Consider the following 55,847-nt stretch of genomic DNA (forward strand, 5'->3'; position numbering starts at 1 on the left):
CGCCCCTGGCCGCCGAGCGGTCGCCACCTTCCCGCGAGAGAAGCGATGATCCAGGCAACCGGACTGACCAGCAATCCCCGCCGGGAGCAGCCGCCCGTAGTGGACGACGTGTCCTTCGAGGCGCGCTCCGGCCGCGTCACCGCGCTGCTCGGCGCCGTCGACGCGGGCACGAACGTCGTCCTGAGGCTGATGCTCGAACTGCAACCGGGCCGCGGCGTCACGTACTTCAGAGGCCGCCCGCTGTGCCGTATTCCGCACCCGTCCCGCGAGGTCGGCATTCTCCTGGGCGATGTGCCGGGCCACCCGTCGCGCACCGTCCGGGGCCAGCTGCGGATGCTCTGCGCGGCGACCGGCGTGCCCGTGTCGCGGGCCGATGAAGTCCTGGAGGTCGTGGGCCTGGTGAGCCTGCGCGACCAGCGCCTCGGCACTCTCTCTCGGGGCATGGACCGTCGGCTCGGCCTTGGCTGTGCCCTGCTCGCCGACCCGCACACGCTCGTCCTCGACGCGCCCGGCGACGGCCTCTCCGCCCGCGAGGGCGCCTGGCTGCACACCGTGCTGCGGGCCCACGCCGACCAGGGCGGCACCGTGCTCTTCACGACCCGGGACCCGAAGGAGGCCGCGCGCGCCGCGGATCACGTCATCACCCTCGACCGGGGCCGGGTTGTCGCCGACCAGGAGGCCGTGGACTTCGCCCGCACCCGGCTCCGCCCCCGCGTCGCCGTCCGCTCCCCGCACGCCGCCCGCCTGGGCGCGCTGCTCACCAAGGAGGCCCGCGCGGGGCGGCGTTCCATCGAGGTCGTACGCGAGGGCGGCAGCAGGCTCTCGGTGTACGGCAGCAACTGTGCGGACGTGGGCGAGACCGCTTTCAAGTACGACGTTCTCCTCCATCAACTCGCCGACGAGGTCGCGGACTCGGGTCCGCCCCGACCTCGGTCGCAGCCTCCGCGGCAACCTCATGAGCACAGGCACGCGCAGCAGTCCGCGCAGGAGTCCGCACAGAAGCCATCCCTCGCCACCTCCTCGACCAGTCCCACCCCGACCCGCACCTCGCCGCCCCGCGGTGGGCTCTCGCCCCGGCCGTCCGACGGTCAACTCTCGCCCTTGCCGCCCCCGATCACCGTCCGCCCGGCCCGTGGACCGCTGCGGCCGCTGCGTTACGAGGTGCGTCGGGCCTTCGGGGTCGGTACCGGGTATCTGACCGCCTTCCTGGTGCTCGCGGCCTCCGCGGTCATCGCCGTGCTGCTCGCCCGGACCGGCCACACCCCGCTGCCCCGGCTGCTCGCCGCCTGGCCGTACGAACTCCCGTTGCCCCCGGCAGCGATGGGCGCCGGGCTGCTCGGCGCGCTCGCGTTCGGCGATGAGTTCCGCTACCCGGCGCTCGCCGCCGACCGCGGCACCGTGCCCCGCAGACTCGGGCTGCTCGTCGCCAAACTCACCGTCGGTGCCGTTACCGCGCTGCTCCTGGCCCTCGCCACCGTGGTGTGCGACGGGGCGCTCTTGTACGTCGTGTATGGCGAGGAAGTGACCAGGCTGCCCGCCGACTGGCCGGTCCTGGTGGCGAGTTGGGTGAGTCTCACGGTCGGCTGTTCCTGGGCCGGGCTGCTTGCCGCCGGAGTCTTCCGGTCCACTACGGCGGGGCTCGCGGCGCTGCTGTGCGTACCGGTTGTTCTGGTGCCCGTGGTGCAGAAGTTGGTTCAGGGGCCGTCCGTGCGGTCTGCCGCCGGTCTGCCCGGGCGGCTTCGCGACCTTGCCCTCGTGCAGTGGCCGGTCAGGGGCGATCGCTATCTGGCCGCCGCCGTGCAGATGTTGGCCCAACCGTTCGCCGGGGCCCTGCTGTTGAGCCTGGTCGCGCTGCTGTCCGCGTACGCCCTGACCGCGCTGCGCGTACGAACCCGCTGAGCTCCGGGCCCGTACCGCGGCATCCGTGTCCACTCCGTGGGGCGGCGATTTCGCGTATACGGGCTCATGCCCCGTTCGTCAACTCGCTCTCCGTACACGGGAGGAGACGGAAGGGGAAGAGAACGCGAGAAGTAACGTCCCTTTTATTTCTATAAGGCGTCAATTGTCGCTAGGTGAGCGATCACCCTTTCGTGTGCTTTTCACCAAAGCCCTCAAGGCGCTTGAGAGCTCAGCCGACAAAGGATCCGTGAGTACCCTTGCGCACACCATGATGACCACCGCCCGCTCCGCCGACTCCGGCCTCGCAGGACCGGGCGAAATCGACCGCTATCCGTATGCCGAGCCCTCCGCAGCGGGCCGCGTCACGGCACCTACTTGGGAGGGACCGGACCCCGAGTTGAACCGCGTCGGACGGCGCGCGGCGGGCAGCCGCGGCCGCGGCCTGCACGGCCAACTCGTCCAACAGCTCGGCCAGATGATCGTTTCGGGAGACCTGGGCGCCGACCGCCCGCTGGTGCCCGAGGAGATCGGCCAGCGCTTCGAGGTGTCCCGCACCGTCGTCCGTGAGTCGCTGCGCGTTCTCGAGGCCAAGGGCCTGGTGAGCGCCCGCCCCAATGTCGGCACGCGCGTGCGCCCGGTCAGCGACTGGAATCTGCTCGACCCGGACATCATCGAGTGGCGCGCCTTCGGGCCGCAGCGCGACGATCAGCGCCGTGAACTCAGCGAGCTGCGCTGGACGATCGAGCCCCTGGCCGCCCGCCTCGCCGCCGGGCACGGGCGCGAGGGCGTGCAGCAGCGGCTCGCCGACCTGGTCGAGATCATGGGGCACGCCCTCGGCCAGGGCGACACGATCACCTTTGCGCGCGCGGACGCCGAGTTCCACTCGCTGCTCATCCAGGTCGCGGGCAACCGCATGCTGGAGCACCTCTCCGGCATCGTCGCCGCCGCCCTTCAGGTCTCCGGCGGCCCGGTGACCGGCTGTGACCGGCCCACCGAGTCGGCCCTCGCGCACCACTCCCGCATCGTCGACGCCCTCTCCGCGGGCGACGGTGCCGCGGCCGAGGCGGCGATGCGTCAACTGCTCACCGTTCACCCGGATGTGGAGCGCGTGGTCCCGGCGCCCCGTGAGCACTGAGCTTCGTACGTTTCTGCGTGTGTTCTCCCTCGTGCGTACAAAAGCGTCCGTTGTCTGAGTGCGCCTCCGCGTCTCACGCTGCGTCGTCGGGCCCCGTTTCGGGTCCGACGGCGCGCTGGCGGGGGCGTATGTCCCTTTAGAAGCTGTTATCGATGGTTACGGGGTGTGACTCGGGCCACGCAGATTGGGCGTAACGCTCCTGCGGGCAGCGCGATGACCTAAGAGTGACAGCGGAGGAGGGAATACAGCTGCCGTTCGCGGCGCTGTGCAGCTCCGAAGCCCCGCCCGCGTCGACGGCCCATCCCCAGTCGTCGGCGAGCGGTCCCGAATCCATCGTGGACGGGACCGGAAGTCGTTTTCCATCGTTCCGAGAGGTTGTTCGTGTCGGCCAGCACATCCCGTACGCTCCCGCCGGAGATCGCCGAGTCCGAGTCTGTGATGGCGCTCATCGAGCGGGGAAAGGCTGAGGGGCAGATCGCCGGCGATGACGTGCGTCGGGCCTTCGAAGCTGACCAGATTCCGGCCACTCAGTGGAAGAACGTTCTGCGCAGCCTCAACCAGATCCTCGAGGAAGAGGGTGTGACGCTGATGGTCAGTGCAGCGGAGTCGCCGAAGCGCGCCCGCAAGAGCGTCGCAGCGAAGAGTCCGGCCAAGCGCACCGCTACGAAGACCGTGGCGGCCAAGTCGGCGACCGTGGCGAAGAAGACCGCCGCAGCCACCGCCGCTGCCGCCGCGCCCGAGTCGCCTGCCGGTGCGGCAGCGGCCGAAGAGGCCGCCGCGCCTGCCAAGAAGGCCGCCGCCAAGAAGACGGCAGCCAAGAAGACCGTGGCAAAGAAGACCGCGGCGAAGAAGACGACCGCCAAGAAGACGGCGGCCAAGAAGGACGAAGAGCTCCTGGGCGGCCTCGACGAGGCGGCCGAGGAGACCCCGGCGCCGCCCGTCGCCGGTAAGCCCGGTGAGGAAGAGGAGGAGGCCGGCGAGAAGGGCTTCGTCATCTCGGACGACGACGAGGACGACGCCCCCGCGCAGCAGGTCGCCGTGGCCGGCGCCACCGCGGACCCGGTCAAGGACTACCTCAAGCAGATCGGTAAGGTCCCGCTGCTCAACGCCGAGCAGGAGGTCGAGCTCGCCAAGCGCATCGAGGCCGGTCTGTTCGCCGAGGACAAGCTGGCCAACTCCGACAAGCTCGCCCCCAAGCTCAAGCGCGAGCTGGAGATCATCGCCGAGGACGGCCGCCGCGCCAAGAACCACCTCCTGGAGGCCAACCTCCGTCTGGTGGTCTCCCTGGCCAAGCGCTACACCGGCCGCGGCATGCTCTTCCTGGACCTGATCCAGGAGGGCAACCTCGGTCTGATCCGCGCGGTCGAGAAGTTCGACTACACCAAGGGCTACAAGTTCTCCACGTATGCCACCTGGTGGATCCGTCAGGCGATCACCCGCGCCATGGCCGACCAGGCCCGCACCATCCGTATCCCGGTGCACATGGTCGAGGTCATCAACAAGCTCGCGCGCGTGCAGCGCCAGATGCTCCAGGACCTGGGCCGCGAGCCCACCCCGGAGGAGCTGGCCAAGGAACTCGACATGACCCCGGAGAAGGTCATCGAGGTCCAGAAGTACGGTCGCGAGCCCATCTCGCTGCACACCCCGCTCGGCGAGGACGGCGATAGCGAGTTCGGTGACCTCATCGAGGACTCCGAGGCGGTCGTCCCGGCCGACGCGGTCTCCTTCACGCTCCTCCAGGAGCAACTGCACTCCGTCCTGGACACGCTCTCCGAGCGCGAGGCGGGCGTCGTCTCCATGCGCTTCGGTCTCACCGACGGTCAGCCGAAGACCCTCGACGAGATCGGCAAGGTGTACGGCGTCACGCGCGAGCGCATCCGCCAGATCGAGTCCAAGACCATGTCGAAGCTGCGCCACCCGTCGCGCTCCCAGGTGCTGCGGGACTACCTCGACTGAGGCATTCCGCATCGAAGTACGCCAGGGCCCGGACTCCCCGAGAGGGGGTTCGGGCCCTGGCGTTTGCGGGTGCGCGGTGACGTGCTCTGCATAACGTTGAGTGTGTCGGTGGCAACTCAACGTTAGGAGCGAGTATGCATCGTCGTCCCTTTGGCAGAGCTCTCCCCGGGGCCCTGGCCCTGCTTACGGCGGCGGTTCTGGGCCCGGCGGGTGGTGCGGTCGCGGATGAGGGCGTCATCGGGGGGAGTCCGGTGCGGGCGTCGGATGCGCCGTGGGCGGTGGCGCTGGCCAGCCGTGACCGGTTCGGCGGTACGCGGGACGGGCAGTTCTGCGGCGGGGCGGTGATCGGGCGGCGGACCGTGCTGACCGCGGCGCACTGCGTGAGCGAGCAGGCGCTCGGCGTCCCGCTCAGCGAGGTGAGCGATCTGCGGGTGATCCAGGGCCGCAGCGAGCTGGGGAGCGACGCGGGGCGTGAGGTGGCGGTCACCAGGGTGAAGGTCAACCCGGACTACGACAGCCGCACCAATGCCGGTGACTTCGCCGTGCTCGAACTGGCCCGGGCGCTGCCCGCGTCGTCCGTGATCTCGATGGCGGAGTCGGGGGACCCTGCGTACGCGCCCGGGACCGCGGCCGCTGTGTACGGCTGGGGCGATATGACGGGCTCCGGTGACTATGCGCGCAGCCTGCGGGCCGCGCGTGTGACGGTGCAGCGGGACACCGTCTGCGCGGAGGCGTACGACAACAGCGCGGAAGGCACGTATGTGCGGGAGTCGATGCTGTGCGTCGGGGAGGACCAGGGCGGGCGGGACGCCTGCCAGGGGGACAGCGGGGGGCCGCTGGTGGCGCGGGGGCGTCTGGTCGGCCTTGTTTCCTGGGGCAGGGGCTGCGGCCAGGCCGGAAGCCCGGGCGTCTACACGCGCGTTTCGGAGGTCGTGCAGCAGGTTTCGTCCGTCGTGCGGGGCGCGGTGGGCGTGCCGCGGGGGTAAGGATGAGCTTCCCCTCAGTGATCGACGGGTATGAGAACGGGCGGCCGCCCCTGGTCTTCAGGGGCGGCCGCCCGTTCGTCGGCCCGGGGCCGACGCAGGCTCGTCGGGGTGCGAGGTGTCAGCGTTCCTCGTCTTCGGCGCTTACCGGAGGGGCGGTGAGCCGCTCCGTCTCGTCCTGTATCTCAGCGGCGATCTTCTTGAGTTCCGGCTCGAACTTGCGGCCATGGTGGGCGCAGAAGAGCAGTTCACCACCGCTCAACAGGACGACGCGCAGGTAGGCCTGAGCGCCGCAGCGGTCGCAGCGATCGGCGGCCGTCAGCGGGGTCGCGGGGGTCAGAACAGTAGTCACGTCGCCTCTTCTCTAGCTCGACGAGCTGTCGTACCAGGGTCAACATCCAACCAGGCCGAAAACGTTCCCGCTCGAGGCTCTTTCTCGAAAATTTTCTTCCGAGTGGCTGTCTGCTGCCGGGTGGCGGCGAATGTGCCGTATTACGTCTTCTACGGTTTTCGCGTGCAGTGCCGGGTTGCTGGTGGAGTCCGGTTGTCGGTCGTGTCGGTCATGTCGCGTCCTCTCCGACCGGGAGTGGCCGGTTGTTCATGAGGACGTGCCCGGAGCCTAAATGGTTCATGCCTGGTTGGGAACGTGATATCCGCATCACCCCATCGAGGGATCGAACGTACGTGCGTCTCTGGACTAGGCTGAGATCTGGTGAGGGTGGCGTTACAACGGCTCAACCGGGCCTCGGTACCCTCTCACCGGCAACCCACAGTGGACCCTCTCTTTTCAGGGCCCGATAAGAAATTCAGCGAGGAGCGAAACGCGTGACCGCCGAGACGTCCGTGCCGTCCACAGCGCTGCTGACCGGAGCAGACCGGGACGGTTCCAACTACACCGCGCGGCACCTGCTCGTCCTCGAGGGGCTCGAGGCCGTCCGCAAGCGCCCTGGCATGTACATCGGGTCCACCGACAGCCGTGGCCTGATGCACTGCCTCTGGGAGATCATCGACAACTCCGTCGACGAGGCCCTCGGTGGCTACTGCGACCACATCGAGGTGATCCTGCACGAGGACGGCTCGGTGGAGGTCCGGGACAACGGCCGCGGCATCCCCGTCGACGTCGAGCCCAAGACCGGCCTGTCCGGTGTCGAGGTCGTCATGACCAAGCTGCACGCCGGCGGCAAGTTCGGCGGTGGCTCCTACGCCGCCTCCGGCGGCCTGCACGGCGTGGGCGCGTCCGTGGTGAACGCGCTCTCGGCCCGCCTCGACGTCGAGGTCGACCGCGGCAGCAAGACCCACTCGATCAGCTTCCGGCGCGGGGTGCCCGGCAAGTTCGCCAAGACCGGCGCCGACGCCGCCTTCGAGCCGGGCGGCGGCCTCGTCAAGGGCAAGCGCATCCCCAAGGACCGCACCGGCACGCGCGTGCGCTACTGGGCCGACCGCCAGATCTTCCTCAAGGACGCCCGGCTCTCCCTGGAGACGCTGCACCAGCGGGCCCGCCAGACCGCCTTCCTGGTGCCCGGCCTGACCATCGTCGTACGTGACGAGCGCGGACCCGCCAAGGACGCCGACGGTGCGGCGGCCGAGGGCAAGAGCGTGGAGACGTTCCGCTTCGACGGCGGCATCAGCGAGTTCTGCGAGTACCTCGCCCAGGACAAGCCGATCTGCGACGTGCAGCGACTGAGCGGCCAGGGCACCTTCAAGGAGACCGTGCCGGTCCTCGACGAGCTCGGTCACATGACGCCCACCGAGGTCACCCGCGAGCTCGGCGTCGACATCGCGCTGCGCTGGGGCACCGGGTACGACACCACGATCAAGTCCTTCGTCAACATCATCGCCACCCCCAAGGGCGGCACCCATGTGACCGGCTTCGAACGCTCCGTGACGAAGACGTTCAACGAGGTGCTGCGCTCCCAGAAGCTGCTCCGCGTCGCCGAGGACGACATCGTCAAGGACGACGCCCTGGAGGGGCTCACCGCGGTGGTGACCGTGCGGCTCGCCGAGCCGCAGTTCGAGGGGCAGACCAAGGAGGTGCTCGGCACCTCGGCGGCCAACCGGATCGTGTCCCAGGTGGTCGCCAAGGAGCTCAAGGCGTTCCTGACCTCCACCAAGAGGGACGCCAGGGCGCAGGCCCGCGCGGTCATGGAGAAGGCCGTCGCCGCCGCCCGCACCCGGATCGCCGCCCGTCAGCACAAGGAGGCGCAGCGCCGCAAGACGGCCCTCGAGTCGTCCTCGCTGCCCGCCAAGCTGGCCGACTGCCGCAGTGACGACGTGGACCGCAGCGAGCTGTTCATCGTCGAGGGTGACTCCGCGCTCGGCACGGCCAAGCTCGCGCGGAACTCCGAGTTCCAGGCGCTCCTGCCGATCCGCGGCAAGATCCTCAACGTTCAGAAGGCATCCGTCTCGGACATGCTGAAGAACGCCGAGTGCGGCGCCATCATCCAGGTCATAGGAGCCGGGTCCGGGCGGACCTTCGACATCGACGCCGCGCGGTACGGAAAGATCATCCTGCTCGTCGACGCCGATGTCGACGGAGCCCACATCCGGATCCTGCTCCTGACGCTCTTCCAGCGCTATATGCGGCCGATGGTGGAGGCGGGCCGGGTCTTCGCCGCCGTACCGCCGCTGCACCGGATCGAACTGGTCCAGCCCAAGAAGGGCCAGGAGAAGTACGTGTACACGTACTCGGACAACGAACTGCGCTCCACGCTCCTGGAGTTCGAGCGCAAGGGCATCCGCTACAAGGACTCGATCCAGCGGTACAAGGGCCTCGGCGAAATGGACGCGGACCAGCTCGCGGAGACCACGATGGACCCGCGCTACCGCACCCTGCGCCGGATCAACATCAGCGACCTGGAGTCCGCGGAGGGCGTCTTCGACCTGCTGATGGGCAACGAGGTCGCGCCGCGCAAGGAGTTCATCACGACCTCCGCGGCGACCCTCGACCGGTCGCGGATCGACGCCTGAGAGTTCAACGCCTCGGGTGAGTGGCGCTGTTGCGGCGTCACTCACCCGATGTGGTGAAGCAGGCGGATTGAAGCGTCCGGGATCTTCCCGTTCTGTCCATCCTTGGGCTCACGGCCGAACAGGGCCGGGGACGAGGAGAGTTCGGTGGAGAAGCACGAAGAGCGCGACTGCCCAGCCGTGGGTCGGCTCGGCAGTCCCGGAGATCTCGCCGACCCCTGGTGCGACGCGCTGGCCTCCGGCTGGGGCGAGCTCGACGGCACCGGCGCACCCGCCCCCGTCGTCCCGCACCCGCGCGGGGCGCCACAGGAGCAGGCCGAACGGGCCGCGGACATCTATCTGGAGGTCCAGGGCAGCCCCGCCTTTCAGGAGGTGCGCGGCCGCTACCGAGGGTTCGTGATTCCCGCGGTCGCGCTCTTCTTCAGTTGGTACCTCGGCTATGTCGTCGCCGCGACCACGGCCCCCGCGTTCATGGGGCGGACGGTGGTCGGCTCGGTCAATGTGGCGATGCTCGCGGGACTCGGGCAGTTCCTCAGCACCTTCCTGCTCACCTGGGCGTACGCCCGCCATGCCCGTCTGCGCCGCGACCGGGCCGCCCTCGAACTGCGCTGGGACACCCAGGAGTTGACCCGAGGAACCGAGCGGTGACCGGCGACCACCAGATGCTCGCACTGCTCCTGTTCAGCGCGTTCGTCGCCGCCACCCTGGCGATCACCCGCTGGGCGAGCCGGGTCCGGCACGGCTCCGCCGAGGAGTTCTATGCCGGAGGGCGGCTGTTCTCGCCACTGGAGAACGGTTTCGCCATCGCCGGTGACTACATGTCCGCCGCGTCGTTCCTCGGCATCGCGGGCCTGATCGTGCTCTACGGCTACGACGGGCTGCTCTACGCCGTCGGCTTCCTGGTGGCCTGGCTGTTCGTCCTCTTCCTGGTGGCCGAACTGGTGCGTAACTGCGGGCGGTTCACCCTCGCCGATGTCGTCGCCGCCCGGATGCGGGAGCGCCCGGTACGGATCGCGGTCGGCAGCTCCTCCGTCACCGTGTCCGTCCTGTACCTGGTCGCGCAGATGGTGGGCGCGGGCAGCCTGGTCGCGCTGCTGCTCGGCGGCACCGGCCGGGCGCAGCTGTGGACCGTGGTCGGCGTCGGCGTCCTGATGGTCGTGTACGTCGCGTGGGGCGGCATGCGGGCCACCACCTGGATCCAGATCGTCAAGGCCGTCCTGCTCATGGGCGGCGCCATCGCGCTCACGGTGCTCGTCCTGGTGCGCTTCCAGGGCAACCTCGACGCAGTTCTCCGTACCGCCGCCGACCGCAGCGGCCACGGCGAAAGGTTCCTCCTGCCAGGACTGAAGTACGGGCAGGACTGGACCGCACGCTTCGACTTCATCAGCCTCGGGCTCGCCCTGGTGCTCGGCACCGCGGGGCTCCCGCACATCCTGTCCCGCTTCTACACCGTGCCCACGGCGCGGGCCGCCCGCCGCTCGGTCGTCTGGGCCATCAGCCTCATCGGCGGCTTCTACCTGATGACGATCGTGCTCGGCTTCGGTGCCGCCGCGGTCGTCGGCCCGGATGCGGTACGCGACTCCAACTCGGCCGGGAACACGGCGATTCCGCTGCTCTCCCTCGCGTTGGGAGGCGGCCCGGACTCCACCGGCGGAACGGTTCTGTTCGCGGTCGTGGCGGCCGTTGCCTTCGCCACGATCCTGGCCGTGGTCGCCGGAATCACGCTCGCCTCCTCGGCCTCCGTGGCACACGACCTGTACGCCTCGCTGCGCCGCAAGCGGGCCGAGCAGCGCAGCGAGGTGGCCGTGGCGCGGGTCGCCGCCGTCGGCATCGGTGCCGTGGCCATCGCCCTCGCGCTGCTCGCCCGCGACCTGAACGTGGCGTTCCTGGTGGGTCTCGCCTTCGCGGTCGCCGCCTCGGCCAATCTGCCCGTTCTCCTGTACTCGCTGTTCTGGCGCCGCTTCACCACACAGGGCGCGATCTGGTCGGTGTACGGCGGTCTCGTCTCGGCCGTCGTCCTTGTGGTGCTCTCACCCGTGGTTTCCGGCACCCCGGAGGCGATCTTTCCCGGTGTCGACTTCGCGCTCTTCCCGCTGGAGAATCCGGGACTCGTCTCCATTCCGCTCGGCTTCCTGGCCGGTCGGCTCGGCACGGCCCTGTCGACGGAGCCGCCGGATGCCGCCAAGCACGCCGAGACCGAGGTGCGCTCGCTCACGGGTGCCGGGGCGGTGTGAGGGCCCCCCTACGGCGCTCAGACGCTCGGAGGCGCTCAGAGGCCCTCTACAGGCCGCTGGTGGCCCATTCGTAGCGGTGCTCGGGGCGGCCCGTGTCGCCGTAGCGCAGGGTGAGGCGGACGCGGCCGGAGCGCTCCAGGAGCTTGAGGTAGCGCTGTGCGGTCTGGCGGCTGACGCCGGTGCGCTCGGCGACCTCCTGTGCCGAGAGCGCGCCCTCCGCGGCGAGGAGTTCGCGGCGCACCAGGGCGGCCGTGCCCGGGGAGTGGCCCTTGGGCAGCTCCGGCGCGGGGGTCGCGGACAGGGCGCCGAAGATCCGGTCCACCTCGGCCTGTTCGGCCTCGCCGCCGTCGTCCAGGGTGCGGCGGAGCCGGGCGTACGCCTCCAGCTTGGCGCGCAGGCCCGCGAAGGTGAACGGCTTGACCAGGTACTGCAGGGCCCCGTGCCGCATCGCCGCCTGCACCGTGGCCACGTCCCGCGCCGCCGTCACCATGATCACGTCGGTCTGGTGGCCGCGCTCGCGCAGTCGGCGCACCACCGCGAGGCCGGTCTCGTCCGGCAGGTAGTGGTCGAGCAGGACGAGGTCGACCGGCCCCTGCTCGACCAGGCGGAGCGCTTCGGCGGCGCTGTGGGCGCGGGCGACTGCTCGGAAACCGGCCACCTTGTCGACGTAGGCGGCGTTGACGCCCGCGACCCGCACATCGTCGTCCACGACCAGGACATTGATCATCCGGACTCCACGGTGGTGTTGAACGGCGGCTCGGGGGCGGCGTCGTGGTGCGGAGCGCGCTCGTGCGGAGTGCCCTCGTGCGGAGCGCGTCGCTCGTGCGGAGTGCGCTCGTCCAGGGGCGGTCCGTCCGGGGCGAGCTCGGGTGCTGCCAGGGCTTCCGGCAGTACGACGGTGAACTCGGCGCCGCCGCCCTGCGCTTCGTCCACGCGCGCGCTGCCGCCCTGCCGCTCGGCCAGGCGGTGCACCAGGGCGAGGCCGATGCCGCGCTTGCCGTGGGCCGGGGGCTCCTTGGTCGACCAGCCCTCGGTGAAGATCAACTCTCGGTGTTCCGGCGGCACTCCGGGTCCCGAGTCCCGCACCCGCAGCTCGACCCCACGGCCACCGGCCTCGACCCGCAACGCCACCTCCACGCGCGCGTGCGGGGTGCCCATGGCCGCGTCCAGGGCATTGTCGACCAGGTTGCCGACGATCGTGACCAGGTCCTGCGGGTCGATCAGACGGTCAGGCAGGCGGGTGTCGTCGGAGAGGCACAGCGAGACGCCGCGTTCCGCCGCGACCGTGGCCTTGCCGACGAGGAGCGCCGCGAGCAACGGGTCCCGCAGCTTCTCGGTGATCTGCTCGGCGGTGGCGCGGTGGGCGCCGACCGTCTCGCCGACGAACTCCACGGCATCGTCGTACATCTCCAGCTCGAGCAGCCCGAGCAGGGTGTGCAGATGGTTGGCGTGCTCGTGGTCCTTGGCGCGCAGCGCGTCGATCAGGCCGCGGGTCGAGTCCAGCTCGCGGCCCAGGCGCTCCAGTTCGGTGCGGTCGCGCAGGGTGGCGACGGCGCCGCCGTCGTCGGTCGGCATGCGGTTGGCGACCAGGACGCGTTGGCCGCGCACGGTGAGCAGATCGGTGCCGGTGACCCGGCCCGCGAGCACCTCGGTGGTACGGCCGGTGCCGAGCGCCTCGTCCACGGACTTGCCGATCGCCTCCGGGCCGAGCGTGAGCAACCGCTGCGCCTCGTCATTGAGCAGCCGGATCCGGCCACCTCGGTCGAGGGCGACGACGCCCTCGCGGATGCCGTGCAGCATTGCCTCGCGCTCGGCGAGCAGCGCCGAGATATCGGAGAATGCCAGGTCACGGGTCTGCCGCTGAACCCTCCGGGAGATCAGATAGGCGGCGAGCGCCCCGACGGCCAGGGCACCGCCCGCGTACGCGAAGAGCCCGGGGATGGCGTGAAGGAGACGGTCGCGGACGTTGTCGTACTCGATGCCGACCGACACGGCGCCGACGATGCGGCCCTCGGTGTCCCGCAGCGGGACCTTGCCGCGGGCGGAGCGGCCGAGGGTGCCGCTGTCGATCTGCATCACCTCGCGCCCGGCGAGCGCCTCGCTGGGGTCGGTCGAGACGTGCCGGCCGACCTCGGAGGGGGTGGCGTGGGACCAGCGGACGCCCCGGGTATCCATGATCACTACGTACTCGGCGCCGGTGGCCTTACGGATCCGCTCCGCCTCGGCCTGCACCGGACCGTCGGCCGTGGGCGGCGTTTCCACCAGGTCCTCGACGACCTGCGGCTGCGCGGCCGTCGTCTGCGCGATGGCGAGGGCGCGGCGCATCGCCTGGTCGTCCATCTGCTCGCTCAGCGGCGCGAGAAAGAGCCCGGTGGCGAGGACGGCCACACCGGCGGCGATGGCCAGCTGCATCAGCAGAATCTGCGAGAAGGCGCGCCGGGGGAGGCCGATACGCAGGCGACGGGCCGCGCTCATCCGGTGGCTCCGGTGGCTCCGGAGATCCGGGGGCGGGTGGTGCGGGGCGTGCCGTTCGCGAGGGGTGTGCCGTCCGTCGTACGGGGCGTGCCCAGGGGGCCGGTCGCGGCGGTCGTGCTGAGCGCGGCACGGTGGGTGCCCGCGGCGGTTGGGCCGAGCGCGGCACGGTGGGTGCCCGCGGCGCGGCTGTGCGCTGCGCGGGTGCCCCCTGTCCGGCCTTGAGTCATGACTCATCACGGTACGGGGCGGGACGGGCCGGTCCGCAAAAGTGTGGCCTGGGTCACGGGCGGGTGCTCACGCGCTGCGCGCCGCACCGGCCGCCCCCGCCACCGGCCCGGCCGGACCCGTCCCCGCGCCCGGAACCTCCCGCACGGACACGACGTCCATCCGCGCGGGCGACCCCAGGGCAGAGCCGCAGCTCTCCGGCCGCGGCGGCAGCGAGGCGCCCTGGGCCACCGTGACCCGCCAGCGGCGGCCGTCGGTGTGGTCGACGGTCACCTCCCAGCGCGGGGCGGCGCCCTGGCTGCGTACGACCGCGAGCACGCCCGCACGGTCCTCGCCGGTCGCCCGGCGCACCGCGAGCTCCGCGGCCTGCCCCGGGCGGTCCCAGGCGGAGCAGCCGCGGCAGCCGCCGGTGCCGATGCGCCCGGCGGCCGCGGCCGCGAGCACGTCCTTGACGGTCGCGGCGTCGGCCCTGCCGTACGCGTAGCCGTACGGGAGCACGAGCAGCGTGGGCGAGAAGCGGTGGCCGCCGAGGTGGGTGACCTCCCAGACGCCCGGCTCTCCGGCGGCGGCCAGATCGGTGGCGAGGGGGCGGCCGAGCAGGGCGCAGCAGCGGTCGCGCTTGCCGTTGGTGCAGACGAGGGCGAGCGGGGCACCGGTGTGCGGCACGGCGCCGAGCACCGTGTCGAAGCTGGTGGCGTCGCCCGCGCCGAGCGCCGCGAAGTCGAGCCGGAGCAGCTCCGCGGGGTCCTCGGTGACGGCGGCGTGGCACCACAGCCGCGCGGAGCGGGGGTCGACGTGGGCGGCGAAGACCCGCCGCCGCGTCGGGGTGTGACCGTCGGCGTGCCGACCGGGGCGGCGGATCAGGGCCACGCGGACGCCGGTGCCCTCGGCGGCGGCCTCCAGGGCGCGGCCCACGGCCGGGTCGAGGTGGCTGGCGGTGAGCGTCTTGGCGCCCCACGGCCCTGGCTGTTCGAGGAGCAGCCAGGTCGTCGCCGGGGCCGCGGTGCCGGCGAGCGGCTCGTCCAGGTCCCGCGAGGCGGTCGCGCACGTACTCACGAAGGTGAGCCTAGCCTTTGTCTCCCGTCTCACGTATTGGCACCTTCAGCCCCGGTTGCTGCTTCTGGGGGCTGCGCCCCCAGACCCCCCTTGTCGCGCTAGACCAGGGGTGGCGCGTAGCGCCTCGGTTGAGGGTGGTGGTGGGAGACGGGCGGGCGCGCTCGTCCTCAAACGCCGGACGGGCTGATTGTGGACCCACTCGTCCTGAGCCACCGGACGGACGTCGCTGATCCTCCACGCCTATCCTGAAGCGCGGCAGTCCGCCGGTCCGTCCAGAAGGGTGCAGTGTGAGCAAGCGGCAGATTCCGGTCGTCGTCCTCGCGGGGTTTCTGGGTTCGGGCAAGACGACGCTCCTGAATCAGCTGCTGCGGCACAGCGGCGGCAACCGGATCGGCGTCGTCGTCAATGACTTCGGCGCCATCGAGATCGACGCCATGTCGGTCGCGGGGCAGGTCGGTTCGACCGTGTCGCTCGGCAACGGGTGTCTGTGCTGCGCTGTGGACGGCAGCGAGCTCGACACGTATCTGGAGAAGCTCACCCGGCCTTCGGTCGGCCTCGACGTGATCGTCATCGAGGCGAGCGGGCTCGCCGAGCCGCAGGAGCTGATCCGGATGCTGCTCGGCAGCGACAACCCGCGCATCGTGTACGGCGGGCTCGTGGAGGTCGTCGACGCCGCCGAGTTCGACGCCACCAGGGAGCGGCATCCGGAGCTCGACCGGCATCTCGCGCTCGCGGACCTGGTGGTCCTGAACAAGACGGACCGTGTCGACGAGGCGGCCGCGGAGCGGCTCCGCGCCCTGGTGCAGGGGCTCGCCGACGGTGCGGCCGTTGTCGGGTCGACGTATGGACGTATCGACCCGGAGCTGCTCTTCGATGCCAAGCCGAAGGGGGAGCGCTTCGGACAACTCTCCTTCGACGACCTGGACTTGGAAACGGACGTGGACGTGGACCTGGACTCGGACCTTCCGGATGACGGGCACCAGGGCGGCTGTGCCAACCACGGGCACGGCCATCTGCATGCCGCCTATGAGAGTGTCTCGTTCACCGCGGACGCGCCCCTGCACCCGCGCCGTCTGCTCGACTTCCTCGACGAGCGGCCCGAGGGGCTCTACCGCATCAAGGGGTTCGTGGACTTCGGGGCGTACGACCCGCGCAACCGCTACACGCTGCACGCGGTCGGCCGCTTCCTGCGGTTCTACCCGGAGCGCGCGCCCGCGGCAGATGGCGGGCCCGGCACCCAACTCGTCCTGATCGGCTCGGACATCGACGCCGAGAAGCTGCGCGCCCGGCTCGACGGCTGCCGGGACACGGTGCCCCAGGGCGACGTACGACCCGAGGCCCTGTGGGGCGTACTCCGGTACGTCCAGGAGCCATCGGACGGGCCGGACGCCTCCGCTGATGCGGACGCCCCCGATGATGCGGACGAGTTGGCGGCGGACCCGGCGTAACCACCGGATCCGCCGCCCCTACGGGGTGTGCCGCGCTGAGCGGAACCCCTACACCGGCCCCGCCACCACCGCCACCGGCTTCGGCAGGGAGACGCCCGAGCCGTCGCGGCGGGGGTCGGTCTCGGGGAGCTGGGCGGGCGAGCCGTTCTTCTGCGCCGCCCTCGCCGGGGTCGGGCCCGCCCAGGCGAACGCGAGGCAGTCCTCGCCCTTCAGGAACCGCTGGCAGCGCACGCCGCCGGTGGCCCGGCCCTTGCGCGGGTACTGGTCGAACGGGGTGATCTTGGCGGTGGTCTGTACCGAGTCGTCGAGCGTGCCGCGCGAACCGGCCACCGTGAACACCATTGCGTCCACCGCCGGATCCACCGTCGTGAACGAGATCACCTTGGCGCCCGTGGTGAGCTTGACGCCCGCCATGCCGCCCGCCGGACGGCCCTGCGGGCGCACCTGCGAGGCCTGGTAGCGAAGGAGCTGGGCGTCGTCCGTGATGAAGACCAGGTCCTCCTCGCCGGTGCGCAGCTCGGCCGCGCCCACGATCCGGTCGCCCTCCTTGAGGGTGATGACCTCCAACTCCTCCCGGTTGGCCGGGTAGTCGGGCACCACGCGCTTGACCACGCCCTGCTCGGTGCCGAGCGCGAGCCCCGGTGAGGACTCGTCGAGCGTCATCAGGCAGACCAGCTTCTCGTCCGCCTCCAGGGGCAGGAACTCCGAAACCGGCGCCCCGCCCGCGAGGTTCGCGGCCGTCTCCGGGAGCTGGGGCAGATCGATCACGTTGAGCCGCAGCAGGCGGCCCGTCGAGGTCACCGCGCCCACCTCGCCGCGCTGGGTCGCGGGGACCGCGGAGACGATCACGTCGTGCTTGGTGCGCTTGGCGTCCGCGTCGAAGGAGACCTCGCCCGTGGCCGTACGCGCGAGAAGTCCCGTCGACGACAGCAGCACCCGGCACGGGTCGTCGGCGACCTCCAGGGGCACCGCGGTCACCGGGGCGCCCGCGGACTCCACCAGCTCGGTGCGCCGCTCGGTGCCGAACTTCTTGGCCACCGCGGCGAGTTCGCCGGAGACCAGCTTGCGCAGCTCGGCGTCGGACTCCAGGACCTTGGTGAGCTCCTCGATCTCGCTGTTCAGGCGGTCCTGCTCCGCCTCGAGGTCCAGGCGGTCGTACTTGGTCAGACGGCGCAGCGGGGTGTCCAGGATGTACTGCGTCTGCGTCTCGCTCAGTGAGAAGCGCTCCATCAGGCGCTCCTTGGCCTGTGCGGAGTTCTCGCTGGAGCGGATGAGGCGGATCACCTCGTCGATGTCGATCAGCGCGGTGAGCAGGCCCTCTACGAGGTGCAGCCGGTCGCGCTTCTTGCCGCGGCGGAACTCGCTGCGGCGGCGTACGACATTGAAGCGGTGGTCGAGGTAGACCTCCAGGAGCTCCTTGAGGCCGAGCGTGAGGGGCTGGCCGTCCACAAGCGCCACGTTGTTGATACCGAAGGACTCCTCCATCGGCGTCAGCTTGTAGAGCTGCTCCAGGACGGCCTCCGGGACGAAGCCGTTCTTGACCTCGATGACCAGGCGCAGGCCGTGGGCGCGGTCGGTGAGGTCCTTGACGTCCGCGATGCCCTGGAGCTTCTTGTTCCCGACCAGGTCCTTGATCTTGGAGATGACCTTCTCGGGGCCGACGGTGAAGGGGAGTTCGGTGACGACGAGGCCCTTGCGGCGCGCCGTCACGTTCTCGATGGTCACCTTCGCGCGGATCTTGAAGCTGCCGCGGCCGGTGGCGTACGCGTCCTTGATGCCGCTCAGGCCGACGATCTTGCCGCCGGTGGGCAGGTCGGGGCCCGGGATGTGCTTCATCAGCGTCTCGAGGTCGGCGCCCGGGTGCTTGATCAAGTGGCGGGCGGCGGCGATGACCTCGCCGAGGTTGTGCGGCGCCATGTTGGTGGCCATGCCGACGGCGATGCCCGACGCGCCGTTCACCAGGAGGTTCGGGTACGCCGCCGGGAGCGCGACCGGCTCCTTCTCCTGGCCGTCGTAATTGGGCGTGAAGTCGACCGTGTCCTCGTCGATCGACTCCGTCATCAGGGACGTCGCGTTCGCCATCCGCGCCTCGGTGTACCGCATGGCGGCGGGCGGGTCGTCGTTCCCGAGCGAGCCGAAGTTGCCGTGGCCGTCGACCAGCGGGACGCGCATCGAGAAGGGCTGGGCCATGCGGACCATGGCGTCGTAGATCGACGCGTCGCCGTGCGGGTGCAACTTACCCATGACCTCGCCGACCACGCGCGCGCACTTCACATAGCCGCGGTCGGGGCGCAGGCCCATCTCGTTCATCTGGTACACGATGCGGCGCTGCACCGGCTTCATGCCGTCGCGGGCGTCGGGCAGGGCGCGGGAGTAGATGACCGAGTAGGCGTACTCGAGGAAGGAGCCCTGCATCTCGTCGACGACGTCGATGTCGAGGATCCTCTCCTCGAAGTCGTCGTCCGGCGGTGGGGTCTTCGTGCTGCGGCGGGCCATCGCTGCTGCGGCTCCTTCACGTCCTGTACGGGGCAATCTCCAGTTCTGACGCGGACCATTGTGGACCGCGCCACTGACAACGCGGACCGCGACCCGTCCGATGAGGTCGGGTGGCGGCTGCTGAGGCCGTCGACCGCGCGCCGCGGACGCCCCGATCCGGGGACGGGAACTTCGCCAGATGTCCGCGCGCTTGCATACAGTGACAGGACTGTCCTGACGTGCGTCATCGACGCAATCCCACAACGCGATCGAAGGGACCACATGTCCATGGGTCACACGGCCACAAGGCAGGCCGGTTCCGGCGGCCTGACAGCGACCGAACACCGGCTGGCCAACGGCCTGCGCGTGGTGCTCTCCGAGGACCACCTGACCCCGGTCGCCGCGGTCTGCCTCTGGTACGACGTCGGCTCCCGCCACGAGGCCAAGGGCCGCACCGGCCTCGCCCACCTCTTCGAGCACCTGATGTTCCAGGGCTCGGCCCAGGTGAAGGGCAACGGCCACTTCGAGCTGGTGCAGGGCGCCGGTGGCTCGCTGAACGGCACCACGAGCTTCGAGCGCACCAACTACTTCGAGACCATGCCGGCCCACCAGGTCGAGCTCGCCCTCTGGCTCGAGGCCGACCGGATGGGCTCCCTGCTCGCCGCGCTCGACGACGAGTCCATGGAGAACCAGCGCGACGTCGTCAAGAACGAGCGCCGCCAGCGGTACGACAACGTCCCGTACGGCACCGCCTTCGAGAAGCTCTTCGCCCTCGCCTTCCCGGAGGGGCACCCGTACCACCACACCCCGATCGGCTCGATGGCCGACCTGGACGCGGCGACGCTCGAGGACGCCCGGACCTTCTTCCGTACGTACTACGCGCCGAACAACGCCGTCCTTTCTGTAGTGGGTGATATCGACCCCGAGCAGACCCTGGCCTGGATCGAGAAGTACTTCGGCTCGATCCCCGCGCACGACGGCAAGGAGCCCCCGCGCGACGGTGCCCTGCCCGAGCTGATGGGCGGGGAGCTGCGCGAGCTCATCGAGGAGGACGTCCCGTCCCGCGCCCTGATGGCCGGCTACCGGCTGCCGCACGACGGCACGCGCGCGTGCGACGCGGCCGACCTGGCCCTGACCATCCTCGGCGGCGGCGAGTCCTCGCGGATCTACAACCGCCTGGTGCGCCGCGACCGCACCGCCGTGGCCGCGGGATTCGGCCTGCTCCGCCTCGCGGGCGCGCCGTCGCTCGGCTGGCTCGACGTGAAGACCTCGCACGACGTCGAGATCCCGGCCATCGAGACCGCCGTCGACGAGGAGCTCGCCCGGTTCGCCGAGGAGGGCCCCACGCCCGAGGAGATGGAGGGCGCGCAGGCGCAGCTGGAGCGTGAGTGGCTGGACCGGCTCGGCACCGTCGCGGGCCGCGCCGACGAACTCTGCCGGTACGCCGTCCTGTTCGGCGACCCGCAGCTCGCCCTGACCGCCGTGGGCCGCGTCCTGGACGTCACCGCCGAAGAAGTGCAGGAGGTCGCCAAGGCCTGCCTGCGGCCCGACAACCGTGCGGTGCTGGTGTACGAGCCCGTGACCACCGATGACGCTGCCGACGCAGTCGACGCCGCCGCCGCGAACGACGTACAGGAAGAGGAGACGGCGAAGTGACCGAGCTCGCCACCATGGAGTTCCACCCGCAGCCCCAGGCGGGCCAGGCCAAGCCGTGGGCCTTCCCGGCCCCGGACCGCGGCGCGCTGCCCAACGGCCTGACGGTGCTGCGCTGCCACCGCCCCGGCCAGCAGGTCGTCGCCGTCGAGATCGTCCTGGCCGCCCCGCTCGAGGCCGAGCCCGAGGGCCTGGACGGCGTCGCCACCATCATGGCCCGGGCGTTCTCCGAGGGCACCGACAAGCACTCCGCCGAGGAGTTCGCCGCCGAACTCGAGCGCTGCGGCGCCACGTTGGACGCGCACGCCGACCACCCCGGCGTCCGCGTCTCGCTCGAAGTTCCGGTCTCCCGGCTGCAGAAGGCGCTCGGGCTGCTCGCCGACGCGCTGCGTGCCCCCGCGTTCGCGGAGAGCGAGATCGAGCGTCTGGTCCGCAACCGGCTCGACGAGATTCCGCACGAGCTGGCCAACCCCGGGCGGCGCGCGGCCAAGGAGCTCTCCAAGGAGCTGTTCCCGGCGAGTTCGCGGATGTCGCGGCCGCGCCAGGGCACCGAGGAGACCGTCGCGGCCATCGACGCGGCCGCCGTGCGGGCGTTCTACGAGGCCCACGTACGGCCCGCCACGGCCACCGCCGTCGTCGTCGGCGACCTCTCCGGCACCGACCTGGACGCGGTGCTCGCGGACACCCTCGGTGCCTGGTCGGGCGACACCGTGCCGCCCCGGCCGGTCCCGCCGGTGACCGCCGACGACACCGGCCGCGTCGTCATCGTCGACCGCCCCGGCGCCGTCCAGACCCAGCTGCTCATCGGCCGCATCGGTCCCGACCGGCACGACCGCGTGTGGCCCGCCCAGGTGCTCGGCACGTACTGCCTCGGCGGCACCCTGACGTCCCGTCTGGACCGCGTGCTCCGCGAGGAAAAGGGCTACACCTACGGTGTGCGCGCGTTCGCCCAGGTGCTGCGCTCCGCGGCACCCTCTTCCCCCGGAGGGGCATCCGGCGCCGCCATGCTCGCCATCAGTGGCTCGGTGGACACCCCGCACACCGGCCCGGCCCTGGACGACCTGTGGCAGGTGCTCCGTACCCTCGCGGCCGAGGGCCTCACGGACGACGAGCGCGAGACGGCCGAGCACAACCTGGTGGGCGTGGCCCCGCTGCGGTACGAGACCGCGGCCGCCGTCGCCGGGACGCTCGCCGACCAGGTCGAGCAGCAGCTGCCCGACGACTTCCAGGGCCAGCTCTACCGGCGCCTCGCCGAGACGGGCACCGTGGAGGCCACCGCGGCCGTCGTGAGCGCCTTCCCGGTCGACCGGCTCGTCACCGTCCTGGTCGGGGACGCCGCGGAGATCGCCGAGCCGGTGAAGGAACTCGGCATCGGTGAAGTGACCGTGGTTACCGGCTAGTCGGGCCCGCTCGGGCGTACGACGCGAGCCCGGATCGACCGACGACAGGACCCCGGTGGTGTCACGCCACCGGGGTCCAGTCGTCCCTGTATGTCGGTTTTCATCGCCTTCGCCCCTAATCCTCAAGCGGGTTGAGGGTCCGACCTGTGGTGTGCGCTACAAAAGCCCGTCTCCGTTTGTCGATTGAAAGATGTCCCGTTTAGCGTCGGTCCGGCTGTTCGTAAGGAATGCGTCGCGCCCGCGGCCCAGGACAGCCATCGCCGAGTCCCCGTACGGCGCGAGCCAGGGGAGCCGGGGACCCACACGCAGTCCCTGGGGTGAATCGGAGACCCCGCCCGACGGGGTGTCCGTAGGAGACCTTCCTGCTCCGAACCCGTCAGCTAACCCGGTAGGCGAGAAGGAAGGAAAGGACACCTCAACTTCATGGCCTTCGCCCGTGCCACCGGGAAGCACCGCCGTCCGAGCAGGCTGACCCGAAGGAGCGCGAACCTCGCCGGCGTCGCCGCCCTCACCACCACTGGCGTCATCGGCACTCTCGCCTCACCCGCGCTCGCCGCGGACACCAGGGCAGAGGGCAGCGGCCTCAACCAGGCCCTCACCATCGAGGACTCCATAGCCGACCACATCGGCGCCCAGGCCAGCGCGCAGCAGCAGGCCGCCGAGCGGGCCGCCGCCGCGAAGAAGGCCGAGGAGGAGGCCGCCGAGGAAGCCGAGCGCAGGGCCGCCGAGGCCGAGCGCAAGGCCGAGGCCGAGGCGAAGAAGGCCCGCGAGGCCAAGGAGCGCGCCGCCCGCGAGGCCGAGCGCAAGCGCCTCAACTCCTACGTCTCGCCGATACCCGGCAGCGCCATCTCCACCGGCTACAAGACCGGCGGCGCCGTCTGGTCCTCCGGCAGCCACTCCGGCATCGACTTCCATGCCGACTCCGGCACCCAGGTCGGCGCGGTCGGCTCCGGCACCGTCGTCGAGGCGGGCTGGGGCGGCTCCTACGGCAACAACGTCGTGATCAAGATGAACGACGGCACGTACACGCAGTACGGCCACCTCTCATCCATCAGCGTCACGGTGGGACAGCAGGTCACTCCGGGCCAGCAGATCGGGCTCTCCGGCGCCACCGGCAACGTGACCGGGCCGCACCTGCACTTCGAGGCCCGTACGTCCCCGGACTACGGCTCGGACATCGACCCCGTCGCGTACCTCCGCGGACACGGCGTGAACGTCTGACACCCCCGCTGACACCCCCGTACCACTCCGAAGGCCCCGGCACCCGCCGGGGCCTTCGGCGTATGCGCTCCGGTCGGCCCGTATGTGCACCGGTCAATTCCGGCCAAAAGATTTCCATGGATTCCGGTCGGCCATCGGAAAACCCCGTGTGCTGCAATAGAGTCACTGCACGAGCGCTGCGCGAGTGAGCGTCAATCGGCCGCGTTTCACGGGGATGCGGTGCATATTTCAAGAGGTGGAGGTCCGGCCATGCGCATTCCGGCGCACTCGGTATGCACGGCAATCCGGGACGACATCGTTTCCGGTGTCCATGAGCGCGGCAGCCGGCTCACCGAGGAGGTCCTCGCCCGCCGCTACGGCGTCTCCCGCGTCCCCGTACGCGAGGCGCTGCGCACCCTGGAGGCCGAGGGCTTCGTGATCACCCGCAGGCACGCGGGCGCGTGTGTGGCCGAGCCCACCGCGCAGGAGGCCGCCGACCTCCTGGAGATCCGGCTCCTGGTCGAACCCCTGGGCGCGGCGCGCGCCGCCCAGCGCCGCAGCGAGGCCCACCTCAAGGTCCTGCGCGGCCTGGTCCGCCTCGGCCAGGAGCGGGCCCGCCGCGGCCACGGTGAGGACCTGCGCTCCCTGGGCGGCTGGTTCCACGAGACGCTCGCCCAGGCCACCGGCAGCCCGGGCCTCACCGCGCTGCTCACCCAGCTCCGCCACAAGATCAGTTGGATGTACGCGGTCGAGCTGCCGTCCCGCCCCACGGAGGACTGGGCCGAGCACGGCGCGATCGTGGACGCCGTGGCGCGCGGCGACGCCGAGCGCGCCCGGGCGCTCACCGCCCTGCACACCGAGCGGGCCGCGACCGCACACCGGCTGCGCTTCCCCGGCGACGGGGCCCGGCCCACCAACCGCTCGATCGCGGTGAGGACTTCGCAACATTCCGTAAACCTGGCGAGCGGCCGCAATTAACAGGCGCCGTATACAAAGACAGTCGTCCGGTGGTGACGGCGGATTAATTCGCGCTGCCTTGCGCCGCCTTTTCGGGATGCGTGGGCGCGCATTTCAAGCACCGTTCGCGGCGCTATTTTTCAGCCTTCTTCTCCGCCCTTTCCCTGCCCCTTCCCCGCCCCTTCCTCGCCTCTCCCTCACCTCTTTCCCGGTCTCTTTTCCGGTGCCCGGAAACGCCGAAAGCCCGCCACCCTCGACGGGTGACGGGCTCTTGGCGCAGAACGTGCCTGTGCGGCAGGGCTCAGACGGTCTCGGGGAGCTCCTCGAGGCCCTCGGAGACCAGCTTCGCCAGACGGTCCAGGGCGGCCTCCGCGCCATCGGCGTCCGAGGCGAGGACGATCTCCTGGCCGCCCTCCGCGCCCAGGCCGAGCACCGCGAGCATGGACGCGGCGTTGACCGGGTTGCCGTCGGCCTTGGCGATCGTCACGGGGATCCCGGCGGCGGTGGCCGCACGGACGAAGATGGAGGCGGGACGGGCGTGGAGCCCCTCGGCCCAGCCGACATTGACGCGGCGCTCAGCCATGTGATGCTGCCCTTCAGGTGTCGCTCATGCGTTGTCTAGACCACTGTCTCATACCGGCAAGGGTGCTCCGGCCGGGCTTTCGTCCGGTGTGCACGGCCCTTCGGCCTTCTCAGAGTGCACCGCACGTCCTGGGGTCGCGACCCGTACTCTGACAGGCATGCAGACCCCGCAGGAGCACGCGGCATACCCCTCCCACTGGGAGGCGGACGTGGTCCTCCGTGACGGCGGCACGGCCCGGATCAGGCCCATCACCAGCGAAGACGCAGACCGGCTCGTCAGCTTCTACGAGCAGGTCTCGGACGAGTCGAAGTACTACCGCTTCTTCGCGCCCTATCCGCGGCTCTCCGCCAAGGACGTGCACCGGTTCACCCACCACGACTTTGTGGACCGGGTCGGGCTCGCCGCCACCGTGGGCGGCGAGTTCATCGCCACCGTACGATACGACCGCATCGATGAGAACGGCCGTCCGGCATCCGGTCCCGCCGACGAGGCCGAGGTCGCCTTCCTCGTGCAGGACGCCCACCAAGGCCGCGGCGTCGCGTCCGCGCTCCTCGAGCACATCGCCGCCGTCGCCCGCGAGCGCGGCATCCGCCGCTTTGCCGCCGAGGTGCTGCCCGCCAACGCAAAAATGATCAAGGTGTTCACGGACGCCGGATACCAGCAGCAGCGGAGCTTCGAGGACGGCGTCGTCCGCCTGGAGTTCGACCTGGAGCCCACCGAAGCCTCCCTCACCGTGCAGCGCGCCCGCGAACAGCGCGCCGAGGCCCGCTCCGTGCAGCGCCTGCTCGCCCCCGGCACGGTCGCCGTGATCGGCGCCGGGCGCCGCCCGGGCGGCGTGGGCCGCACCGTCCTGCGGAGCCTGGCCGGGGCCGGGTTCACCGGCCGGCTCTACGCCGTGAACAGCGCGTTCGACGCGGACCTCACCGACTTCGGGGAGCTCGACCCGGAGCTCGCCGGGGTGCCCGCGGTCCGCTCGGTCGGCGAGATCGACGGCACCGACGCGCACGGCGACACCCTCGCGGTCGTCGCCGTGCCCGCCGAGCACGTGCCGGATGTCGTCGCCGACTGCGGTGAACACGGCGTACGCGGGCTCGTGGTGCTCTCCGCCGGGTACGCCGAGTCCGGCCCCGAAGGTCTCGCCCGGCAGCGGGAGCTCGTGCGGCAGGTCCGCTCGTACGGCATGCGCCTCATCGGCCCCAACGCCTTCGGAGTCATCAATACGTCGCCGGGGTCGCGGCTCAACGCCTCGCTCGCGCCCGCCATGCCGACCGCCGGACGCATCGGCCTGTTCACGCAGTCCGGCCCCATCGGCATCGCGCTCCTGGCCGGGCTGCACCGGCGCGGGGCGGGCCTGTCGACCTTCGTCAGCGCGGGGAACCGGGCGGACGTCTCCGGCAACGACGTCGTTCAGTACTGGTACGAGGACCCGGACACCGACCTCGCCCTCATGTACCTCGAATCCCTCGGCAACCCGCGGAAGTTCACCCGGCTCGCGCGCCGCACCGCCGCCGTCAAGCCGGTCGTCGCGGTCCTCGGCGCCCGGCACTCCGGAACACCCACCGGGTACGCCGTACCGGCCGCGCGGATGCCGCACGCCACGGTGTCCGCGCTGCTCCGCCAGGCCGGTGTCATCCGCGTCGACACCGTGACCGAACTCGTCGACGTGGGGCTGCTCCTCGCCGCCGGACCGCTCCCCGCCGGGCCCCGGGTCGCGATCCTCGGGAACTCCGCGTCCCTGGGCGTCCTCACGTACGACGCGTGCGTGGCGGAAGGACTGCGCCCGTGGCGTCCCGTGGACCTGACGACGGATGCGAGTCCGGCGGACTTCCGGCGCGCGCTGTCCACCGCGCTCGCGGACGAGGAGTGCGACGCGGTCCTCGTCACCGCGATCCCCTGGGTCGGCGCAGAGACATCCGGACGGTCCCCATCCGCCCTGGCCGAGGCGCTACGGGAGGCGGTGGCCTCGGCCGGGACGGAGAAGCCGGTGGCCGTGGTCGAGGTGGAGCTGGGGCAACTGGCCGAGGCTCTGTCGGCGGCGTCGCGTACGGGGCCTCAGGGGGACGAGCGTGCTGCCGCCGCCCCGGCCGAACGTACGAACGCGGAGGGCGCGGAGGGCGCAGTGCAGACGGCCCCGACGGTGAACACGACGGGCGCAACGGAAGCACGAGGCGCAGCGCAAGCACGAGGCGCAGCGCAAGCGCCAGGCGCAGCGCAAGCACCCCAGGCACCAGACACCCCCAACATCCCCAACACCCCCAACACCCCCAGCATCCCCACCTACCCCGCAGCCGAGCGAGCCGTCCGCGCCCTCGCCGAGGCCGTCCGGTACGCCCAGTGGCGGCGGGACACCACCGAGAACCCCGGGCGCGTGCCCGAATACGACGACATCGACGAGCACGGGGCCGCCGAGCTCATCGACCGGGTCCTCGACGCCCGCGCCGCCGAGGCCCCCCGCGGCTTCGAGCTCGCCCCGGCCGACGGTCACGACCTGCTGCGCCGGTACGGCATCGACGTCCACCCGACGAGGCCCGAGACGGGCGCCGGATACGCCGGGTACGCCAAGGACGCCGACCAGGCCGTCGCCGCGGCCCGCGAGCTCGGCTGGCCCGTGGCCCTGAAGACCACCGCACCGCACCTGCGGCACCGTGCCGACCTCGGCGGCGTCCGGCTCGACCTGGCCAACGAGGAGCAACTACGCACCGCCTACGCCGAGTTGACCCGGGCCTTCGGGAAGCCCGCCGAGCTGCGGCCGGTGGTGCAGGCCATGGTGGCGCGCGGGGTCGACACCGTGGTCCGCGCCACCATCGACCCGGCGGCCGGTGCGGTGCTCTCCTTCGGGCTCGCCGGGGCGCCGTCCGAGCTGCTCGGCGACACCGCGCACCGGCTCGTACCGGTCACGGAGCGGGACGCCGCGGGCCTGATCCGGTCGATCCGGACCGCGCCTCTCCTGTTCGGCTGGCGCGGCTCGGCCCCGGTCGACACCGCCGCCCTGGAGGAGCTGCTGCTCCGGGTCTCCCGCCTCGTCGACGACCACCCGGAGATCGTCTCCGTACAGCTGGAGCCGGTGATCGTCGCCGAGCGCGGCCTGTCGGTGCTCAGCGCCTCGGTACGGCTCGCCCCGCCGCCCGCCCGCGACGACCTGGGCCCGCGCACGCTCCCGCCGTACTGACGATCACGCACCGCGCGCACGGACCGGGCGCATGCCCGGCCTACGGGCCATGGCGGTCACCGGGGCCCCGTAGGATGGGCCCATGGCGAAGACCGGTACGACGACCCAGGGGCTGCGCGCGGCGATCGAGCGCAGTGGCTATTACCCGGCTCTCGTGGCCGAGGCGGTGGAGGCCGCCGTCGGCGGCGAACCGATCGTGTCGTACCTGGTGCACCAGGAGACCACGTTCGACGCGAACGAGGTGCGCCGCCACGTCACGGTCCTCGTCCTCACCGGCACCCGCTTCATCGTCAGCCACACCGACGAGCAGGCCGCGGACGGCACCTCGCCGACGCCGTACGCCACCACCTCCACGGAGTCCGTGAAGCTCGGCCGGATCTCCTCGGTCGTGGTCAGCCGCGTGGTCGCCAACCCGGAGAAGTACCAGCCCGGCAGCCTGCCCCGCGAGGTCCTGCTCACCATCGGCTGGGGCGCCGTATCCCGCATCGACCTGGAGCCGGCCACCTGCAGCGACCCCAACTGCGAGGCGGACCACGGGTACACGGGCAACTCGACCGCCGACGACCTCAGCCTGCGCGTCAGCGAGGCCGGTGACGGCCCGGACACGGTCCGCCAGACCCTGGACTTCGCCCAGGCACTCTCCGAGGCCACAGCCGCCACGGCGGCCACCACATCCGCCGCGGCCAACGGCGCCGGCCGCTGATGGCGCAGCCCGCCTGGCCGGACCCGAGCCCCCTCGCCGTCGACTCGGCGCCCGTTCCCGCGTACGGCAGCGGCTCGCTCGCCGATCTGCTGCCGACGCTCTGCGCGGGCGTCGGCGTCCCGGGATACGAAGCCGCGATAGCGGAGCTGACCCCGGCCGACCGGAACTGCGTCTTCCTGATCGACGGTCTGGGCTGGGAACAGCTGCTCGCCCACCCGGACGAGGCGCCGTTCCTGCACTCGCTCATCGGCTCGTCCCGCGGCGGCACCGGCCGCCCCGTCACCACCGGCTTCCCGGCGACCACCGCGACCTCGCTCGCCTCGGTCGGCACCGGCCTGCCGCCCGCCGCGCACGGACTGCCCGGGTACACGGTCCGCAATCCGGACACCGGCGCCCTGATGAACCAGCTCCGCTGGAACCCCTGGACCGAGCCGCACGTCTGGCAGCCGTACCCGACGGTCTTCGACCTGGCGGACCGCGCCGGGGTGCACACGGCCCAGGTCTCGGCCCCGGACTTCCAGCACACCCCGCTCACGAAGGTCGCGCTGAGCGGCGGTACGTTCCACGGCCGCCTCTCCGGCGAGGAGCGCATGGACCTGGCCGCCGAACAACTCGCCGCGGGCGACCGCTCATTGATCTACACCTACTACAGCGAGGTGGACGGCAAGGGCCACCGCTTCGGCGTCGACTCGGACCCCTGGCGCGGCCAGGTGATGTACGTCGACCGCCTCGCGCAGCGCCTGGCGGAGCAACTCCCGCCGCGCAGCGCCCTGTACGTCACCGCCGACCACGGCATGGTCGACATCCCCTTCGACGACGAGCACCGCATCGACTTCGACGCGGACTGGGAGCTCAAGGCCGGCGTCGCCCTGCTCGGCGGCGAGGGCCGCGCCCGACATGTCTACGCCCTGCCCGGCGCCGAGGCGGACGTCCTCACCTGCTGGCGCGAGGTGCTCGGCGAGCAGTTCTGGGTGGCGAGCCGCGAAGAGGCCCTGGCCGCCGGGTGGTTCGGCCCGCCGGGGGAGTGCGACGCACGCGTCCGCGCCCGCCTCGGCGACGTGGTCGCCGCGGCCCGCGACGACGTTCTGATCATCGCGTCCGAGCGCGAGCCCAAGGAGTCGGCCATGGTCGGCAACCACGGCTCGATGACCCCCGCCGAACAGCTGGTCCCGCTCCTCGAAGTACGCTCCTGAGCCTGCTCTCTTCACCTCACCTCACCTCACCTCTCCCAGCCCGTACCTCTGAAAGGTCCGCAACTCCCCATGCCCGAGCTGGTGTTCTTCTCCGGGACGATGGACTGCGGAAAATCAACCCTGGCACTCCAGATCGGCCACAACCGCTCGGCCCGCGGCCTCCAGGGCGCGATCTTCACGCGGGACGACCGGGCGGGGGAGGGCAAGCTGTCCTCGCGGCTCGGGCTGGTGACGGATGCGGTGGAGGCGGCGCCGGGGATGGATCTGTATGGCTATCTGGTGGACCAGATGTCGCAGGGCAGCCGGGTGGACTACGTCATTGTGGACGAGGCCCAGTTCCTGGCGCCGGAGCAGATCGACCAACTGGCCCGGGTCGTGGACGACTTGGAGCTGGACGTTTTCGCCTTCGGCATCACCACGGACTTCCGTACGAAACTGTTCCCGGGTTCGCAGCGCTTGATCGAGCTGTCCGACCGGGTCGAGACGTTGCAGGTCGAGGCGATGTGCTGGTGCGGGGCGCGGGCCACGCACAACGCCCGCACCGTGGGCGGCGAGATGGTGGTCGAGGGGGAGCAGGTCGTCGTGGGGGATGTGGACATGCCTGCGGAGGAGGTCGGGTACGAGGTGTTGTGCCGACGGCATCATCGGCGGCGGATGACGAGCGCGGCGGCTCGGGCGGCGGCTCTGTCGCCCGACGTGCTGCCGGTCACCTCAGCCTGACCATTCGCCCTTGGCCGCCGGGGCACCGGGTGCGGCGACCGAGCCCGTGAATCCGCTCTGCGTCGTGAGGTAGAGGACGCCGCCCAGGCAGAGCGGCTCGGTGAGCGGTCCGAGGCCCAGGCGCAGGCCCGCGGGTGTGGGCAGGCGTACGGCCCCGGAGGTGGAGCCGTCGGTCACGTCGAGGGCCCGTAGCTCTCGGCGTCCCACGGCGAAGACGCGGCTGTCGGCGAGCGCGAGGCCACCGGTCGCGGCGGTGCGGGGCGGTTCCAACGCTGCTTTCCCGTAGGCCAGTTGAAGCCCTTCAGGCGTCCGCTCGTATCCCGTACGACGAGGATGCCGCGGTCACCGGCGACCGGGCGCGGCGGCGGGAGCGACCGTGGGGGCCAAGGTGCGGTGGGTCGCGAGCGTCACCGGGTCGAGGACGGTGACGCCGCGGCGCCGGGTCGACCAGCACAGCAGCGTGTCGTCGTACGCGAGCAGGCCGGAACAGTCGACATCGTCGCGGATCCGCGGCTCGGGCACGGTTTCGGTGGTGTCCAGGGCGGCCACCGAGCCGTCGGCCAGCGGCAGATAGACCTTCTTGCCGTGGACGACCAAGGGGCCGTTCGCGTCCGGAAGGTAGCCCGACCACTCCTGGGCGCCGTCCCTCGTGCGCAGGGCCTGCACTTCGACGAGTTCGGCATCGGAGGATGCTTGGTCGTCGATGTGCGCCACGTACAGTCGGCCGTCCGCGTAGGTGAGCGCGCGCATGCCCGTGTAACTCATACGCTGGTACTGCCACTTGACCAGGCCCGTCGCCGCGTCCACCGCGCTGACGCGGCCTGCGCGGGCACGAAGAAGAGGGTGCCGTCCGTGACGGGGGCGATGGCGGGATCGCCTTGCGGGGTCTCCGGGAAGCTGTCGTCGTTCGTCCGGCTCTCGTCGAAACCCTCCGTACGCCACTTCTCCTTGCCGGTGGCCAGATCGAGGGCGCGGGCCGCGCTGTGACCGTCGCCGCAGACGAGCAGCCCGGCCCCGGCAGCGCAACCGCCGGTCGCTCCCATGCCCTTGACGCTGTGGGTCCAGGGGCGCCAGCCGTCAGGGCGCTGTTTCGTATCGAGTGCGGCGGCGGTGAACTCGCCGCTGTGCGCGGCATCCGCGTCCGGCACGGCGAGCGGGCCGGTCTGCTCCTGCTTCGGCCTGCCTTCCGCCGCGGGAGCCGGAGTGCGTGTGCCGTCGCCGGGCAGCAGTACGGCCAGGGTGACGGTGAGCGCGGTGACCAGGGCCGCGGCCCCCGCGATCCACGGCCACCGGCGCCGCGTGGTGGGCGGTGCCGGAGGCGGCGGCACGGGGCGGGCGGAGACCGCCGTCGGCGACGGGGGCACGACGAGAGCGGGCGCGGGGGCCGCGGCGGAGGTCGCCGCCTGTTCCAACGGGACGGTGCCCGCTGCCTGTTCGCACCGTGCCACGGCTTCGTGGTGAGCGGCGAGGAGGGAGAGGTAAGGGGCGGGCCAGTGCGGTTCGGCGGGGGCGGCGGCGGACAGCTCCGCCGCCAGCTCCGCGGCCGCCGGGCGCGCCGCCGGGTCGGGCCGGAGGCAGCGCGCGACCACGTCGTGCAGCAGCGGTGGTAGCTCCGACAGGTCCGCCGCACCGGACGCGATGCGGTACAGGACCGACGCCGGTTCCTCGTCGTCGAAGGGGCCGCGGCCCGTCGCGGCGAAGCACAGTACCGCGCCCAGGCAGAACACGTCCGAGGCGGGCACCAGCGCGTTGCTGCCGGTCAGATGCTCGGGGGACATGTAGCCCGGCGTGCCGATCAGCAGGCCCGTCGCGGTGAGCGCGGTCGCGTCGAAGGCCTGTGCGATACCGAAGTCGATCAGTCGCGGTCCGTCGGCGGTGAGCAGCACATTGCCGGGCTTGAGGTCGCGGTGCAGGATGCGCGCGGTGTGCACCGCGTCGAGTGCCCGGGCGAGCCCCGCGCCCAGGACGCGTACGGCGGGCACCAGCAGCCGGCCGCCTCTGGCCACCGCGTCGGAGCCCGACCACGAACTCCGTGGCCAGCCACGGCAGTTCCTCCGCCACGTCGCTGTCCGTCAGGCGCGCCACATACGGACTGGTCACCGACGCCGCGACCGCCGCCTCCCGCGCGAAGCGCCGCAGATAGTCCGCGTCCCGGGCCACCTCGTTGCGGATCAGCTTCACGGCTACGAGGTCCGCCGGGCCGTATCCGACGACGAGCCGTTCCGGGCGGGCCAGGAAGACCTCGCCCATGCCACCCGCCCCCAGCCGGGCCGGCGTCACATACGGTCCGACGGCGCGCGGCGACGTCCCGCGCAGCTGCCCCAGCATCCGGCCCGCGGCCGGTTCTGGGTGGACGTCCGTCCGGTCCTGTCCGAACTCCTCGCCCCGCTCCATGAGTTGGCGCACAACCTGCGCTGGTCTTAGCACGCCGTCACCCGTAGCCTGTACGCCGCCGTCGACCCCGGCCGGTGGGCCGCTTCCGGTAGGTGACCCGGTGCGGCTGCTCGGCAGCGTGCTGCCCGCCCGGCTCACCGAACTCGCCGTGGACGAGGGCTTCCTGGCGCGGGTCGGCGAAGACGCCGACGACCCGTTCGTCGGCCATCTGCACTATGACCGCTGGTATCAGGGCCAGTCATGTGGCTTAGTGACCGACGCCGCCCAGGCCCTTCACGGCTTACCGCACGAGCTCATCCGCCTTGTCTGGTCAGCTGCTTGGCGAGGAGGAGACTACGGGCGTAGCCGGTGGGGAGGGTATTGACTCTTTGGGCATAGCCCGATCGGGCAGTGGGCGGCAGCCCGTAGGCTCGCTCTCATGCCCATGATCAAACGTCGAACTGCACTGGCTGCCGGCGGTGTGTCTCTGGCCGCCTGCGCTGTGGTGGCGGCGAGCATCGCGTTCGACCCGCCCTACGAGCTCACGCCGGCGCCGCTCGCCGATACGGCAGCCTGCCGGAAGATGGCTCGCTCGTACCCCGACCAGCTCTCTGGCCTGGAGCGCGAGGACACCGACGCGCCGGGCGCCGCGGCGTGGGGAGATGGTGCTGTTATCGCCCGTTGCGGGTTCCCGTTGCAACTTCCCAGCGAGGAGGCATGCGCGGAGATCGACGAGGTGGACTGGCTCTGGCGCACCCGGCAGGACCGGGAAGGAATGAAGACGCTGATCGTCTACGGCCGCGAACCGGCGCTTCAGGTGCAGATAGACCCAGAGCGAGCGGCACCGGACGAGGTGATGGTCGATCTGACCCGAATCGTGAAGCACCTCCCGCGGGAGCGCCGCTGCATCTCCGTGTCGGACACGCTCAGTTAGAAGCATCACGGGAGAACGGCCGACGCGTACACGCGGCGGAGTTGCGATGCGACGCTGCCGTGCCGACGGCTCGCGACGAGCCGGTCAAGCTCACCCGGCGAACGTAGCCAGGAGGTACCCCAGGTACAGCAAGGTCCCGCCGCCTGTGCTGAGCCCGATGGCGCACCGGACACGGTTGAGTCGTCGCATCAGGCCGAGGACGCCGAAGGTGACAGCGAGGCTGCCGCTCAGCAGCGGAATCGCGACACCCGCATGGCCGGAGAACACCACGGCGATCAGGGCGAGAGTGCCGAGAACCACTGAGGCTGTCCCGTAGAGGGAGGCCGGGCTGTCCGTGGCTTCGGTGGTCATGGCTGGGTACCCGCTGTTGGCCGTCGTGGTCGTCCGGTGTGGCTCATGCACTACCGGTGATGCCCGCCATCGCGCCGGGCAGGTACGCCATCTCTGGTGCCGCGGACGATCCCGCTTCCAGCCGAGCAGGCCGCGGAGGCTGCCAGGCATGCGCCGACGTCGGACGTACCGACGCGGGGAAGCGGCTGCCGCTACTGCGCCCCCTTCGGCGTAAGGCCCTACGCCCCTGCCCTGCCCTGCTCTACGTCCTCGTACACGACGGGCACCAGGCCGTGAAGATCGGCATCACTGGCCTGGAGGCGGTGTGGTGATCCGTTGCCGGAGTCGATGGCGCAGGAGCGGTGTTCTGCTCGAGCCGGTGCAGGTCACGGCGGTGGCGGGCGTGTCGGAGGACCGGCGGAGGACCGCCGTACTGAGGCGGGTGAACTGGCTGACTGCTCGGCGTGTAAGGGGTGTTGGACGGGAGGGGTGGGGCATCCGCCGGTTTTTGAAGAGATGCCTGAGCCGGTCGGTGGGTTCCTGTCGGCTGTCGTGATCCTTTGCATGCGTTCCCGCTCTATTCCGGCCACTTCGGGGGTGCCAGGGTCTTGCTCGTGATCGCCTCCGTGACCGGGAGGCGAGGCAACGACCACAGGGGATTCAACGTGCGTAAGACCACCACACGCCGCATATCGCTGGCCGGAATTGCCGCCGTCACCAGTGCGGCTCTGCTCGCCACCGTGGCTCCCAACGCCATGGCTGCCGACAACACCCGGGGGAAGACCGCAGCCGTGACAGCGGGGGCTGAATCGCAGGCTCCGGCACTCACCCCGGAGCAGCGTCAGTTCATCGAGGACGAGATGGGGCCGGAGGCTCTCGCTGAGATCGAGAAGGGCATGAGCCAGAACCCCTCCGGCGGTCCTCAGGCCCGCGCGTTCCCGATTGCCGCGGTTGCCATCGGCGCTGCCGCATGGTGCGCGAAGGGTGCTCTGGCCAGCATTCCCACCTCCGTGCTCAGTGACATCGCGGCGGGGAAGGCCTCCAGCAAGAGTACCTACGTCAGGAACGCCGCCATCGGCTGTCTCGGGGGCGAGATCGGCGGCGTCGTATGGAAGTTCCTGCCGGGCTGGGTCAAGGACAAGGCCGTCAACATGGTGATCGCCTTCATCATCAAGTACATCCGCTAGGGTCGCCCCGCACGACGAGATCCAGAGGAAACCATGGCCTACATGTTCATTTTCGGCTGCTTCCTCCTCCTGGGCGTGGTCAGTCTGCTGGCAGCCCGCGTCGGATACCGGGGCAAGGTCTGTGACCGGTCCGCCGGGTACGAGGTCCCGGCGGAGGTGAAGTCCGACCCCGCCCTGCGGAAGCGGGCGAACGGCCTGGTGGCGTTCTGGTGTACCGGGGCCGCAGCGCTCAGCTTCGCTCCGCTGGTGCCGATCGGCAGCGTCATCCTGAGCGACGGAGGTAAGTCGGTCTCCACTTGGGGGCTTTGGGCCTTCGCGCTCTATGGCCTGGCTGTGGTGATCGTCGGGGCCTACCCGTTCGAGAAGATCAAGCATCTCGGCACATCCTCCGAGCGCTGAACGACGATGCCCCGGGGCCGGGCCCGGCCCCGGGGTCTCTTTGCGGACGGTCCCACCGGCCAGCCGATATCGAAGCCATTGTTTCGGAAGCCATGTTCACGAGAGCGGGAGTCACCCGGCTTCTTCGGGCGACGCCGGAGACGGACGCGGATGCGGGTCTCACCTGAGATGCGGGTCCATCCGCGTCCGTCCCACGTACTGCGTCCGTCCCACGTACTGCGGCGGGCTATGTCGTGACTGCGGGGGCTGTTGCCGTGAAGGCATCCGCGTGCTCCGCCGCCCACTGGGCGAAGGTGCGGGCCGGGCGGCGGGTGACCTTCTCGACGGTGTCGACGACCGTACGGCCCACCTCCGGGGTGTTCCCGTACGCCTCGGTCAGGAAGTCGATGACCTCCTTCGGGTGGCCCTCCGCCCGCCATTGCGCGACGGCCTGCTCCTCGGTCATCTCGACCAGGGTGATCTCCTGGCCACGGGCGGCGGCGATCGTCGCCACCTTGTCGCCGACGGTAAGGAGCTCAGGGCCGGTGATCACGTACTCCTGGCCCCCGTGGCCCTCCTCGGTGAGCGCGACCGCAGCGACGGCGCCGATGTCGCCCTCGTGGACCGTGGCGCTCAGCCGGGAGACGAACGGCTCGCGGACTTCGCCCGAGGCCGCGATCCCGTCCGCCCACTCCAGGGCGTTGGACATGAACTCGACCGGCATGAGCACAGTCCAGTCGATATCGGCGTCGGCACGCACGGCGTCCTCCAACAGGGACGGCCCGCCGCCGTGCAGCACGGTGACCCGGCGTACCCCGGCCGCGCGGGCCAGCTGAAGGATCCGCGGGCCGGTCTCCAGCGGGGCGAAGTAGGCCCCGCCGAAGGTGATCAGATGGAGGCCGGTGACGCCCTCCAGGGCCGGGGGCAGGCTGTCGGGTTCGGTCAGGTCGCCCTGGACGACCTCGACTTCGGCCGGCAGGTCGGCCTTCGCCGTGTCCCGGGTGAGGGCGCGGACCGCGTGGCCGCGGGCGAGCAGTTCGGCGACGACCTGGCGGCCGACGGTTCCGGTGGCGCCGGTGACAAGGATCTTCTGCTTCTGTGTCATGGCACGACCCTAGGGAGGCTTGCGGTCTACTTCTGTCCGCAAGTCTCGGGCTCTGAGGCGGCGGCAGGAACTGCTGTTGGTTCTCGAGGCCGTAGCGACTCCCGAACTCGGTTCTGGCGCAGATCTTGGGGAGCGGTCGCGGAGGGTGACAGCGGGGCGGTCGGTCCGGTCAGCGGGCTCAGCCGCATCCTGGGAGGCATCGGGCTGGCCCTGGCCGGACGGGCCGGCTCCCGGCTCGTCCGGCCCAACTGGGCTTTGAAGTAGGGAGGATGACCTTATTGCGCCGAGTCATGGCGCCGACCGGTTCCACCTGTGGCAGGGTCTCGGCCGGGCCGTGGAGACCGGCGTCGCCGCCTACCGCGACTGCCTGCACGCCCTGCCACCGGAACCCACGCCGTTGAACGGGGACATGCAACAAGGCGATCCACGGCTACCCAGCCCAGATCCTGCCGGTCGGCGGGCCCACCGCAAGAAGGCCGCGCACGCCCTGGTCCGCCCCTCCGGAGCGTGCCTGACCGCGTAGTAGTCGATGCCCTTACTAGGGCGGGTATCGAAAGTGGATCTCGGGCATGAGGCGGCCAGGTGATCGCCGCCTCACCGTGGAGCGGTCGCCGCTGCCATGAACATCGGCACTGCCAGGAAGAGGCGGTCGGCCTCGGCCCGCGCACGCTGCTCAGCGATCCAGCTGTCCGTCTGCTCGCGCGTGATGGCGCCGGTGGAGCAGGCTCCTTCGGCCAGTCCGGTGAGCAAGGGCAACAGCGTCGGCCCGGTGAACACGCCCGTGTGCACCTCGACCGTCACATCGCCGAAGCAGGCGTCGAGGAGCAGGTTGCGGTACCGGCGGGCAGCACGCGGGCCGACGGTCAAGTCGGCGCGGGCGTGCACGATGGTGCTGGTGAGGGCCGGATCGTCAGAGTCGATGACGAAGGTGTGCCAGTCCTGGCCGACGAGCACGATCCGCCCTCCGGCCGTGAGAACTCTGCGGGCCTCTGCCAACGCCCGCTCAGGCTCAGCCAGCTCATGGAACACCTTGTCGGCTCGATAGCCGTCCACCGAGGCGTCCGGCAGCGGCAGCTCGTACGCGTCCGCGATCCGGAAATCCGCCTCGGGCCATCGGTCGCGGGCGACGGCGATCATCCGTTCGTCCGGGTCCACACCGACGGCCTTCACGCCCCGTTCGGCCAGTTCCGCCACGGCCCGCCCAGCGCCGCAGCCCACGTCCACCATGGACCTTCCGGGTTCGGCCCCGAGCAAGTCGTAGGACAGTGCCCTCAGTTCCTCCGCGCCCGGCAGGCGATCGGTCGCGTCGAGCAACGCTATGAGGTCGTCCGTCGACTGGCGTGTCCGTTCCGTTTCTCTGGTCATGAGTGCCAGCTTGGGACTTAATGTCGGCATGAAGTCAAGTGAACCCAGGGCGCCTGTTGGTGGCGAGCGCGAGCCGATGCCTTCGGGATCACGACGGACTTCCGTACGAAGCCGTTCCCGGGTTCGCAGCGGCTGCTCGAACTGGCGGACCGTATCGAGGCATTGCAGGTCGAGGCGATGTGCTGGTGCGGGGCGCGGGCCACGTGTTGCCCGTGGGGTCCGACTGACGCTCACGTCCTCGGTTCAGGCGCCGCCCGTCGGAGGTGCGGCCTCGTGCAGGCGCTGTGCCTGGGCGTCGTAGTCCCGTAGGACCTGGCGGAGTTGTTCCAGTGCCTCCTCGGGGATGCTGGGGGGAGCGGACTCGGCCACGTATCGGGCGGCGGCCACCAGTGCCGCGAACTCGAAGGCGTGAGCGGTCGCGCGCAGGACGCCCGGCCGGGTCCACTCGAGATGCATGATCATCCCTTCGATGCCAGGTAGTCCTTGATCTGCCCGAGTTCCTGCTCGAAGTCGTCGTAGTCCTCACGCATGCCGTTGAGGTACGCGCTCCAGCCGAGGCTGTTCTTCGCGTAGTGGACGGCTTCCTGGATCTCCTCGTCGGTGGCGCCGAACAGCTTCGCGGCCTCGGTGTGGAAGAGCGTGCAGTAGCGGCACTTCGTCTCCGAGTGCAGGGCGATCCCGATCAGTTCCTTGTACTTGTTCGGGATGAGCGTCTCACCGAGCTCGATCTTCTTGAAGATCTCCCATTCGTAGTCCAACAGGTCGTCGGGGATACGGGAGAAGAAATGCGGCACGAGACCCAGCGTTTCCTTGATCTCCGACTCGACCTCGCTCCGGTTCCGGCCCGCCATGGTGATCACTCCTCTCAGCGCGGCGAAACCGATCCCCCTCATTCAAGGCTAGGACCGGCCGACGGGCCCTGCGACCGCTGCTGCGTGCGCCTGCGCAGGCGTGTGTGCGTGTGTGTGCGTCACGTCACCACCGGCTTCGCCGTCGCCGCGATGATCCCTTCCAGGAAGTCCTGTCCCGGCTCCTCCCAGGGAGGCAGCTCCGGGACCTTGCGGATGAGTTCGAAGGCCTCGTCGATCAGCTCGTGGTGGATCGCGGGGGCGTGGCAGGACGCCGCGGTGTCGATGTCGAGCTCCTGGACGCGGTCCACGTGCTTGTTGAACTTCGTAGTATCCAGCCAGAGATGCCAGGGGTGGTTCAGCCGGTTGCCCAGGAGCAAGCCGTCACGCCAGGCTTCCCGGTCCAGGTCGGCGGCGTCCTCGGCCGGGTGCGGGATGGCCGTGGCGAAGGTGTCGGCCGCCCAGTAGACCCGCGTCGTGGCGTCGAACAGTCCGCGCGTGGTCGGGTTGTCGAAGAACGGCGGCCTGATCGCGAGGAGCTCGCGGTCCCCCGCGGTGAAGCTCTCGCCGTCGCGTACCCAGCGGGAGCGGTTGAACGGCATCCAGAACTCTTCGGTATCAATGGCGTAGCGGGCCATCGAGAACCAGGTCGTGACCAGGGTGGCGTTCGGGCAGGCGGCCATGACCTGACGGACGTTTCCGGCGTGATCATGGTCGTCGTGGGTCAGGAAGACCCAGCGCACATCGGCCGGATCGACAAGGCTCCAGGCATGGTCCAGCCACTGCTGCCGGTTCGACGGCGCACCGGTGTCGACGAGCACGGGCTCGCTGCCGGTGATGACCATGGAGTTGACGTAGAACATCCCGACCGGCGGCGCCTCAAGCAGCTGCGGGATGACAAAGGTTTCAGGCGCAACTTTGTACGGCTCAACCTTCGGCTCAAACATTCCTTCGGCGGTGGTCATGGCCCCGCCTCCTCGTGACGCTGTGCGTGACCGATCAGTGGAAGACCCGCAAAACGCACCGAGAGGATGACCGAGAGGATGAAGGTGCTCCACTCCATCCTGTGCACGTCCTTGATGCGGCCACCACCGGGGGCAGACCTGCCATACCGCCCGCCGCGCCGCCTTGGAGGTCCCCGCCCGACACGCCCGACACAGAACTCGCCTCCGCGGAAGGGCAGTTCCGCTCGGTCAGACCCCTTCCGGCTCGTGTACGAGCGTGAACGTGGCACCCTCGGGATCCGCGACCGTCGCCATCCGGCCGTGGGCGCTGTCCTGGGGAGCGCGCAGGAGCTGGCCGCCGAGTTTCTGGATCTGCTCGACCGAGCGGTCGACGTCCGCGACCTCGAAGTACGTCATCCAGTGCGGGCCCCGGTCGTGCGGCAGCGCGTTGCCCACGCCGTGGATGCCGGCCACCGGGCGGCCGTCGATGTGCAGCGTCAGATAGTCGAAGTCGGCCGAGACGACGGCCTCTTCCTCGTACCCGAAGAGGGACTGGTAGAACTTGCCGACGCTCGCGGTGTCCTGGGTCACCAGCTCGTTCCAGGCCAGCGTGCCCGGTACGCCGCGCAGGGCGATGCCCAGGTGCGCGGCGGCCTGCCAGACACCGAAGACGGCGCCCGTGGGGTCGGAGGCGATGAGCAGGCGGCCGGCGTCATCGGCGTCGAGCGGCCCGACCCCGATCGTGCCGCAGGCCTCGGTGATGTGCTCGGCCGTGACGTGGATGTCATCGGAGGCAAAGTACGTGGTCCAGGCAATGGGCAGATGTCGGTCGGTCGGCAGCTGGCCGATTCCCGCCACCTCTCGCCCGTTGAGCAGCGCGCGGTCGTACGGCCCGAGCTGCTGCGGCCCGGGTTGGAATTCCCAGCCGAAGAGCGCGTGATAGAAGTCCTTGGCACCGGCCAGGCCGTGCACCATCAGACTGACCCAGCAGGGCGTGCCGGGCTTGTGCCGAGCTGTCGACTCGGTCATCGTCTCTCTCTCCTCGGAACCGTCATGGTGACCCATAGGGAGTGCCGGAGCAGATGCTCGCACCACCGGCCGCGCCCTGTGCTCCGGCCGCGCCGCACGAGCGGATTCCGCGGGAGGATGCCCGGTCTTCTGTTGCTCAATCCGCCCGCTCGTCCGTCGTCCGGGTCCTCACCCCGGGCGGTGTCGATCAGCGGAACGTCAGGCCGAGCAGGCTAGTAGGCACCGGTCGGGGCGGCCAGCGTTTGCGCGAGGATGTGCCTATGAATGCCATCATCTCTGGATCCGAACTCGGGAGCGACCTGAAGCGGCCAAATCCGCCCGTACTTCTGGATGTCCGCTGGCAGCTCACCGCGGCCAAGCTGGGTGGCGCGGCCCCGTTCGACGGTCGCGCGGAGTACGCGGCCGGTCACCTGCCCGGTGCCGTCTTCGTCGACCTGGACACCGCGCTCGCCGGACCGCCGGGCGCACGCGGCCGTCATCCGCTGCCCGACCTGGAGATCTTCGGTGCCGCGATGCGCGCCGCGGGCGTCTCGGCGGGGCGTGACGTGGTCGTGTACGACGGCGGGCAGGGCTGGGCCGCGGCCCGTGCCTGGTGGCTGCTGCGCTGGACGGGCCATTCGTCGGTACGGGTCCTGGACGGCGGCCTCGCCGCGTGGGACGGCCCGCTGACCAGGGAGGTCCCGAGTCCGGAGCCCGGCGACTTCGAGCCGCGCCCGGGGTCGCTGCCCACCGTGGACGCGGACGGCGCGGCCGCGCTGGCCCGCTCCGGACTGCTGCTCGACGCGCGCGCCGCGGAGCGGTACCGGGGCGACGTGGAGCCGATCGACCGGGTCGGCGGCCACATCCCGGGCGCGGTATCGGCACCGACCATGGAGAACGTCGGCCCGGACGGCCGCCTCCTGCCCGCCGCACAACTGGCCGAAAGATTTCGCAAACTCGGCGCCGAGGACGCCCCCGAGGTCGGCGTCTACTGCGGCTCGGGCGTCTCGGCCGCCCATCAGGTCCTCGCCCTCGCGGTCGCGGGCATCCCAGCAACGCTGTACCCGGGCTCGTGGTCGGAGTGGTCCTCGGACGCGTCCCGCCCGGTGGCGACGGGGAGCAGCCCGTCCGGCGATTGACGGGAAGACGGGAAGGGGCGGGGCCGGGGAAAGAGAGGGAACCCCGGCCCCGCCCCTGCCGAACGCGGCCCCGTCCTCGCCCCAGCCCGTACGACGAACTACTCCTGCTACTCCTGCGACTTCTTACGCCGCGTCCCGAACACGATCTCGTCCCAACTGGGCACCGCCGCCCGCCGCCCCGGACGCACCCCGTCCGCCTCGGCCTGCCGATCGGTCGTACCGACAAGCCGTTCACGGTGCCCGGCGACGGCCCGCGGCATCAGCACATCGGCATACGCGGCCCCGGCGGACGCGGCCGGCGCCGGAGGCTCCTCGGCCTCCGGCTCCTGCACGGGCTCGTCGGACGTGCCGTTGTTCGACGTCGTGGACGTGGTCGAGGTAGCGGCGGCCGTCGAGGACGAGGGACCAGTGGTGCCGGACGCCCCGTTGGCCGTGGCGGGACGTTCAGGCACGACCATGTCGCCGCGGAAGCTGGGCACCGCCTCGAGGAGGCTGGTCAGGGAGTCCCGGCCCTGGTCCTCCTCGGTCTCCTCGGCGGGTTCCGGCGCGCCCGGCCGCTCCATCTGCCGGTCGAGGGCACGGTCGAGCGGCCGGTCCCGGGGCAGCCGGGCGATCCGCGGCACGAACGGGAAGGTCGGCTCCGGCGACGCGATGTCGTCGGTCTCGCCGATCAGCGAGCGGGCCTCGTCGTCCACGGCCTGGACGAGCCGTCGCGGCGGGTCGTACGTCCAGCTCCCGGAGTGCGGCTCTCCGGCGACGCGGTAGGTGAGCAGCACCTCCCACGTGCCGTCGTCACGGCGCCAGGAGTCCCACTGCACGGAGTCCTTGTCGACGCCGCGGAGCAGCAGCCGCTCCTGCACGGCCTCACCGAGTTGGGGTCCGGCGTTCTCGCCGGGTCGGCGTACGGGCGTCTTGCGGGCACGTTCCGCCATGAACGCGCGCTCGGCGAGAACGGGGCCTTCGAAACGACGTACGCGGTCGACGGGGATACCGGCGAGCTGAGCGACCTCTTCGGCGGTCGCACCGGCCCGTATCCGGGCCTGGATGTCGCGGGGGCGAAGGTGGCTCTCCACCTCGATCTCGATCTGCCCGAGGCGCGGCCGGTCACCGCGTACGGCGGCGCGCAGTCGTTCGTCGATCGGAAGCGTGTACTCCGTCGAGTCCGCAGCCTTCAACACCAGCCGTGTGCCGTCGTTGCTGACGGCCACGACGCGCAGTTCGGGCATCGGGACCTCCCGGGTGGTGCCTGCCGACGTCACGTGCGTCGCTGCTTCCGCTAGTCGAGTGTGGCCTGCCCGGGTGCAGCCTGCCACAACCTTGCCGAGTTGCCCGGCGTGTCGGGCATGGGACCTGGATCCCCGTTATGGCACGGTTACCTGTTCGCAACGCTAAGTGACCGTCGTGGTCACCCTGTGCAACGAGCCCCCTTCCGGAGGTCCTGGCAAGCCCCCGAGCACCCAGGTTGGAGACCGGACCCAGGGCTCGCAACAGTACTCCATTCGGGCCACCCGGGTGGACCGCCGCGCCGCCGAAGTTCTCGTGGGGCAAGGGAGTTGACGCTCGCCGGGGCCATATTCCCCGCTTACGCAGGTGGCTTGCTTCACAGAATGCGCAGAAACGGAACTTTTTGCTTCGCTCATTTGTCCCTTGTGGTGCAGGCAGGACGTGAACGGCGGACAAGGGACGGGGATGTCACAGCGGGTGGATATCAGGAAGAAACCTGATATAGGCGCCGAACAGGACGAACGGGTGCCGAAGAGGAAGCGGATCGAACTGAACGTGCCGCAGGTGGCGGGCAGTGCCGTGGCGGCGGTGGTGGCGGCCAAACTGGCCTCGGCCTTCGGTGTCTACGGCACCATCCTCGGCGCCGGTCTGGTCAGTGTGATCGCGACCTGTGGCGGCTCCGTCTTCCAGCACTTCTTCTCGCGTACGGGCGAGCAGGTGAAGGAGGTCGCGGTCAAGGCCAAGCCACGGCCCCGGCAACTGCCGGTGACCGCGGACGGCCACCCGGTGCCGTCGACGTTCCGCCCGGAGGGCACGGCCACGGGGGCGATGACTACGGGGTCGATGACCACCGGGGCGATGCCCACGGGCGGTCCGGTGACCACGGGCCCGGTGACCACCACCTGGCGCCCCACCGCGGACGCCGAAGCCACCACGATGCTCCCCGCGGTCGGCACGGCCGAAGCCACCACGGTCCTGCCTGCGGTCGGCGGCGCGGCCGACGCCGAGAAGACGCAGCTGCTCAAGGCGGCCGACGCCACCCAGGTCCTCGCCCCGGTCGACGGGACGGTGCTGCTGCGCACGGCCGCCCCGCAGGATGCCGCCACGGACGCGGCCCCGCAGGACCAGGCCACCCAGCTGCTCCGCTCGGTGCCGCCCCCGGACGGCACCGGGACGACACACCCCACCGACCTTCCGGACGAGTACGGCACATCCACCGTGCACGGCAAGCGGATCAGGAGCTGGAAGCGGCCGCTGCTCGGTGCCGCGCTCGTCTTCGGCGTGACCATGTCCGGGATCACGACGTACGAGCTGGTCTCCGGCAACAGCTTCAGCGGCAACGGCACGCAGGTGTACCGCCCCAGCAGCTGGAACCACCCGAGCACCCCCGACCCGACCCCGCGGCACCCCACGCCCTCGGCCGACCCCTCGCAGCCCTCGACCGACAGCACCCCGGAGCAGGGCGGCGGCCACCAGTCCCCGGGCACCGACCCGATCCCGGACGACGGCGGCAGCAAGCCCACCCCGAACCCGGACCCGACGGACCCCGATCCGGCCCCGAACCCGCCGAACCCCGATCCGACGCCGACGCCCACTCCGACCCCGACGCCGACTCCTACGCCCACCCCGACGCCGCCCACCCCGGACCCCGCCGACGGCGGGCTCGAGCAGTCGGTCCCGGACGCCGAGTAGGGCGACGCCGAGTAGGGCCGAGGTGAACGGGCTATTCGCCCAGGACCCGGCGCAGGTAGTCGTTCCCGAACCGCCGGTCCGGGTCCAGGTGGTCCCGGAGCGCGGTGAACTCGCCGAAGCGGGGATAGACCGAGGACAGGTACTCCGCGTCGCGCGTGTGCAGCTTGCCCCAGTGCGGCCGCCCGTCGTGCTCGGTGAAGATCCGCTCGGCGGCGGTGAAGTACTCGCGGTACGGCGTCCCCTTGTACATATGGACCGCGATGTACGCGCTCTCCCGGTCCGACGAGGTGGAGAGCGTGATGTCGTCCGCGGGCGCCGTACGGACCTCGACCGGGAAGCTGATCCGCAGCCTCGAACGCTCGACCATGGTCCGCAACTGGCGCAGTGCGGGCACGAGGGCCGCGCGCGGCACGGCGTACTCCATCTCCACGAAGCGCACCCGGCGCGGCGATGTGAAGACCTTGTAGGGGATGTCCGTGTAACTGCGGGCGGAGAGCGCCTTGCTGGAGATCTTGGCGATCGACGGGATGGTGGCCGGGAAGGCCCGGCCCACCGAATTGACCGCCTGGAAGAGGCCGTTGGAGAGGAACTCGTCCTCGAACCAGCCCGCGAGCGCGCCGACAGGGGCCTCGGGGCCCGCGCTGCGGTTGTTGCGCTTGGTGTTGCAGTTGCCGGTGTGCGGGAACCAGTAGAACTCGAAGTGCTCGTTCTCGGTGAAGAGTTGGTCGAACTCGGCGGTCACCCGGTCGAAGCTCATCGGCTCGTCACGCGCCGTGAGCAGGAACACCGGCTCCACGGCGAAGGTGATCGCGGTGACGACGCCGAGGGCACCGAGGCCGATCCGGGCGGCCGCGAAGACCTCGGGATTCTCCTTCTCCGAGCAGCTCAGGACCCGTCCGTCCGCGGTGACCAGCTCAAGTCCGCGGATCTGGGCGGATATCGAGGCCGAGTCGCGGCCGGTGCCGTGGGTGCCGGTGCTGGTGGCGCCCGCGACGGTCTGCTCCATGATGTCGCCCATGTTCGTGAGCGACAGGCCCTCGCGGGCCAGGGCCACGTTCAGGCGCTTCAGCGGAGTTCCCGCTTCCACGGTGACGGTGCCCGCCTCGCGGTCGATCCCGCGGATGCCGGTGAGCAGGTCGGGGCGGATCAGGACGCCGTCGGTGGCGGCCGCGGCCGTGAAGGAGTGGCCGGTGCCGACCGCCTTCACGCGCCGCCCGTCCTCGGCCGCCTTACGGACGGCGGCGGCCAGCTCGTCGACGGAGGCGGGGGTCACCTCATGGGCCGGGCGCGCGGCGACATTGCCCGCCCAGTTACGCCATGTCGTCCGCTGCCGCGGGCCGCCGCTGCCGTTGTTCGCCGTGTGCGTCGTGTGCCGTGTGCTCATCGAACCCTCCCCGCTGCGGCACCGGCCGCTTCAGCCGGCGATACCCAAGGAACGCGACCGCGACCGCGACGGCCCCGGCCGCCGCCGGAACCGCGTACCCGGCGTCCGCCCCGGCCGTGTCGATCACCCAGCCGGATACCGACGAGCCGAGCGCGATCCCGACCGCGATCCCGGTGGACGTCCAGGTCATGCCTTCGGTCAGTTTCGCGCTGGGTACGTGCTGCTCGACGAGGGCCATCGTGGTCACCACCGTCGGCGCGACGGAGAGGCCCGCGACAAACAGCGCCACGGCCAGAAACGGAAGGTTCCCGACCAGTTGCAGCGGGATCATACTCACGGCCATCGCGCAGACACCCAGCAGCCACCTGCGGGCGGCGGTCCCGCGCGGCCGCAGCAGCCCGAAGACCACCCCGGCCAGACAGGACCCGAGCGCGTACACCGCGAGGACCAGACTGGCCGCCGCCTTGTGGCCCGCCTCCTCGGCGAAGGCGACGGTCACCACGTCGATCGCCCCGAAGATCGCCCCGACCGCCACGAACGTCAGCATCAGCACCTGCAGCCCCGGCGACCGCAGCGCCGAGCCGCCCGCGTGGTGCTCGCGCGGATGCGGTACGGGTTCGGTGCCGCGCTGCGCCGTCAGCCAGAAGACGCCCATGGCGAGGAACAGCGCGGCGAGCAGCGGCCCGGCCTCCGCGAACCACACCGTGGACAGGCCGATCGCGACGATCGGCCCGACGATGAAGCAGACCTCGCCGATCACGGACTCGAAGGAGTACGCGGTGTGCAGCTTGCGCGGCTCGTCGCGGTAGAGCCACACCCAGCGGGCCCGCACCATCGAGCCGAGGCTCGGCATGCACCCGACGGCCGCCGCACAGCCGAACAGCGTCCAGTCCGGGAGCCCGAGCCGCGCGGCGGCCAGGAGCCCGGCGACCGCGGCGAGCGCGATCAGCGTCGCGGGCGGCAGTACTCGGCGCTGCCCGTGCCGGTCCACCAGGCGCGAGACCTGCGGGCCGAGCACGGCCATGGAGACGGCGACCGTGGCCGACAGCGCCCCGGCCATGCCGTACCGCCCGGTGAGCTGCGAGACCATCGTGACGATGCCGATGCCCATCATGGCCGGCGGAAGTCGCCCGATGAACCCGGCGGCGGAGAAGGCGCGGGCGCCGGGGGCCGCGAAGAGGGCGCGATAGGGGCTGGGCAAGGGGCGCTCCACGAGAGTCCAGTAAGCCGCGAAACCGGCCGTGACAGATTACGGGCGCATGGGGTCACCCGGCACCGCATTTTCGGCGGCGCGGGGCGGGTGGCAGGATCAGGACCATGCCAGAAGCGCTTGACTCCGCCCCGTACGACGCCCTCCTGCTGCTCTCCTTCGGCGGCCCCGAGGGACCCGACGACGTCGTGCCGTTCCTGGAGAACGTGACGAAGGGCCGGGGCATCCCCAAGGAGCGGCTCAAGGAGGTCGGGCAGCACTACTTCCTGTTCGGCGGGGTCAGCCCGATCAACGACCAGAACCGCGCCCTGTTGGACGCGCTGCGCAAGGACTTCGCCGAGCACGGCCTCGACCTGCCGGTGTACTGGGGCAACCGCAACTGGGACCCGTATCTGACCGACGTACTGCGCCGTCTCGTCAACGACGGCCACCGCCGCGTCCTGACCCTGGCCACCAGCGCGTACGCCTCGTACTCCGGCTGCCGCCAGTACCGCGAGAACCTCGCGGACGCGCTCGCGACCCTTCAGGCCGAGGGCCTGGAGCTGCCGCGGGTCGACAAGCTCCGGCACTACTTCAACCACCCCGGTTTCGTACGCCCGATGATCGACGGCGTCCTGAAGTCCCTCGCCGAGCTGCCCGAGGACGTACGCGACGGGGCGCGCCTCGCGTTCACCACGCACTCCATCCCGACCGCCGCCGCCGACACCTCCGGTCCGGTCGAGGACCACGGTGACGGCGGTGCGTACGTCAAGCAGCATCTGGACGTGGCCCGGCTGATCGCCGACGCGGTGGCCGAGGAGACCGGTGTCGCCGACCGGCCGTGGCAGCTCGTCTACCAGTCGCGTTCCGGCGCCCCGCACATCCCGTGGCTGGAGCCGGACATCTGTGACCACCTGGAGGAGCGGCACGCCGCCGGGGCGCCCGCGGTCGTGATGGCGCCGATCGGCTTCGTCTCGGACCACATGGAGGTCATGTACGACCTCGACACCGAGGCCACCGCCAAGGCCGCCGAGCTCGGCCTGCCGGTGGCGCGCTCGGCCACCGTCGGCGCCGACCCGCGGTTCGCCGCCGCCGTCCGCGAGCTCGTCCTCGAGCGGGCCGCCACCGAGCGCGGCGAGGACGTGCGGCCCTGTGCCCTCGGCTCCCTCGGCGCGAGCCATGACCTGTGCCCCGTGGGCTGCTGCCCGGCCAGGACGCCGAAGCCCGCCGCCGCGGGCGTCGACAGCCCCTACGCGTAAGGAATCCGTGAACCCCGTGACCGATCAACTCAAGGCCGAACTCCTCGCCCTGGCCCTGGAGGCCGCCGACCGCGCGGGCACCCTGCTGCGCGACGGCCGCCCCGCCGACCTGGGCGTGGCTGCCACCAAGACCAGCGCGGTCGACGTGGTCACCGAGATGGACATCGCCTCCGAGAAGCTGATCACCGGCTTCCTGGCCGAGCACCGACCGGACGACGGCTTCCTCGGCGAGGAGGGCGCCAGCGTCGAGGGCAGCAGTGGCGTCCAGTGGGTCATCGACCCGGTCGACGGCACCGTCAACTACCTGTACGGCAGGCCCGCTTGGGCCGTCTCGATCGCCGCCCGCAAGGACGGCGAGACCGTCGTCGGCGTGGTGCACGTGCCGATGCAGGGCGAGACCTTCCGGGCCCTCCTGGGCGAGGGCGCGTATCTGGGGGAGCGCCGTCTGACCGTCGGAGAGGCCCCCGACCTCGGGCACGCCCTGCTCGGCACCGGCTTCGGCTACCTCACCGAGCGCCGGGTGCGACAGGCCGAGGTGGTCCGGGAGCTCATCCCGATCGTCCGGGACATCCGGCGTGGCGGCTCCGCGGCGATCGACCTGTGCGACGTGGCGGCCGGCCGCCTGGACGCGTACTACGAGCGCGGCCTGAACGAGTGGGACCTGGCCGCCGGTGACCTGATCGCCCGCGAGGCCGGTGCCCTGGTCGGCGGCAGGCCCGGCGCGGCCCCCTCCGGCGAGCTCCTGGTGGCGGCGCCGCCCGGCCTCTTCGAGACCCTCCAGACCAAGCTGGACACGCTCGGCGCCTGGTACGACTGACGCTTTTCCGTCCGTACGCGCGCGTGCGGACGGAAAACGAAAAACGGCTGAACGCGCGTGTACGGACACGGCAGAGGGCCCCGGCACTTGGTGGGTGCCGGGGCCCTCTGTGAGGTCTGTGCGGTCGCTCAGGCGAGTTGCACGCCGTGTTCGGCGGCGAGGCGGTGCAGGTCCTCGAGCTCGGCCTGCTCGACCTCGACGAGGTGCTCGTCGCCTTCAGCCAGAGCCTGGTCGAGGTCGGACTTGGTGGCCTCTATGCGGTGCAGGAGCCCTGCGGTGAATGCGTCCATGGTTGCGCCCCCTCGTCGTGGGTCGTGGTCAGTGGCACGGGGGTGTGCCCTCGGGAAGGGGCGATCACGTCTCTCGCCGCTCGCGAAGAGCAGCTCGTGGCGTGCCACATGCAAAGAGTGATCGCGGGTGTGCTGACGTCCTCCCCAGGGCGTCTCAGCCAGAAACCTCAACCACCCCACGAATCCTGGAATTCCCACCCGTGGGTTTCCGCCTTACAGCCGGTTTACGGCCGAAAGAGGCAGGATGGAGGCTCACCAATCGTGATCAGAGCTGCCCGAACAGGGGCAACCAAAGCCAAGTGGAAGGACAGGGACGTGCGTGTACTCGTCGTCGAGGACGAGCAACTGCTCGCCGATGCGGTGGCCACCGGACTGCGCCGGGAGGCCATGGCCGTCGACGTTGTGTACGACGGCGCCTCGGCCCTGGAGCGCATCGGCGTGAACGACTACGACGTGGTGGTCCTGGACCGTGACCTCCCCGTCGTGCACGGCGACGACGTCTGCCGCAAGATCGTCGAACTCGGCATGCCCACCCGCGTCCTGATGCTCACCGCCTCCGGTGACGTCAGCGACCGCGTCGAGGGCCTGGAGCTGGGCGCCGACGACTATCTGCCCAAGCCGTTCGCGTTCACCGAGCTCACCGCCCGCGTGCGCGCCCTCGGGCGGCGTACGACGGTCGCGCTGCCGCCCGTACTCGAGCGCGCCGGCATCAAGCTCGACCCCAACCGCCGCGAGGTCTACCGCGACGACCGCGAGATCCAGCTCGCCCCCAAGGAGTTCGCCGTCCTGGAGGTCCTGATGCGCAGCGAGGGCGCGGTCGTCTCGGCCGAGCAGCTCCTGGAGAAGGCCTGGGACGAGAACACCGACCCGTTCACCAACGTGGTCCGGGTGACCGTCATGACCCTGCGCCGCAAGCTCGGCGAGCCCGCCGTCATCGTGACCGTGCCCGGCTCCGGCTACCGGATCTGAGCCCTCGATGGCCTCGACCCCGGCGCCGCCGTCGGCGCCCCCGAAACCGACCTGGGATCCCAAGCGGCCGGAGCCCCCGTTCCCGTGGCTGCGCCCGACCATCCGGATAAGGCTCACGCTGCTCTACGGCGGCATGTTCCTGATCGCGGGGATCCTGTTGCTCTCGATCATCTATCTGCTGGCGGCGCAGGCCGTGCACGTCGGCAATGAGCTGCCGTTCCGGATCGCTGGTGAGGTCAGGGTGTCCAGCGACGCCTGCCCCGGCCTGAACTCATCGGGGCAGATCTCCCAGGACGAGTTCAATGCCGCCGTCAACGAGTGCTTGAGCCTCCAGCGCCAGCATGCCCTGGACGACCTGCTCAGCCGCTCGCTGCTCGCGCTGCTCGGCCTGAGCGTGATCGCCTTCGCCTTCGGGTACGCGATGGCCGGCCGGGTCCTCTCGCCGCTCGGCCGGATCACCCGTACCGCCCGCCGGGTTGCCGGTTCGGACCTGACCCGGCGGATCGAACTCGACGGCCCGGACGACGAGTTGAAGGAGCTCGCGGACACGTTCGACGAGATGCTCGACCGCCTGGAGCGGGCCTTCTCGGCCCAGCAGCGCTTCGTCGCCAACGCCTCGCACGAGCTGCGCACCCCGCTGGCGATCAACCGCACGCTGCTCGAGGTCCAGCTCTCCGATCCGGGCGCACCCGCCGAACTACAGCAGCTCGGCAAGACCCTGCTCGCCACCAACGAGCGCAGCGAGCAGCTGGTCGAGGGCCTGCTGCTGCTCGCCCGCAGCGACAACCAGATCGTGGAGCGTAAGCCCGTCGACCTCGCTGAGGTGGCCTCGCGCGCCATCGACCAGGTGCGGGGCGAGGCCGAGGAAAAGGGCGTGGAGATCCGCGGTGAGCGCGGCCTGGCCGTGGTCCAGGGCAATGGCGTCCTGCTCGAGCGGATCGCCCTGAACCTGGTGCAGAACGCCGTGCGGTACAACGTCGACGAGGGAGGCTGGGTCGAGGTCCGTACCGAGGCCAAGGAGGGCCAGGCGGTCCTCGTGGTATCCAATACGGGGCCCGTGGTCCCGGCGTACGAGATCGACAACCTCTTCGAGCCCTTCCGGAGGCTGCGCACCGAGCGCACCGGCAGCGACAAGGGCGTGGGTCTCGGCCTCTCCATCGCCCGGTCGGTGGCGCGGGCGCACGGGGGCCGTATCATCGCGGAGCCGCGCGAGGGGGGTGGTCTCGTGATGCGAGTCACCCTGCCCATCTGAGACAGTTCTCCGGATCGCTGAGTGTTCGCTTTAAGCGGAATTTTCGGGACCTTGTCCCAGGGAACCCGTGTGGAATCGATCACAGAGGCGAATTTCCGGCCACATACTCTCCGTGATGCTTGGGGCCTTGGTAATGCCTGGAAAATCCGGGTTTCCGGGGGTCTTGATCACGGGAAGTACACGGATTGGCGCCCGTGTAGTGCGACAAACGGACCGTGTACGGTCCCGATCGCCATCCAACCCGATCACTCTTCGGGGGTCCGGTTGGGTGTCGATTGAGTAACAGACCTTGATGTGAGGCAAAATCTCCGCCTCGGGTCGGGCACAAGTCCGGCCTCTCACGCGTTACGTGCGCTGGAGACACCGCAGACACCCGGAGGGGGAGAGCGACATGGCAACGGATTACGACACCCCACGCAAGACCGATGACGATCTCAATGAGGACAGCATTGAGGAGCTGAAGGCCCGGCGGAATGACAAGTCGGCTTCGAACGTCGACGTCGACGAGTTCGAGGCCGCCGAAGGCCTGGAGCTGCCCGGCGCCGACCTCTCGAACGAGGAGCTGGCCGTCCGGGTCCTGCCCAAGCAGCAGGACGAGTTCACGTGCATGAGCTGCTTCCTGGTGCACCACCGCAGCCAGCTGGCCCGCGAGAAGAACGGCCAGCCGATCTGCCGCGACTGCGACTGAGGACGGGTCGGCCGTGACTGGCTCGACCCCGTCCCGGAAGCGCTTGTTCCGGAAGCGGCCCATGGACGGGGACCAACCCCCGCCCGTGGACGGCGGCCGGGTCGACGGCGTGCGTGAGGGCGAGCGAGGTCCCCGGGCCTCGCTCGAAGCAACAAGCTCTGTCGAAAGCACTGAAGGCGCCGCTGACGGCAGCGCGCTCCCGGCCAAGGCCGGGCGGCTCACTGCGGTCAAGGCGGGCGTACGCAAGGGCGGTCGCGGCGCGAAGGCCGGCCTCGGCCAGCTCGCCGACCGGATCATCGAGAACGCGCCGCGCATCCCCGTGCGGGACCTGGCCGCCCTGCGCAACCAATTCCCGGGCCTCGGGCCCGAGCAGATCGCCGACAAGCTGGTGGCGGGCGCACGGAACGCCACGTCGACGGTCGGCGCGGGCGTGGGCGCCGCCGCGATGCTGCCCGTACCGCCCGCGATGCCCGCGGAACTCGCCGCCGAGGTCGTCGGCGTCGCCGCGATCGAGCTGAAGCTCATCGCCGAGCTGCACGAGGTCTACGGCCTCCGCCCGCAGGGCAACCTCAAGGAGCGCACCACCGTCTACCTCACCTCCTGGACGGAGGAGCGCGGCATCGACGTGACGAAGCCGTCGACCCTGAACGCCGCGCTCGGCGGCCAGATGAAGCGCGAACTGCGCCAGCAGATCGTGAAGCGCACCATGCGGAACCTGCCGAACCTGATGCCCTTCCTCGTCGGCGCGGCCGTCGGGGCGTGGATGAACCGGCGGGACACCGGGAAGCTGGCCGCGAAGGTCCGGCGGGACCTGCGGAAGCAGCAGGTGCCGTGGGACACGCTGGCCGGGCTGCCGCGGCTTGAGCAGCCTGCTGAGCCGCTTGGGCTGGGCTGACGCTGGTTTCTTTCGCGCCAGCCGTACCTCTCAGTCGTACCTCTCAGTCGCCTTGGTCGCCGGACGGGCCGACAGCCAGCGCCGCCACCAACGCCTCCGGATGCCGCGTCGACAGGTACAGATACGGCGTCGGGTCCTCCGGGTCCGTGACGCGGACGCGCACGGCCGTCGGGATGTAGCTGCGCAGCAGCATGTGGGCGCGGGGGTCGGCCTTGTGGGTGCGCCAGGCGCGGGCCTCCGCCTCGTCCAGGACCTCCGCGTCGCCGAGCGCCGTCAACGGCAGCCGGGCCTCGCCCGCGATGAGGGAGCCCGCCACCACACGGATCCGGGCCGAGCCGTACGAGCTGACGCCCACCGCCGTGAGCGCCGCACCGCCGATCAGACCGCCCAGCATCGGCAGGGGGCCAAGGGGCAGCAGGATCAGTCCGCAGGCGATGCCCACCAGGGCCGTGACGACCCACCATGAGCGGGGTGCGGTCAGGCGCTCGTCGTACTGTTCAGCCGCTTTCGTGGCCTTGCCGTTCGCGGCATTCTCGGTGGGAGGCTGCATGCCCCAAGCTTGGCACGGTGCCCGCGCGCGGTGGTCGCGCAGGTAAGGTCTGCGCCTGTGAGTGGACGAACCCGATCGTTGACGCCCCCGGACGACGCCGTCGTTCCGGTCCGGCATCCCGACGCCCCGGCGCCCGGCGAGCTGCTCGGCGCGCACTACGAGCACTGTTTCGGCTGCGGCCACGGCCAGTCGCACGGGCTGCACCTGGCGGCGCGGGCCGGCGAAGGCGTCGCGCTCACCGCCGAGTTCACGGTGAAGCCGGAGCATCAGGGGGCGCCGGGCCTGGCCCACGGCGGGGTGCTCGCCACCGCGCTCGACGAGACCCTCGGCTCCCTGAACTGGCTGCTCCGGGCCATCGCGGTGACCGGACGCCTCGAGACCGACTTCGTACGCCCGGTGCCGGTCGGCACCGTGCTGCACCTGCAGGCCGAGGTCACGGCGGTCGCCGGGCGCAAGATCTACTCGACCGCCACCGGCCGGATCGGCGGGCCCGACGGGCCGGTCGCGGTGCGCGCCGACGCCCTCTTCATCGAGGTCAAGGTCGACCACTTCATCGACAACGGTCGCGAGGAGGAGATCCAGGCGGCCATGAGCGATCCGGACCAGCTCCGGCGTGCCCGTGCCTTCGAGGTGAACCCGTGACGCGTGAGCCTGTGGACGTCCGCATCCGGCGCGTGGACCCGGACGTACCGCTTCCGCACTATGCGCACCCCGGCGACGCGGGCGCCGATCTGCGTACCACCGAGGCCGCCGAGCTCGCCCCCGGGGAGCGCGTGGTGCTGCCCACCGGGGTGTCCATCGCGCTGCCGGAGGGGTACGCGGCCTTCGTGCACCCACGGTCCGGGCTCGCCGCCCGCTGCGGCGTCGCTCTCGTGAATGCCCCGGGGACGGTGGATGCCGGGTACCGTGGAGAGATCAAGGTGATCGTGGTGAACCTCGACCCGCGCGAAGTCGTGCGGTTCGAACGCTTCGACCGGATTGCCCAACTGGTCGTCCAGCAGGTCGAGAAGGTGCGCTTCCGCGAGGTCACGGAGCTTCCCGACTCGGCGCGGGCCGCGGGGGGCTTCGGGTCCACCGGCGGTCACGCGGCCGTGGCAGGCGGCTCGGGTGGGCAGCAGGGCGGGAATCGATACGCTTCGGTCGTAGCCGACCGGGAAGGACAGTGACGTGTTCGGACGTCGCAAGAAGAGGGACTCCGTCAACGGCGCGGACAGCGCGGCGGATGCGGCGAGCCAGGCCGAGCAGGTCGTCGAGGGCACGGACGCCCCAGAGGGTGACGAAGCCGGGGCGGACGCGACGGCCGGTGAGTCGGCGCGGGTCAGCCTGCCGCCGGCGCCACGGCCCGACGGCCCGTGGGACATCTCCGAGGTGCGCGAGCCCGGCGAGGGCCGGGTCGACCTGGGCGGCATTTTCGTCCCCGGGGTCGAGGGCATGGAGCTGCGCGTGGAGGTCGCCGGTGACGCGATCGTCGCGGCCACCGTCGTACTGAAGGAGAGCGCGATCCAGCTGCAGGCCTTCGCCGCCCCCAAGAAGGAGGGCATCTGGGGCGAGGTGCGTGCCGAGATCGCCTCCGGCATCACCCAGCAGGGCGGCGTCATC

Annotated in this window: 54 protein-coding genes, 1 pseudogene and 1 riboswitch (1 of these 56 only partly in view); of the genes and pseudogenes, 32 read left to right on the plus strand and 23 right to left on the minus strand. The window is 70.9% G+C overall.

Annotated elements, in window-relative coordinates; all coding sequences use genetic code 11:
* The first annotated feature begins 45 nt into the window (after positions 1-45).
* From ACWD10_RS08990 to ACWD10_RS09005, 4 genes are all read left to right on the plus strand, one after another.
* Positions 46-1,899 carry an ATP-binding cassette domain-containing protein gene (locus ACWD10_RS08990; protein WP_451088533.1) on the plus strand — a complete coding sequence of 618 codons (1,854 nt, stop codon included), beginning with the start codon at positions 46-48 and terminating at the stop codon, positions 1,897-1,899.
* A 247-nt stretch (positions 1,900-2,146) separates the two neighbouring features.
* Positions 2,147-3,034, plus strand: coding sequence for a FadR/GntR family transcriptional regulator (locus tag ACWD10_RS08995; RefSeq protein WP_451088535.1), 888 nt, complete (start codon positions 2,147-2,149; stop codon positions 3,032-3,034).
* A gap of 381 nt (positions 3,035-3,415) precedes the next feature.
* The gene (locus ACWD10_RS09000; protein ID WP_451088537.1) at positions 3,416-4,990 is read left to right on the plus strand and encodes an RNA polymerase sigma factor; all 1,575 of its coding nucleotides are present in this window, start codon (positions 3,416-3,418) and stop codon (positions 4,988-4,990) included.
* 134 nt (positions 4,991-5,124) lie between these two features.
* Positions 5,125-5,976, plus strand: coding sequence for a serine protease (locus tag ACWD10_RS09005; RefSeq protein ID WP_451088539.1), 852 nt, complete (start codon positions 5,125-5,127; stop codon positions 5,974-5,976).
* 118 nt (positions 5,977-6,094) lie between these two features.
* On the opposite strand, the gene ACWD10_RS09010 is transcribed toward ACWD10_RS09005, so the two are convergent.
* Positions 6,095-6,325: a DUF7455 domain-containing protein gene (locus ACWD10_RS09010; RefSeq protein WP_451088540.1), complete on the minus strand. Its 231-nt coding sequence runs from the start codon at positions 6,323-6,325 to the stop codon at positions 6,095-6,097.
* A 473-nt stretch (positions 6,326-6,798) separates the two neighbouring features.
* Between ACWD10_RS09010 and ACWD10_RS09015 the strand changes: the two genes are divergently transcribed.
* The 3 genes from ACWD10_RS09015 (at position 6,799) to ACWD10_RS09025 (ending at position 11,171) form a co-directional block, all read left to right on the plus strand.
* The gene (locus ACWD10_RS09015) at positions 6,799-8,940 is read left to right on the plus strand and encodes a DNA gyrase/topoisomerase IV subunit B (RefSeq protein WP_451088542.1); all 2,142 of its coding nucleotides are present in this window, start codon (positions 6,799-6,801) and stop codon (positions 8,938-8,940) included.
* Positions 8,941-9,084: 144 nt separating this feature from the next.
* A complete protein-coding gene (locus ACWD10_RS09020; protein ID WP_451088544.1) occupies positions 9,085-9,585 on the plus strand; it encodes a DUF485 domain-containing protein in 501 nt (166 codons plus the stop codon).
* Positions 9,582-11,171 carry a solute symporter family protein gene (locus ACWD10_RS09025; RefSeq protein ID WP_451088546.1) on the plus strand — a complete coding sequence of 530 codons (1,590 nt, stop codon included), beginning with the start codon at positions 9,582-9,584 and terminating at the stop codon, positions 11,169-11,171. Before ACWD10_RS09020 ends, ACWD10_RS09025 begins: the two co-directional genes overlap by 4 nt.
* A gap of 46 nt (positions 11,172-11,217) precedes the next feature.
* Here the strand turns inward: ACWD10_RS09025 and ACWD10_RS09030 are convergent, their stop codons facing one another.
* From ACWD10_RS09030 to ACWD10_RS09045, 4 genes are all read right to left on the minus strand, one after another.
* Complete coding sequence (locus ACWD10_RS09030; protein WP_451088548.1) at positions 11,218-11,898, minus strand: response regulator; 681 nt, start codon at positions 11,896-11,898, stop codon at positions 11,218-11,220.
* Positions 11,895-13,646 carry an ATP-binding protein gene (locus ACWD10_RS09035; protein WP_451088550.1) on the minus strand — a complete coding sequence of 584 codons (1,752 nt, stop codon included), beginning with the start codon at positions 13,644-13,646 and terminating at the stop codon, positions 11,895-11,897. The genes ACWD10_RS09030 and ACWD10_RS09035 overlap by 4 nt, the downstream gene beginning before the upstream one ends.
* A complete protein-coding gene (locus ACWD10_RS09040; protein WP_451088551.1) occupies positions 13,643-13,873 on the minus strand; it encodes a hypothetical protein in 231 nt (76 codons plus the stop codon). Before ACWD10_RS09040 ends, ACWD10_RS09035 begins: the two co-directional genes overlap by 4 nt.
* 67 nt (positions 13,874-13,940) lie before the next feature.
* Positions 13,941-14,927, minus strand: coding sequence for a sucrase ferredoxin (locus tag ACWD10_RS09045; RefSeq protein ID WP_451088553.1), 987 nt, complete (start codon positions 14,925-14,927; stop codon positions 13,941-13,943).
* 287 nt (positions 14,928-15,214) lie between these two features.
* Between ACWD10_RS09045 and ACWD10_RS09050 the strand changes: the two genes are divergently transcribed.
* Positions 15,215-16,375 (plus strand): CobW family GTP-binding protein, encoded by a 1,161-nt coding sequence (locus ACWD10_RS09050; RefSeq protein WP_451088555.1) that lies wholly within the window; start codon positions 15,215-15,217, stop codon positions 16,373-16,375.
* A gap of 48 nt (positions 16,376-16,423) precedes the next feature.
* On the opposite strand, the gene ACWD10_RS09055 is transcribed toward ACWD10_RS09050, so the two are convergent.
* The gene (locus ACWD10_RS09055) at positions 16,424-18,871 is read right to left on the minus strand and encodes a DNA gyrase/topoisomerase IV subunit A (RefSeq protein WP_451088557.1); all 2,448 of its coding nucleotides are present in this window, start codon (positions 18,869-18,871) and stop codon (positions 16,424-16,426) included.
* 261 nt (positions 18,872-19,132) lie between these two features.
* Between ACWD10_RS09055 and ACWD10_RS09060 the strand changes: the two genes are divergently transcribed.
* From ACWD10_RS09060 to ACWD10_RS09075, 4 genes are all read left to right on the plus strand, one after another.
* Complete coding sequence (locus ACWD10_RS09060) at positions 19,133-20,506, plus strand: M16 family metallopeptidase (RefSeq protein ID WP_451088559.1); 1,374 nt, start codon at positions 19,133-19,135, stop codon at positions 20,504-20,506.
* Between the two features lie 14 nt (positions 20,507-20,520).
* Complete coding sequence (locus ACWD10_RS09065) at positions 20,521-21,903, plus strand: M16 family metallopeptidase (protein ID WP_451088806.1); 1,383 nt, start codon at positions 20,521-20,523, stop codon at positions 21,901-21,903.
* Between the two features lie 248 nt (positions 21,904-22,151).
* A riboswitch (cyclic di-AMP (ydaO/yuaA leader) is annotated at positions 22,152-22,312 on the plus strand.
* 14 nt (positions 22,313-22,326) lie between these two features.
* Entirely contained in the window at positions 22,327-23,124 is a 798-nt protein-coding gene (locus tag ACWD10_RS09070; protein ID WP_451088561.1) for a M23 family metallopeptidase, read from the plus strand.
* Between the two features lie 249 nt (positions 23,125-23,373).
* Positions 23,374-24,081, plus strand: a complete 708-nt coding sequence (locus ACWD10_RS09075; protein WP_451088563.1) for a GntR family transcriptional regulator — start codon at positions 23,374-23,376, stop codon at positions 24,079-24,081.
* Between the two features lie 280 nt (positions 24,082-24,361).
* Here the strand turns inward: ACWD10_RS09075 and ACWD10_RS09080 are convergent, their stop codons facing one another.
* The gene (locus ACWD10_RS09080) at positions 24,362-24,643 is read right to left on the minus strand and encodes an HPr family phosphocarrier protein (RefSeq protein ID WP_451088565.1); all 282 of its coding nucleotides are present in this window, start codon (positions 24,641-24,643) and stop codon (positions 24,362-24,364) included.
* A gap of 157 nt (positions 24,644-24,800) precedes the next feature.
* Between ACWD10_RS09080 and ACWD10_RS09085 the strand changes: the two genes are divergently transcribed.
* The 4 genes from ACWD10_RS09085 (at position 24,801) to ACWD10_RS09100 (ending at position 30,428) form a co-directional block, all read left to right on the plus strand.
* Complete coding sequence (locus tag ACWD10_RS09085; protein WP_451088567.1) at positions 24,801-27,812, plus strand: bifunctional acetate--CoA ligase family protein/GNAT family N-acetyltransferase; 3,012 nt, start codon at positions 24,801-24,803, stop codon at positions 27,810-27,812.
* An 82-nt stretch (positions 27,813-27,894) separates the two neighbouring features.
* Positions 27,895-28,515, plus strand: a complete 621-nt coding sequence (locus tag ACWD10_RS09090; RefSeq protein WP_451088569.1) for a DUF5998 family protein — start codon at positions 27,895-27,897, stop codon at positions 28,513-28,515.
* Positions 28,515-29,708 carry an alkaline phosphatase family protein gene (locus ACWD10_RS09095; RefSeq protein ID WP_451088571.1) on the plus strand — a complete coding sequence of 398 codons (1,194 nt, stop codon included), beginning with the start codon at positions 28,515-28,517 and terminating at the stop codon, positions 29,706-29,708. The genes ACWD10_RS09090 and ACWD10_RS09095 overlap by 1 nt, the downstream gene beginning before the upstream one ends.
* 69 nt (positions 29,709-29,777) lie before the next feature.
* Positions 29,778-30,428, plus strand: a complete 651-nt coding sequence (locus ACWD10_RS09100) for a thymidine kinase (RefSeq protein WP_451088573.1) — start codon at positions 29,778-29,780, stop codon at positions 30,426-30,428.
* Here the strand turns inward: ACWD10_RS09100 and ACWD10_RS09105 are convergent.
* From ACWD10_RS09105 to ACWD10_RS09120, 4 genes are all read right to left on the minus strand, one after another.
* Complete coding sequence (locus tag ACWD10_RS09105; protein ID WP_451088575.1) at positions 30,420-30,698, minus strand: hypothetical protein; 279 nt, start codon at positions 30,696-30,698, stop codon at positions 30,420-30,422. The two genes, ACWD10_RS09100 and ACWD10_RS09105, sit on opposite strands and share 9 nt — an antisense overlap.
* A 72-nt stretch (positions 30,699-30,770) precedes the next feature.
* Complete coding sequence (locus ACWD10_RS09110) at positions 30,771-31,235, minus strand: outer membrane protein assembly factor BamB family protein (RefSeq protein WP_451088577.1); 465 nt, start codon at positions 31,233-31,235, stop codon at positions 30,771-30,773.
* A complete protein-coding gene (locus tag ACWD10_RS09115; RefSeq protein WP_451088579.1) occupies positions 31,190-32,410 on the minus strand; it encodes a protein kinase domain-containing protein in 1,221 nt (406 codons plus the stop codon). The genes ACWD10_RS09110 and ACWD10_RS09115 overlap by 46 nt, the downstream gene beginning before the upstream one ends.
* 449 nt (positions 32,411-32,859) lie before the next feature.
* Positions 32,860-33,030, minus strand: a complete 171-nt coding sequence (locus ACWD10_RS09120; RefSeq protein WP_451088581.1) for a hypothetical protein — start codon at positions 33,028-33,030, stop codon at positions 32,860-32,862.
* 210 nt (positions 33,031-33,240) lie between these two features.
* Between ACWD10_RS09120 and ACWD10_RS09125 the strand changes: the two genes are divergently transcribed.
* The gene (locus tag ACWD10_RS09125; protein ID WP_451088583.1) at positions 33,241-33,735 is read left to right on the plus strand and encodes a DUF3515 family protein; all 495 of its coding nucleotides are present in this window, start codon (positions 33,241-33,243) and stop codon (positions 33,733-33,735) included.
* Between the two features lie 90 nt (positions 33,736-33,825).
* Here ACWD10_RS09125 and ACWD10_RS09130 read toward each other — a convergent pair whose 3' ends face one another.
* A complete protein-coding gene (locus ACWD10_RS09130) occupies positions 33,826-34,086 on the minus strand; it encodes a hypothetical protein (protein ID WP_451088585.1) in 261 nt (86 codons plus the stop codon).
* A gap of 59 nt (positions 34,087-34,145) precedes the next feature.
* On the opposite strand from ACWD10_RS09130, the gene ACWD10_RS09135 reads away from it, so the two are divergent.
* From ACWD10_RS09135 to ACWD10_RS09145, 3 genes are all read left to right on the plus strand, one after another.
* Positions 34,146-34,397, plus strand: coding sequence for a hypothetical protein (locus ACWD10_RS09135; protein ID WP_451088587.1), 252 nt, complete (start codon positions 34,146-34,148; stop codon positions 34,395-34,397).
* 333 nt (positions 34,398-34,730) lie between these two features.
* Complete coding sequence (locus ACWD10_RS09140) at positions 34,731-35,252, plus strand: hypothetical protein (RefSeq protein WP_451088589.1); 522 nt, start codon at positions 34,731-34,733, stop codon at positions 35,250-35,252.
* Between the two features lie 33 nt (positions 35,253-35,285).
* Positions 35,286-35,651 carry a hypothetical protein gene (locus ACWD10_RS09145; protein ID WP_451088591.1) on the plus strand — a complete coding sequence of 122 codons (366 nt, stop codon included), beginning with the start codon at positions 35,286-35,288 and terminating at the stop codon, positions 35,649-35,651.
* A gap of 226 nt (positions 35,652-35,877) precedes the next feature.
* Here ACWD10_RS09145 and ACWD10_RS09150 read toward each other — a convergent pair whose 3' ends face one another.
* Both ACWD10_RS09150 and ACWD10_RS09155 read right to left on the minus strand, forming a co-directional pair.
* Positions 35,878-36,735, minus strand: coding sequence for an SDR family oxidoreductase (locus ACWD10_RS09150; RefSeq protein ID WP_451088592.1), 858 nt, complete (start codon positions 36,733-36,735; stop codon positions 35,878-35,880).
* A 594-nt stretch (positions 36,736-37,329) separates the two neighbouring features.
* A complete protein-coding gene (locus ACWD10_RS09155) occupies positions 37,330-38,100 on the minus strand; it encodes a methyltransferase domain-containing protein (RefSeq protein WP_451088594.1) in 771 nt (256 codons plus the stop codon).
* Positions 38,101-38,178: 78 nt separating this feature from the next.
* Here ACWD10_RS09155 and ACWD10_RS09160 point away from each other — a divergent pair.
* Positions 38,179-38,304, plus strand: a pseudogene (locus ACWD10_RS09160) (thymidine kinase); the annotation flags it as partial.
* A 39-nt stretch (positions 38,305-38,343) separates the two neighbouring features.
* Here the strand turns inward: ACWD10_RS09160 and ACWD10_RS09165 are convergent.
* From ACWD10_RS09165 to ACWD10_RS09180, 4 genes are all read right to left on the minus strand, one after another.
* Positions 38,344-38,556 carry a hypothetical protein gene (locus ACWD10_RS09165; protein ID WP_451088596.1) on the minus strand — a complete coding sequence of 71 codons (213 nt, stop codon included), beginning with the start codon at positions 38,554-38,556 and terminating at the stop codon, positions 38,344-38,346.
* Between the two features lie 2 nt (positions 38,557-38,558).
* A complete protein-coding gene (locus tag ACWD10_RS09170; protein WP_451088598.1) occupies positions 38,559-38,951 on the minus strand; it encodes a carboxymuconolactone decarboxylase family protein in 393 nt (130 codons plus the stop codon).
* A 119-nt stretch (positions 38,952-39,070) separates the two neighbouring features.
* Complete coding sequence (locus tag ACWD10_RS09175) at positions 39,071-39,913, minus strand: MBL fold metallo-hydrolase (RefSeq protein WP_451088600.1); 843 nt, start codon at positions 39,911-39,913, stop codon at positions 39,071-39,073.
* A gap of 228 nt (positions 39,914-40,141) precedes the next feature.
* The gene (locus ACWD10_RS09180) at positions 40,142-40,921 is read right to left on the minus strand and encodes a VOC family protein (protein WP_451088602.1); all 780 of its coding nucleotides are present in this window, start codon (positions 40,919-40,921) and stop codon (positions 40,142-40,144) included.
* A 260-nt stretch (positions 40,922-41,181) separates the two neighbouring features.
* Between ACWD10_RS09180 and ACWD10_RS09185 the strand changes: the two genes are divergently transcribed.
* Positions 41,182-42,039: a sulfurtransferase gene (locus ACWD10_RS09185; RefSeq protein ID WP_451088604.1), complete on the plus strand. Its 858-nt coding sequence runs from the start codon at positions 41,182-41,184 to the stop codon at positions 42,037-42,039.
* 107 nt (positions 42,040-42,146) lie between these two features.
* Here the strand turns inward: ACWD10_RS09185 and sepH are convergent, their stop codons facing one another.
* A complete protein-coding gene (gene sepH, locus ACWD10_RS09190) occupies positions 42,147-43,265 on the minus strand; it encodes a septation protein SepH (protein WP_451088606.1) in 1,119 nt (372 codons plus the stop codon).
* 523 nt (positions 43,266-43,788) lie between these two features.
* Here sepH and ACWD10_RS09195 point away from each other — a divergent pair.
* Positions 43,789-44,955: a hypothetical protein gene (locus tag ACWD10_RS09195; protein ID WP_451088608.1), complete on the plus strand. Its 1,167-nt coding sequence runs from the start codon at positions 43,789-43,791 to the stop codon at positions 44,953-44,955.
* Positions 44,956-44,986: 31 nt separating this feature from the next.
* Here the strand turns inward: ACWD10_RS09195 and ACWD10_RS09200 are convergent, their stop codons facing one another.
* Positions 44,987-46,339, minus strand: coding sequence for a D-arabinono-1,4-lactone oxidase (locus ACWD10_RS09200; protein WP_451088610.1), 1,353 nt, complete (start codon positions 46,337-46,339; stop codon positions 44,987-44,989).
* Positions 46,266-47,540 (minus strand): MFS transporter, encoded by a 1,275-nt coding sequence (locus ACWD10_RS09205; protein ID WP_451088612.1) that lies wholly within the window; start codon positions 47,538-47,540, stop codon positions 46,266-46,268. Before ACWD10_RS09205 ends, ACWD10_RS09200 begins: the two co-directional genes overlap by 74 nt.
* A gap of 116 nt (positions 47,541-47,656) precedes the next feature.
* On the opposite strand from ACWD10_RS09205, the gene ACWD10_RS09210 reads away from it, so the two are divergent.
* Together ACWD10_RS09210 and ACWD10_RS09215 are read left to right on the plus strand one after the other, a co-directional pair.
* Entirely contained in the window at positions 47,657-48,787 is a 1,131-nt protein-coding gene (locus ACWD10_RS09210; RefSeq protein ID WP_451088614.1) for a ferrochelatase, read from the plus strand.
* 16 nt (positions 48,788-48,803) lie between these two features.
* Complete coding sequence (locus ACWD10_RS09215; protein ID WP_451088616.1) at positions 48,804-49,604, plus strand: inositol monophosphatase family protein; 801 nt, start codon at positions 48,804-48,806, stop codon at positions 49,602-49,604.
* 128 nt (positions 49,605-49,732) lie between these two features.
* On the opposite strand, the gene ACWD10_RS09220 is transcribed toward ACWD10_RS09215, so the two are convergent.
* Entirely contained in the window at positions 49,733-49,894 is a 162-nt protein-coding gene (locus ACWD10_RS09220) for a hypothetical protein (protein ID WP_451088618.1), read from the minus strand.
* A 315-nt stretch (positions 49,895-50,209) separates the two neighbouring features.
* On the opposite strand from ACWD10_RS09220, the gene ACWD10_RS09225 reads away from it, so the two are divergent.
* The 4 genes from ACWD10_RS09225 (at position 50,210) to ACWD10_RS09240 (ending at position 53,698) form a co-directional block, all read left to right on the plus strand.
* The gene (locus tag ACWD10_RS09225) at positions 50,210-50,863 is read left to right on the plus strand and encodes a response regulator transcription factor (protein ID WP_451088620.1); all 654 of its coding nucleotides are present in this window, start codon (positions 50,210-50,212) and stop codon (positions 50,861-50,863) included.
* A gap of 7 nt (positions 50,864-50,870) precedes the next feature.
* Entirely contained in the window at positions 50,871-52,115 is a 1,245-nt protein-coding gene (locus ACWD10_RS09230; protein ID WP_451088622.1) for a sensor histidine kinase, read from the plus strand.
* A gap of 391 nt (positions 52,116-52,506) precedes the next feature.
* Positions 52,507-52,803 (plus strand): DUF4193 domain-containing protein, encoded by a 297-nt coding sequence (locus ACWD10_RS09235; protein WP_451088624.1) that lies wholly within the window; start codon positions 52,507-52,509, stop codon positions 52,801-52,803.
* A 13-nt stretch (positions 52,804-52,816) separates the two neighbouring features.
* Positions 52,817-53,698: a hypothetical protein gene (locus ACWD10_RS09240; protein WP_451088626.1), complete on the plus strand. Its 882-nt coding sequence runs from the start codon at positions 52,817-52,819 to the stop codon at positions 53,696-53,698.
* A gap of 43 nt (positions 53,699-53,741) precedes the next feature.
* Here the strand turns inward: ACWD10_RS09240 and ACWD10_RS09245 are convergent, their stop codons facing one another.
* Positions 53,742-54,248, minus strand: coding sequence for a DUF3093 domain-containing protein (locus ACWD10_RS09245; protein ID WP_451088628.1), 507 nt, complete (start codon positions 54,246-54,248; stop codon positions 53,742-53,744).
* A gap of 57 nt (positions 54,249-54,305) precedes the next feature.
* On the opposite strand from ACWD10_RS09245, the gene ACWD10_RS09250 reads away from it, so the two are divergent.
* The 3 genes in view from ACWD10_RS09250 to ACWD10_RS09260 are tightly spaced (at most 1 nt apart) and all read left to right on the plus strand, a layout consistent with a single transcriptional unit that may run on beyond the window.
* Entirely contained in the window at positions 54,306-54,890 is a 585-nt protein-coding gene (locus ACWD10_RS09250; protein ID WP_451088630.1) for a PaaI family thioesterase, read from the plus strand.
* Entirely contained in the window at positions 54,887-55,414 is a 528-nt protein-coding gene (gene dut / locus ACWD10_RS09255; RefSeq protein WP_451088632.1) for a dUTP diphosphatase, read from the plus strand. The genes ACWD10_RS09250 and dut overlap by 4 nt, the downstream gene beginning before the upstream one ends.
* Before the next feature lies 1 nt (position 55,415).
* Positions 55,416-55,847, plus strand: the 5' portion of a protein-coding gene (locus ACWD10_RS09260; RefSeq protein ID WP_451088634.1) for a DUF3710 domain-containing protein. 369 nt of this gene lie beyond the right edge of the window; only the first 432 of its 801 coding nucleotides appear in the window; the start codon lies at positions 55,416-55,418; its stop codon lies off the right edge, out of view.

Source organism: Streptomyces sp. NPDC002851 (assembly GCF_053591935.1).

Excerpts from the sequence above, each read along its gene's own strand:
- ACWD10_RS09005 (WP_451088539.1), top strand. The coding sequence starts at position 5,125 with ATGCATCGTCGTCCCTTTGGCAGAGCTCTCCCCGGGGCCCTGGCCCTG.
- ACWD10_RS09200 (WP_451088610.1), bottom strand. The coding sequence starts at position 46,339 with ATGAGCACACGGCACACGACGCACACGGCGAACAACGGCAGCGGCGGC.
- ACWD10_RS09150 (WP_451088592.1), bottom strand. The coding sequence starts at position 36,735 with ATGACACAGAAGCAGAAGATCCTTGTCACCGGCGCCACCGGAACCGTC.
- ACWD10_RS09175 (WP_451088600.1), bottom strand. The coding sequence starts at position 39,913 with ATGACCACCGCCGAAGGAATGTTTGAGCCGAAGGTTGAGCCGTACAAA.
- ACWD10_RS09085 (WP_451088567.1), top strand. The coding sequence starts at position 24,801 with ATGCAGACCCCGCAGGAGCACGCGGCATACCCCTCCCACTGGGAGGCG.
- ACWD10_RS09155 (WP_451088594.1), bottom strand. The coding sequence starts at position 38,100 with ATGACCAGAGAAACGGAACGGACACGCCAGTCGACGGACGACCTCATA.
- sepH (WP_451088606.1), bottom strand. The coding sequence starts at position 43,265 with ATGCCCGAACTGCGCGTCGTGGCCGTCAGCAACGACGGCACACGGCTG.
- ACWD10_RS09065 (WP_451088806.1), top strand. The coding sequence starts at position 20,521 with ATGGAGTTCCACCCGCAGCCCCAGGCGGGCCAGGCCAAGCCGTGGGCC.
- ACWD10_RS09060 (WP_451088559.1), top strand. The coding sequence starts at position 19,133 with ATGTCCATGGGTCACACGGCCACAAGGCAGGCCGGTTCCGGCGGCCTG.
- ACWD10_RS09100 (WP_451088573.1), top strand. The coding sequence starts at position 29,778 with ATGCCCGAGCTGGTGTTCTTCTCCGGGACGATGGACTGCGGAAAATCA.
- ACWD10_RS09095 (WP_451088571.1), top strand. The coding sequence starts at position 28,515 with ATGGCGCAGCCCGCCTGGCCGGACCCGAGCCCCCTCGCCGTCGACTCG.
- ACWD10_RS09040 (WP_451088551.1), bottom strand. The coding sequence starts at position 13,873 with ATGACTCAAGGCCGGACAGGGGGCACCCGCGCAGCGCACAGCCGCGCC.
- ACWD10_RS09130 (WP_451088585.1), bottom strand. The coding sequence starts at position 34,086 with ATGACCACCGAAGCCACGGACAGCCCGGCCTCCCTCTACGGGACAGCC.
- ACWD10_RS09245 (WP_451088628.1), bottom strand. The coding sequence starts at position 54,248 with ATGCAGCCTCCCACCGAGAATGCCGCGAACGGCAAGGCCACGAAAGCG.
- ACWD10_RS09070 (WP_451088561.1), top strand. The coding sequence starts at position 22,327 with ATGGCCTTCGCCCGTGCCACCGGGAAGCACCGCCGTCCGAGCAGGCTG.
- ACWD10_RS09210 (WP_451088614.1), top strand. The coding sequence starts at position 47,657 with ATGCCAGAAGCGCTTGACTCCGCCCCGTACGACGCCCTCCTGCTGCTC.
- ACWD10_RS09185 (WP_451088604.1), top strand. The coding sequence starts at position 41,182 with ATGAATGCCATCATCTCTGGATCCGAACTCGGGAGCGACCTGAAGCGG.
- ACWD10_RS09125 (WP_451088583.1), top strand. The coding sequence starts at position 33,241 with ATGCCCATGATCAAACGTCGAACTGCACTGGCTGCCGGCGGTGTGTCT.
- ACWD10_RS09075 (WP_451088563.1), top strand. The coding sequence starts at position 23,374 with ATGCGCATTCCGGCGCACTCGGTATGCACGGCAATCCGGGACGACATC.
- ACWD10_RS09120 (WP_451088581.1), bottom strand. The coding sequence starts at position 33,030 with ATGGCCGACGAACGGGTCGTCGGCGTCTTCGCCGACCCGCGCCAGGAA.
- ACWD10_RS09090 (WP_451088569.1), top strand. The coding sequence starts at position 27,895 with ATGGCGAAGACCGGTACGACGACCCAGGGGCTGCGCGCGGCGATCGAG.
- ACWD10_RS09080 (WP_451088565.1), bottom strand. The coding sequence starts at position 24,643 with ATGGCTGAGCGCCGCGTCAATGTCGGCTGGGCCGAGGGGCTCCACGCC.
- ACWD10_RS09145 (WP_451088591.1), top strand. The coding sequence starts at position 35,286 with ATGGCCTACATGTTCATTTTCGGCTGCTTCCTCCTCCTGGGCGTGGTC.
- ACWD10_RS09180 (WP_451088602.1), bottom strand. The coding sequence starts at position 40,921 with ATGACCGAGTCGACAGCTCGGCACAAGCCCGGCACGCCCTGCTGGGTC.
- ACWD10_RS09035 (WP_451088550.1), bottom strand. The coding sequence starts at position 13,646 with ATGAGCGCGGCCCGTCGCCTGCGTATCGGCCTCCCCCGGCGCGCCTTC.
- ACWD10_RS08990 (WP_451088533.1), top strand. The coding sequence starts at position 46 with ATGATCCAGGCAACCGGACTGACCAGCAATCCCCGCCGGGAGCAGCCG.
- ACWD10_RS09165 (WP_451088596.1), bottom strand. The coding sequence starts at position 38,556 with ATGCATCTCGAGTGGACCCGGCCGGGCGTCCTGCGCGCGACCGCTCAC.
- ACWD10_RS09235 (WP_451088624.1), top strand. The coding sequence starts at position 52,507 with ATGGCAACGGATTACGACACCCCACGCAAGACCGATGACGATCTCAAT.
- ACWD10_RS09220 (WP_451088618.1), bottom strand. The coding sequence starts at position 49,894 with ATGGACGCATTCACCGCAGGGCTCCTGCACCGCATAGAGGCCACCAAG.
- ACWD10_RS09170 (WP_451088598.1), bottom strand. The coding sequence starts at position 38,951 with ATGGCGGGCCGGAACCGGAGCGAGGTCGAGTCGGAGATCAAGGAAACG.
- ACWD10_RS09230 (WP_451088622.1), top strand. The coding sequence starts at position 50,871 with ATGGCCTCGACCCCGGCGCCGCCGTCGGCGCCCCCGAAACCGACCTGG.
- ACWD10_RS09055 (WP_451088557.1), bottom strand. The coding sequence starts at position 18,871 with ATGGCCCGCCGCAGCACGAAGACCCCACCGCCGGACGACGACTTCGAG.
- ACWD10_RS09135 (WP_451088587.1), top strand. The coding sequence starts at position 34,146 with ATGCCCGCCATCGCGCCGGGCAGGTACGCCATCTCTGGTGCCGCGGAC.
- ACWD10_RS09030 (WP_451088548.1), bottom strand. The coding sequence starts at position 11,898 with ATGATCAATGTCCTGGTCGTGGACGACGATGTGCGGGTCGCGGGCGTC.